The following is a 57,038-nucleotide window of genomic DNA, read 5'->3' on the forward strand; positions in this document are numbered from 1 at the left end:
CTCATTTTCTTACTGGTGTTGGCGATTTTTGTCATTTCAGTCACATTGGGCGCGCAAAACGATCAGCAGGTAACGTTTAACTATCTGCTGGCGCAGGGCGAGTACCGGGTTTCGAGCCTGCTTGCGGTCTTGTTCGCAGCGGGTTTCATCATCGGCTGGCTGGTGTGTGGCCTGTTCTGGCTTAAGGTTCGTGTTTCCCTTGCGCGCGCTGAGCGAAAAATTAAACGACTTGAACATCAAATTGCGCCTGCAACTGACATTCCGGAAAGCAGTGCTGTGCCGGTATCCAGGGAATAATCGAATATGCTGGAGTTGTTGTTTCTGCTTTTGCCTGTAGCCGCAGCCTATGGCTGGTATATGGGCCGCAGAAGTGCGCAACAAACAAAACAGGATGAAGCAAACCGTCTCTCCCGCGACTATGTTGCAGGGGTTAACTTCCTGCTGAGTAATCAACAGGATAAAGCGGTTGATCTGTTCCTCGATATGCTTAAAGAGGACACGGGCACCGTTGAAGCGCATCTCACCCTGGGAAACCTGTTCCGTTCACGCGGTGAGGTTGACCGCGCCATTCGCATTCACCAGACCTTAATGGAAAGCGCTTCGCTGACCTACGATCAGCGTTTGCTGGCGGTTCAACAGCTGGGACGTGATTACATGGCGGCGGGGCTGTACGATCGGGCGGAAGATATGTTCGCTCAACTGGTGGACGAGACCGATTTCCGCATCAGTGCGCTGCAACAATTGCTGCAAATTTATCAGGCGACCAGTGACTGGCAGAAAGCCATTGATACCGCCGAGCGTCTGGTGAAGCTGGGTAAAGATAAACAGCGCGATGAGATAGCCCATTTCTACTGCGAACTTGCCCTTCAGCAAATGGGCAATGACGACATGGATAAAGCCATGGCGTTACTGAAAAAAGGGGCCGCTGCTGACCGCAACAGCGCTCGCATTTCCATTATGATGGGGCGTGTTTTTATGGCGAACGGTGAGTTCGCCAAAGCGGTGGAAAGCCTGCTGCGGGTTATCGACCAGGATAAAGAGCTGGTCAGTGAAACGCTGGAAATGCTGCAAACCTGCTATCAGCAACTGGGTAAACAGGATGAGTGGGTCGCTTTCCTTCGCCGGTGCGTAGAAGAGAATACCGGTGCAACGGCTGAACTGATGCTGTCAGACATCGTTGAGCAGCACGAAGGCAGTGACACCGCACAAGTCTATATCACGCGTCAGTTGCAGAGACATCCAACGATGCGCGTGTTCCATAAGCTCATGGATTACCACCTGAATGATGCAGAAGAGGGACGCGCCAAAGAGAGCCTGATGGTGCTGCGTGATATGGTTGGCGAGCAGGTGCGCAGTAAGCCGCGCTATCGCTGCCAGAAGTGTGGTTTTACCGCCTATACGCTCTACTGGCACTGTCCATCGTGCCGGGCCTGGTCCACCATCAAGCCGATTCGCGGACTTGACGGACAATAATTTTTTAAAAAACTTTTATTTAGTTACAACATACTAATGGTTCTTTTACCATTATCAGGCACCGTGCGGTTTATCGCCTGGCAGGAAAGGAAATCGATTCTGTCAATTTGTGCCGCTGGCAGGTAGAATGCTGGCCGTTTATCTGTTCCGCGCCGCTGCGCGCCCATAGACGAAAAGGGCTGGTCATGACGTCTGTAGCTTCCTCCGCTTCCCGCATAATTACCGATTCTCCTGTTGTCGTTGCTCTCGATTATAACAATCGCGATGCCGCGCTGGCGTTTGTTGACGGTATCGATCCTCGTGACTGTCGCCTGAAAGTCGGCAAAGAGATGTTCACGTTGTTCGGTCCGCAGATCGTCCGCGACCTACAGCAGCGCGGTTTTGACGTTTTCCTCGATCTGAAATTCCACGATATTCCGAATACCACCGCCCATGCCGTTGCGGCGGCGGCTGAGTTAGGCGTATGGATGGTAAACGTGCATGCATCAGGCGGGGCGCGGATGATGACCGCAGCGCGTGAAGCGCTGGTGCCGTTTGGTAAGGACGCGCCGTTACTGATTGCTGTAACTGTACTGACCAGCATGGACGATTCCGATCTGCGCGATCTGGGTGTGACGTTGTCACCTGCAGAGCATGCTGAGCGTCTCGCGCGGCTGACGCAAAACTGCGGCCTTGATGGTGTTGTCTGCTCGGCTCAGGAAGCGCTGCGTTTCAAATCTGAACTGGGGCGCGAGTTTAAACTGGTCACACCGGGTATCCGTCCAGCAGGCAGTGAGGCAGGCGATCAGCGCCGCATTATGACACCAGAACAGGCACAGGCCGCAGGCGTGGATTATATGGTGATTGGTCGCCCTGTGACGCAGTCCGCCCATCCTGCGCAGACCCTGAAAGCGATTAACGCATCACTGAGAAAGGGGGCATGATGAGCGATTCTAACAGCCGCCTGGTCTATTCCACCGGAACCGGGCGTATTGATGAACCAAAAGAAAAAGCAGAGCGTCCAAAAGGCGACGGTATCGTGCGCATTCAGCGCCAGACCAGCGGTCGCAAGGGGAAGGGCGTTTGCCTGATCACCGGGATTGATCTGGACGATGCCGAACTGACAAAACTCGCTGCGGAATTAAAAAAGAAATGTGGATGCGGTGGTGCCGTTAAAGACGGCGTAATTGAAATCCAGGGTGATAAGCGTGATTTAATTAAATCACTGCTCGAAGCCAAAGGTATGAAAGTCAAACTGGCAGGCGGTTAAAATAAATGAGCCACGGACAATGCCGTGGCTCTTTTTCTCGTGCGTAAGTCAGATCGGAAATATATTCAATATATCTTTTATACTGATTGTTGTCGGTATGGTGATTATTTACCCACCTGGTGACCGATAATACCGCCGACGGCAGCACCACCTAACGTACCCAGCGTACTACCATCCGTTAACACCGCACCACCCAGAGCACCAGCACCGGCACCAATTGCGGTGTTACGATCGCGTTTAGACCAGTTAGAGCATGCGCTCAGGGACATTGCTACAGTGATTGCCAGAACAGCGGCGGCTAATTTTTTGCTGGTTAAGGTCATAATACTTTCTCCTGAATTATCGATTCACGGAAAGAAATGCACTTTAAGTATAGCCCAATTGAATACTTAAATTCTTTTTCTCCGTGAAAGCTGGTTGCGCAGGTGTTACGTAATCACGCAGGTGATAGTCACTTCCTGTTATATCGCTAATATTAATTTTACGACTTCAGCCAGGGTTAAACAGGTAAAAAATCTTAAAGAAAGGGTCGGAATTTTCTCAGAAAATATGCGCCCGAGATTTGGGCGCGGAAAATAGTTATGCTGACTTTTTGACGATATTTACCGTCAGGCCGTCACGTTCGAGCTGCTGACGATGTTCATTACTCAGGCGCTCATCGGTGATCACGCGGCTAAAGCGGGACAAGGGGCCCATCGTGTAAGGGTGAACCGCACCAAATTTCGAGCTGTCGGTAAGTACAATGGCTTCACACTCTTTTTCCAGTACGGCGTTAACGACGTCAGTACGCATCATATCCCGGCCAGTGAAGCCGGTGTCTGGCTGCCAGCCATCAATACCAATGAAAGCCTTGCTGAAATGCACCTGTTGCACATACTGCCGGGTAAGCGGACCGACCATACTTTCGCTCTTTTTCTGATAAATCCCGCCTAACAGAATGACTTCACAGCGTGTTTCTTTGAGCAGATGAGCGATATAACTGCTGACGGTGATAATCGTTATATCTTTTTGTTCGGCGAGCGTGCGCGCGAGAAGGGCGTTGCTGCTGCCATTTTCGATAAATACCGTTTCACCGTTATTCACTAAGGATGCGGCAAATTCCGCCAGTTCCCGTTTAAGCGCATAGTTGTTCATCATGCGGGTTTCGACGTCTTCACTGTCCAGCGGGACGGCATACCCGTGTGCGCGGCGAAGGTAGCTCTGTTTTTCCAGCAGATTAAGATCCTGGCGGATTGTGACTTCGGAGACACCGGTGGCTTTAGCGAGATCGACCACGCTCACGCGGCCCTGATCGATGACCATCTGCAAAATGATTTGTTGTCGGGAATTCATAGCATCCATTTAAAAACAAGACGAGATCGGAAAAGACGTGGTCACACTTCCCACGGGGCTTTTGGTTGAGCAGCTTCTGGTGCGGTATCCGTGCCGTTCTGTGCCAGTAATTCAGATTTCAGAATCTCAAGATTACGGATAGCAGAGTGATAATCGCCCGCGACAAGGATATCCAGCACAGTATCAATACGTTGCGCCACGGTTTGTGCATCAATGTTAGACATAATCTCTCCTCAGGAGCGAAAAGTGAATATTTTCAATGATGCAGAAAATAGGTTCAAAAGAGAAGGGAAAAAATGCAATAACGAAAGTACATAAATGAAAGTGATAAATTTTCCCCTCTGCATGTAGCGGGCTGAATGAGTGGATTAGTCTAAAACTGCGCGCAAGGCGCTTTATTATATGAGGAATTAGACTATGACAGTTATCAACCAGGCTACCTGTACACTGTTTACTGATGCTGAACGGTTCACTCAACTGGCCGCTTATTATGAGGAGGAACGTCGTACGGTGTGGATGATGTTGCGGGCTCAGCCACGACCGTGCTTCAACCATGCCTTGATTGAAGAGATCATGAATCTTTCCTGGCTGGTACGGCAGTCCGGTTTTGTTGTCGATTTTTGGGTCACCGGATCGCTGGTTCCGGATATGTACAATGCCGGAGGGGATTTACAGTTCTTCGTGGAGTGCATTCGGCATGGCCGTCGGGAAGCACTGCGGGCTTACGCCCGTGCCTGTGTCGATTGCGTCCATGCCGCATCAAGAGGGTTTGATACCGGAGCTATCACACTGGCTATGGTCGAGGGGAGCGCGTTAGGGGGCGGCTTTGAAGCCGCGCTGGCGCACCATTTTGTTCTGGCTCAACGCGATGCCCGGTTAGGGTTCCCCGAAATTGCCTTTAACTTATTCCCCGGCATGGGCGGCTATTCGCTGGTCGCACGCCGCTCAGGTATGAAGCTGGCGGAGGAGCTGATCTACAAAGGGGAATCGCATACGGCGGAATGGTATGAGCAGCACGGGCTGGTCGATGGATTGTTTGAACCAGGACAAAGCTATGTCTCTGTACGGACGTTTATCGACACGCTGCAACCGAAACTTAACGGTGTACGGGCTATGCTGCGTGCCCGCACACGCGTTTTACAACTGCCACGCAGTGAACTGATGGACATCACGGAGGACTGGGTTGATGCCGCATTTTGCCTTGAACCGAAAGATATCGCCTATATGGAGCGGCTGGTAATGCTGCAAAACCGCCACCACGCTGCAGGCTTACGCAAAGCCAGCTAACGCATATTCCGTGCCTGATAACGCTTTAGCCATCGCTCGAATGCGGCAGCGGGCATAGGCTTAGCAAAAAGGAAACCCTGCCGTTCGTTGACGCCATTCTTCGTCAGAAAGGCGTCTTCTTTTGCACTCTCCACACCTTCAGCAATAACCTGTAAATTCAGGGCCTGCGCCACGGCCACGATGGCTCGCACTAAAGATTGCGATATTGACTGTTTATGGATGTCCCGCACAAACGACTGATCGAGTTTAATGGCATCAATCGGAAAACGCGCCAGCTGCGACAGAGAAGAGTAGCCGGTCCCAAAGTCATCCAGATGGATTTGCGCGCCCAACTGACTAAACTGCTGGATCACCGAGAGCGCCAGTTCTTCGTTTTCGATCAGGCAACTTTCGGTTAACTCTACGTCGATAGGGCAGTATTCAAAATGCAGATCTTTCAGCGCCTGCTTTAAATCGCTGAAAATGGTCTGGTCCGCAAGCTGGCGAGCGGAGACGTTGACTGCCACACGCAGGTTAATGCCTTTGTCGCGCCATTTCGCAACCTGACGAACCACATCAAGCATGACCCAACGCCCAAGCGGTACAATCAGTCCCGACTCTTCGGCATAGGAGATAAACTCCAGCGGCGGGATCAGGCCACGCTCTGGCGACTGCCAGCGCACCAGTGCTTCCAGGCTTCGGACCTCTCCGCGCCAGGTCATTTTAGGCTGATAGTGGATCAGCAACTGATCGTTATCCAGCGCTTTACGCAGGTTGGTATCCAGCCAAAGATACTCAAATACGCGCTGGTTCATTTCGGGGGAGAAGACGCAGAACTTGCCGCGGCCTCCCTCTTTTGCCGTATACATTGCGGTATCGGCGTTACGAATAACGCTCTCCCGATCGTTACCGTGCTGGGGGGCAAGGGCGATCCCCAGAGAGCACCCGGTATAAATCTCGATGAGACCGATACGAAACGGCTGGCGCAAACGGGTCAGAATACGTGATGCCATGGCTTCCAGCGAACCTTGCGAGGTGTCTGTGGCCAATACGATAAATTCGTCACCCCCGAGGCGTGCCAGCGTTTGCCCTCCATCAAGACAGCTCAGGATCGCCAGCGCGACAGCCTGCAGGAGCTGATCCCCAAACATATGCCCGTAGGCATCATTTACCTTTTTGAAGTTATCCAGATCGAGATACACCACGCCAACCTGGGTTTCTCCACGGCTGGCGATTGCGTCGGAAATCAGTTCATGGATGGCGTTACGATTGGGGAGCCCGGTAATGGTATCGGTATTGGCAAGCACACGAAGGCGCTCCTGAGCACGGCGTTCTTCCGTAATGTCCGTACCCGAACAGATAAGAAAAATTTCATTTTTACCGCTGCCACTGTGAACAAATTTGTTTCTGAACAGAAACAATCTTTGCCCTTTGCGCGTCTTGATCCAGCGTTCAACTTCATACGAGCTGCCGTTGCGGAAAAAACCGGTGATGTTGCGCTTTGAAGCCGCGGCTTCACTGCGGCTCATAAACAGTTTAAACACGTTCTGGCCGATAACTTCCTGCTCTTTCAGACCGGTATATTCTTCGCTTAAGCGGTTGAAGCGCTGAATATTACCGTGCTGATCGAGGATCACAATCACCGAGTTGGCTTCGGAAACAACCTGTTCCGCGAAAGAGAGCCCCTGGACCAAATCGCGCGCAACGGAGGGCGTATCGTTCCATGCGGATGCGGTTCCGGCCCACTCTTTTTTATTAATTTTGCGGCCAACAAGATGGACAGGTACATCCGTACCGTACAGAGACAGCGTCATGGTGATACTGGAGGTGATAACGGTTAACTGCCGAATAAGATCGGCCTGCTCATCGCTCAGTGCAACCACCTGAATAACATCGGCACTTTCGCTGGCGGCCAGATGCAGAGCATTGCTGTCAGCTGTCAGTCGCCACCAGGGACTGTGAGTGCCCACGTAACGAAACAGCAAATTCTGCTCCAGATCGTCCATCATGCTTTCTCCCGCGGCTGCTCATTAGCGCAAAATTTATTCATTTGCAGTCGACTTTTCCGTAGTGAAACAGCGGCAAAACCGAAGTGAACTTATTGTTTTTCACAGTGTTATTATCTTAAAACGAGTCGCGGTAAAAATCATACTCAGTGTATAAAAATTCAGGTAACCGAATATGACGGCTCTCTTTTACTGTAGATAATTCTGGCGAGTTTTGGCGAAGGGAGATTGAAAATAGTAAGAAAAAATGATGAATGTGTGGTTTGCGTTGAAAGGTAAAATTGTTGGCCATCCCCAAAAGGAAATGGCCAACATTTTAACAGGTTATCAGGCGACCGGGCGCGCGATAATGCTGCGGGTTTCCATACGGACTTCAGCGATGTTCACATCGATCACGTCAGTGACTTTGTAAACCGTCTCACCTTTAATTTGTACCGTCCCCGTTTCCTGGCTACAGACCAGTTCGTCGCGTACTGCATGCAGGAACGGGGCAGGGATAAAGGCGACAGCACCGTTATCGACCAGACGCACGCGCATACCGCCCCGGCTGATGTCGATGATTTCTGCAGGGAAACGGGTATCCGTGCCAGCCTTATCATTCAGGAAACGTGCATACAGCCAGTCACCGACATCGCGCTCTGCCATGCGGTTCAGGCGGCGACGTTCTGCCATCTGCAGCGTGGTGTCGTCCTGAGGACGCGCAACGGATTCACCTTTGATGATCGCTTTCAGCAGACGATGGTTCACCATATCGCCGTATTTACGAATCGGGGAGGTCCAGGTTGCGTAGGCTTCAAGCCCCAGACCAAAGTGAGGGCCTGGCTCTGTGCTGATTTCCGCAAAGGACTGGAACCGACGAATACGGCTGTCCAGGAAACCTGACGGCTGCGCATCCAGCTCGCGGCGCAGTTTGCAGAAACCTTGCAGCGTCAGCACTTCTTCCGGGTCCACGTGGACATCATGCGTTTTCAGCAGGGCAGCCAGCGCTTCGGTATTCGCCGGATCAAAACCGGTGTGGACGTTATAGATGCCAAAGCCTAATTTGTCGCGCAGCACGCGTGCAGCACAAATGTTGGCGGAAATCATGGCCTCTTCAACGATGCGGTTTGCAATGCGACGCGGCTCGGCCACGATATCCAGCACTTCACCTTTCTCGCCCAGAACAAAGCGATAATCCGGACGATCCTTGAACACCAGTGCATGGGTTTTACGCCATTCGCTGCGGTTCAGGCAGACGCGATGCAACAGGCGGATTTGCGCGGCAATGGCATCGCTTTCCGGTTTCCAGCTTCCGGTATTCTCCAGCCAGTCGGAGACGTCGTCGTAGGCGAGTTTGGCTTTAGAAACGATGGTGGCGGCGAAAAATTCAATATCATCTTCAATCGTACCGTCTGCTGCGATGGTCATGCGGCAGGCAAGTACCGGACGCACTTCGTTTGCTCGCAGCGAGCAGAGATCGTCAGAGAGTTCGCGCGGCAGCATTGGAATATTGAAGCCTGGCAGATAGTTGGTGAACGAACGCACTTTGGCCATATCGTCCAGCTTGCTGCCTTCGGCAATCCACGCGGTAGGGTCGGCAATCGCGACGGTCAGATGCAATTTGCCATCGGCTGTCTCTTCGGCAAACAGCGCATCGTCCATGTCTTCGGTGCTGGCGCTGTCGATGGTGACAAAATCCAGAGCCGTGAGATCGCGACGCGTCAGGCCTTCATCCTGCATTTCAGTTGCTACACCGTTTGGTGCTTCTTTCTCAAGATTGTGGCGTGCAAGCGTAACCCACCACGGGACGAAATGATCGTCACCGAAGGTGATGAACTGGGTCAGCTCCGCGTAAAAACCGCGATCGCCTTTCAGAGGATGACGGCGCATTTCAGCAACGGCCCAGTCACCTTCTTTAAAATCATGCTCAACGCCACGCGCAGCGCGGCACGGAATGGCATCTTTCAACAGGGGATGATCCGGCACGACAGAAAGACGATCGTCTTTTTTGTGTACTTTGCCAACGAAGCGCGTCAGGAACGGTTCAATCAGTTCTTCCGGCTCGGCGGATTCGCGCTCCTTTTCGGTATGGATCACGGCCATGATGCGGTCGCCATGCATCACTTTCTTCATCTGCGGAGGCGGAATGAAGTAGCTTTTCTGCGCATCAACTTCAAGGAAGCCAAAGCCCTTTTCCGTGGCTTTTACGACCCCTTCTGCACGCGGCGTCTGGGAATGCAGTTGCTGTTTAAGCTGCGCTAGCAGCGGGTTGTCCTGAAACATAATGTTCTATTTTCGTAGCCATTGAGCGGCTGACAGTTTTACGCGATTCTCACTGCTACAGCAAGCGCTCTTTGGGTAAATAGTACGGTTATTCCTGTTTGCCAAGCGCTAACCGCAGGCGGTCCAGCCAGCCGTAAAATGCGCTGCGAGTTAGCAGCTTGATGGCTCTCGCTGACGGAAGCCCTGCCTCTGCCAGCGGGGTAAATTGTGCGGCGCTGAACCGGTCCGGAGAACGTCTGAGGAGATCCATTGCTGTAAATAGCGCAGGAAGGTCGACATCGTCTCCGTCATCGAGGCTGAGCAGGATCTCGCCTGCCTGATCGAGAAGTTTTGGTTCGTGGCAGAGAACGGGCGTCAGCGCCTGAAGCGCAGGCACCGCCTGCCATCGTGAAAGGGCCTCAAGCTGATGGGCGCTCGCATAGCGAAGTTCGACGACGGGCAGAACAGGTGTCCATGTGTTGATAATGCCCGGCAGCGTATGGGGCTGAATAGGGTGTCCAGGCAACCAGCGCACCGGGTGCCCCAGTAACGCCTGGAAGACCGCTACAACGCGTGCCTGAAAACCGATAAACCCGATGATCTGGTTGATAAGCACAATGTCATAGGTCGTCAGGCCCACTTCATCAAGCTGGTGTTGTGCTTTATCGTCGATGACATCGGGTGAGCTGGCAAGCTGGCGGGCGTACTGGGTAATTTGTGCGAGGCGACGGTTACTTTCTCGGGATGAGTCAGGGCCAGGCAGGGGCGCGAGCAGGGCGGCGTAGTGGTTACAGAGCCGCTGGACACCGCATGCCTGAGCGACCGTCAGCGCGGTGCTTAGCCTGTCGTAGGCGCTGAGTGTGTGCAGCCTGTTTACCGGTGTATCCAACGGAAACAGAAGATGGCACAGCGTCCTGGCAGGTGCGAGCCAGCCGGAGCATGCGGCGATAATCTCTTCAGACAGGGCTAAATCGAGCAAAAAACGATCGTCGACGTTAGCGGCTTCGGGCACCAAAGGCAGGACATCCGTCTGCGAGTGATTGGACTGGGTTTCATGATACCAGTGGCCTTTGCCGGAAAAGCGGCGTTGTTCCATGGGCGTTCCTTGATCTCAAAATGGCGATCAATATCCTGGCGTAAGGCGGGTATGGGGAAAAATATTGTTAGGTGATAACAAATAGCAGAACGGAATAACGAAGGGGACAACAGGAAAAGGGAAACTCTCTTCCCGAGCGGGAAGAGAGTCACAGCTTATTTAATTTCCAGCTCGTTCATTGCCGCGATGTTGAAACCGCCGTCAACGTGAACCACTTCGCCGGAGATCCCTGCGGAGAGGTCAGAGCAGAGGAACGCGGCAGAGTTACCCACATCTTCAATGGTAACGGTACGGCGAATCGGCGTAACCGCTTCACAGTGTGCCAGCATTTTACGGAAATCTTTGATGCCTGAAGCCGCCAAAGTACGGATTGGGCCAGCGGAGATACCGTTAACACGCACGCCTTCCGGACCCATCGCGTTCGCCATATAGCGGACGTTTGCTTCCAGAGATGCTTTAGCCAGACCCATCACGTTATAGTTAGGGATGGCACGCTCTGCGCCCAGGTAGGACAGCGTCAGCAGCGCAGCGCCTGGGTTCAGCATGGTGCGGCAAGATTTAGCCATCGCCACGAAGCTATAAGAGCTGATATCGTGCGCGATTTTGAAGCCTTCACGGGTTACCGCGTTGACGTAATCACCGTCCAGTTGGTCGCCAGGAGCGAAGCCAATGGAGTGAACGAAACCGTCGAATTTCGGCCATGATTTTGCCAGCTCAGCAAACATGCCATCGATGCTTTCGTCCTGTGCAACGTCGCATTCCAGAACAATGCTGGAACCCAGCTGCGCGGCAAACTCTTCAACACGGCCTTTCAGCTTGTCGTTCTGGTAGGTGAACGCCAGCTCAGCACCTTCGCGATGCATAGCCTGTGCGATGCCGTATGCGATGGACAGTTTGCTGGCAACGCCGGTCACCAGAATGCGCTTACCGGAAAGAAAACCCATAGCTTTTAATCCTTATATTCATTGTTGTGGCGATCGTCATCTTAGCGGGACAATCGTCGTTAAAACGCGGCGATAATATCACGTGTCGCGTGCTTAGTTAATCCGACCACTCTGTTGACGCGCGGTTATCGGTCTTTTCGCCATGCATCGGCGGTTAATGCCTCGCCGAAATGCCCGGCGATAAGCCGTTTTGTCAGATCATGCAGCGGTGAGGCGAGCACATCTGCCGTACTGCCGCGCTCAACCACTTCACCCTGATGCATCACCAGCACCTGGTCGCTGATATGCTTCATCATTCCAAGATGCTGGGTCACATAGATATAAGAGATACCCTGTTTTTCCTGCAATTCCAGCATCAGATTAATTAACTGCGAACGCATCGACATATCCAGTGACGCCAGCGCTTCGTCGGCAATAATCACCTTTGGCCGCAAAATTAACGCGCGCGCCAGCCCCAGACGCTGCTTCTGGCCCGGTGCCAGCATGTGCGGGTAGTAGCTCACATGGTCGGGGAGCAATCCCACCAGACGTAAGGTTTCAACAATGCGCTTGCGGCGCGCTTCAGGCTCCAGATCGGTATTCAGCCGCAGCGGAAAATCGAGGATCTGTGAGATGCGCTGGCGCGGGTTGAGGGAGGTCGACGGGTCCTGGAAGATCATGCGAATGCGCTGGCTGCGAAATGAATAATCCCCGAAGGTGAGGGGATGATCGTCAATCAGCACTTCGCCGTCAGAAGGCTCAATCATCCCCGCCAGCATTTTCGCCAGCGTGGATTTACCGGAACCATTCTCGCCAATAATCGCCAGCGTCTGCTTTTCGCGCAGGGTAAAGCTCAGCGGTTTGACCGCCTCGACGGTCTGACGATGAAACAGCCCCGTGCGGTAGCGAAAGGTCTTACTCAGATTGCGAACTTCCAGCAAGGTTTCGACCATTTCACTCTCTCTCCATGTTCAGCGGGAAATGACAGGCATAAAGGTGGTTTTTAGCGCCTGTCAGCCTCGGCGTCTCAATGCATTTGCGCTGAGCATAAGGACAACGTGGCCCCAGACGGCAGCCAATCGGCAGCGATTCCAGCAGCGGGATGGCACCAGGCAATGTGTTCAGGCGGCTTTTGTGTGGCATCGCGCTGCCAAAATCAGGGATCGCCCGTATCAGCGCCTGGGTATACGGGTGATGAGGCGTATTCACCAGGTCTTCACTGACGGCGGTTTCAACCGTCTGACCGCAGTACATCACATCAATTTTATCCGCCCATTGGCTGAGCATCTGCAGGTCATGGCTGATCAGCAAAATGGTGGTGTTGTTGTTCTGGTTCAGACGCGTCAGCAGGCGGAAAATCTGCGCCTGGGTGGTCGGTTCCATCGCATTCGTTGGTTCATCCGCAATCAGCATACGCGGCTGATTCGCCAGCGCGATGGCAATCATGACTTTTTGACATTCGCCGTCGGTCAGTTCATAGGGGAAACTGCGCATCGCATCTTTATGATCTTTAATCCCGACACGGTGCAGCAGCTCAATGGCGCGGCGCTTACGCCAGCCTACACGTTGCCACCAGCGTCCTTTGTAGGTCCAGCCGGGGATATTCTGCATCAGCTGTTTGCCCACACGTTCGGACGGGTCGAGACAGGATTGAGGCTCCTGGAAAATCATTGAGACGTTATGGCCCACCAGCTTGCGCCGCTCGCGCGCAGACAGGCGCAGCAGGTCGATATCATCGAAGCGCATCCGGTCAGCGGTTACGCGCCAGTTGTCTTTCGCCACGCCACAAATGGCTTTGGCGATCAGGCTTTTTCCGGAACCGGATTCACCCACCAGCCCGCGGATTTCACCTTCGGCAAGGGTGATGCTGATGCGATCCACGGCTTTCACCCAGCCTTCGCTGGTTTTGAATTCAATCGTGAGGTTGCGGATATCAAGTAATGGCATTATTCCACCCCCGCATTGATTGCGCGGCGAATCCCGTCGCCCAGCAGGTTAATTAGCAGAACGCTCACCATAATGGCCGCGCCGGGTAGCATCACCGTCCACGGTGCAACGTAAATCAGCTCCAGCGCGTCACCGAGCATCGCGCCCCATTCAGGAGAAGGCAACTGCGCGCCGAGATCGAGAAAACCCAGCGCCGCGATATCAAGAATCGCCATCGACAACGCGCGGGTGATCTCCGTGACCAGCCCGGAAGCGATGTTTGGCAGCACGGCAAACCACAAAATATTGAGCGTGGTTGCGCCATCAAGACGTGCGGCCACAACATACTCTTTTTCCAGCTCGTCATGCACCAGGCTGTACACCGAGCGTACCATGCGCGGCAGAATCGCCAGCCAGACGGCAAACATGGCATGCGTAAGATGCGGCCCTGCGAACGCCACGACGATAATTGCCAACAGCAGGGACGGGATGGAGAGCAGGGTATCCAGAATATGATTCAGCACGGCGGAGCGCAGCCCGTGGGTGGAACCGGCAAAAATTCCCAGCGCCAGGCCAAAGACGGTTGCAGCCAGCGTAACCACAAATGCTCCTCCCACCGTCGGCGCAGCGCCGCTCAGCAGGCGGCTTAAGACGTCGCGCCCCAGATCGTCGGTCCCGAGGAAGAAGGAAACTTCGCCATAGCGTGACCATGACGGGGGCAACAATTGGTAGCCGAGGAACTGTTGATCGATACCATACGGCGCAAACCACGAGCCAAAAATGCACAGCACGGCCAGGCCAGCGCAGCCGTAAAGGCCGATCATTGCCGTGGTGTCGCCATAGAATTTACGCCACACGGTACGTAGCGCACCGGGCGTGCGCTTTTCACTGTATACGTTATCGTAAGGCATACCATTCCTTATGCTTCAGCGGGTTGGCCATGGCCCCCAAAATATCGGACAGAACGTTCACAATGATCACCAGCGAACCGATCACCATGACACCGGCGGAGATCGCCGCGTAGTCCTGCTGGCGAATAGCGTTGATTAGCCAGCGACCGAGCCCCGGCCAGCTAAAGACCATTTCCGTGATCATCGCCAGTGTCAGCATGGTTGAAAACTGTAACCCCAGACGCGGGATAACCGGCGGCAGGGCATTGTGCAGCACATGGCGGCGCAGAATCGTCAGGCGAGATAACCCACGTGTAGCGGCGGCTTTCACATAGTTTTGATCGAACACCTCAATGGTGCTGATACGCATCAAACGGATGACTTCGGTGGTGGGGGCAACAGCCAGCGTCAGCACCGGCAGAATCATATGGCGCAGGGCGCTCATGATCATCTCATGACGCCAGACCGAATCGGACAGCCAGGCGTCGATAATGGCGAACCCGCTGACCGTTTTCACCGTATAAAGCAGGTCGAAACGGCCAGATACCGGCAGCCAGCCCAGCGTCAGCGAGAAGAAGAGCGTTAGCAGCAGCGCCAGCCAAAAGACCGGGATCGAGAAGCCGAGCAGGGCAAGTGCGCTGATAAATTTATCCTGCCATTTATTGCGGTAAATTCCCGCCAGCATACCTACCGGAATGCCCACCATGAGCGCAAACCCGAAGGCCAGAATGCAGAGCTCCATCGTGGCCGGGAAAACCTCTTTCAGTTGCTCTGAAATCAGCTGGCCGTTGATGCTGGAGACGCCAAAATCCCAGTGCAGAAGGCCGTTAAACCAGAACAGCCAGGCGTCCCACAGGGAGGAACCCTGAAGCGGTGCATGCGGTGTAAAATAACTCAGGCTAAAACCGACAAAAGTCAGGAAGAACAGCGTGACCAGCAACAGCAGGAGTCGGCGCAAGGTAAAAATAATCATGGTTTTTTCACCTCTTGTTCTTTTTCGCGCGAAACGCCAGCAAAAGAGGCGTTACCAAACGGACTCAACACCAGCCCTTTAATATCGTAACGGTATGCCTGAAGGCGCAGAGAAGAGGCGAGCGGCAGCACGGGGAGTTCACGGGCTAAAATATTTTGCGCTTCGTCATAGGCGTCGATACGTGAAGCGAGCTGCTGTGAGGAAAGCGCTTTTTGCAAAACAGCATCAAACTCACGGTTACACCAGTGGGCGTAGTTGGTCTGAGAGTTAATCGCTGCGCAGCTCAGTAACGGGCGGAAGAAGCTGTCCGGGTCATTACTGTCTGTGGACCATCCTGCAAGGGTTAAATCATGATTCATGTCCATCAGGCGCGCCTCCTGGAAACGGCCCTCAACCGGTACGATTATCACCTTGACGCCCACCTGCGCCATATCAGCCTGCAGCAGCTCGGCGGTTTTCAGCGGGCTTGGGTTCCATGCCTGAGAACTGGTTGGCACCCACAACTGCAGCGTCAGGTTTTCTGCCCCGAGTGCTTTAAGCTGTTCACGCGCTTTCGCCGGATTGTATTCCGTAATTTTAGCCTCACCATCATAGGCCCAGGATGCACGCGGCAAAATTGATGCCGCGGTTTCAGCAGTGCCGTAATAGATCGACTGCATCAGACGCTGGTTATTAATGGCCAGCGCCAGCGCATGGCGCACGGCCGGGTTATTCAGCGGTGGCTTATCGGTGTTAAATGCCAGGTAGGCGATATTCATGCCGGGACGTAACGTCAGGCGCAGGCGAGGATCGTCGCGCAGAATGGTCAACTGGCTGGCAGCAGGCCAGGCAAGCACATCGCATTCACCGGTCAGTAATTTCGACAGTCGACCTGTCCCCCCTGAACCCAGATCGACAATCACCTGTGGCATCAGCGGTGTACCGCGCCAGAAGTGTTCATGTCGCTGTAAACGAATATATTGCCCGGCGCGGTATTCAGCCATCTGGAATGGGCCAGTCCCTACAGGCTGGCGGTCAAGAAGCTCCTGACGATCCTGTCTGGTTAACTGCGCCGCGTACTCCGCAGACATCACTGACGCGTAGTGCGTTGCCAGGTGCCACAGGAAAGAGGCGTCCGGCCGCGTCAGAGTGAACTCAACCGTCCGGTTATCCAGCTTGCGAACGCTTTTAACGGTGTCAGCAAATTGCAAACTGTCGAAGTAGGGGAAATTTCCCCCGTTGACGTTATGCCACGGATGATGACGGTTAAAGATACGCTGGAACGTAAAGACCACGTCATCAGCATTTAATTTGCGCGTTGGCGTAAACCACGGCGTGTGCTGGAACGCGACGTCATTGCGAAGGCGGAAGCGGTAGGTTGCCCCGTTGTCCAGCACTTCCCAGCTTTCGGCAAGCTCGGGCACCAGGCGGTAGGTGTACGGGTCCACATCAAGCAGACGATCGTAAAGCTGAGCGGCAAGTGTATCAACAATCAGGCCGCTACCTGCTTTTTGCGGGTTAAAAGTATCAACTTGCCCACTGACGCAATAGACAAAACCGCTATCGCGAATATCAGGAAGCACAGCACGTTCAGGTGCAGCAGAAGCCAGGCCGCTGAACAGACCGAGTGCAAACAGGGACGATAAAACCAGACGCATAATTTTTAGGGTTTTTAGGTTCGATCTGCAAAGTGTATCGCACTTACGCCTGCTTCGTAAAAATGTCTGCGGGTAAGTGCTGATAATGTCAGCGCATTTGATGCTTTTTGAGCAATGCCCTTAATTGATGGTAGGTCAGGCCCAGCAGTTCAGCCGCCTGCTTCTGATTATATTTTGCCTGCTTCAGGCTGCGCTCAAGCAACTGTTGTTCCTGTGCATGCTGGAACTGGCGCAAATCGATCGGGAGAGAAGGGGATTCGGAAACGGTCTCCGGCACCGGTACGGAATGCGTTTCACGGCGAAAAGGATCGAGAATAATGGTGTCCAGCTCGGTTTCACTGCTGCCATGACGATAAACCGACCGTTCCACCACGTTTTTAAGCTCACGAATATTCCCCGGCCAGTGATAGCCGAGCAAAGTTTCGGTGGCAGAGTCGCTGAATCCGGGAAAGAGGGGCAGGCCAAGCTCGCGGCACATCTGGATGGCAAATTGCTCCGCCAGCAGCATGATGTCGCTACGGCGTTCACGCAGCGGCGGGAGCTGAACGACATCAAACGCCAGCCGGTCGAGCAAATCGGCGCGAAACTTGTCCTCCGCCACCCTTTCTGGCAGGTTGGCATTTGTGGCGCAAACCAGGCGCACGTTCACCTGCAGCGGCTGGCTACCGCCGACGCGCTCCAGCTCGCCATATTCAATCACCCGCAGCAGTTTTTCCTGCACCAGCATCGGGGCTGTTGCCAGCTCATCCAGAAATAACGTGCCGCCATCGGCACGTTCAAAGCGGCCCGGATGGCGTTTTTGTGCGCCGGTAAATGCCCCGGCCTCATGGCCGAAAAGTTCGGTATCGAGTAAATTTTCGTTTAACGCCGCACAGTTCAGTGAAATGAACGGCCCATCCCAGCGGCCGGACAAATAGTGAAGGCGGTTAGCAATCAACTCCTTGCCCGTCCCGCGCTCGCCGATGATCAACACCGGCTTATTGAGCGGTGCGAGACGGGAAACCTGCTCCAGCACTTCTAGAAAGCTGTTGGCTTCGCCAAGTAAATTATCTTTGTATCCAGCCATGATGAAATTAACCACTCATTAGCGATATTCACCAGGTGAGAGTAGAATGACGGTGATGGAAAATCAACCATAACTATGAAAAACAACAAGATAAAAAGTTGGCACGCAAATTGGATTATCTCTGCAGCAGGGCATCGCCCGATAACAGAAATGTGAGGACTAAATTATGGGTATTTTTTCTCGTTTTGCCGACATCGTGAACGCCAACATCAACTCGCTGCTGGAGAAAGCAGAAGATCCGCAGAAGCTGGTGCGTCTGATGATTCAGGAAATGGAAGATACGCTGGTTGAAGTGCGTTCAACTTCCGCCCGCGCGCTGGCTGAGAAAAAACAGTTAACGCGTCGTATTGAGCAGGCGACCGCCCAGCTTAACGAGTGGCAGGAAAAAGCAGAGCTGGCGCTGCGTAAAGATAAAGACGATCTGGCCCGCGCCGCGCTGATTGAAAAACAGAAACTCGCGGATATGGTGAACACGCTTGAGCATGAAGTGACGCTGGTGGATGACACGCTGTCTCGCATGAAGAAAGAGATCGGCGAGCTTGAAAATAAACTCAGCGAAACCCGCGCGCGTCAGCAGGCTCTGGCACTTCGTCACCAGGCGGCAAACTCATCCCGCGACGTGCGTCGTCAGCTGGACAGCGGCAAGCTGGATGAAGCGATGGCACGTTTTGAATCCTTTGAGCGCCGTATCGACCAGATGGAAGCAGAAGCGGAAAGCCACAGCATCGGTAAGCAAAAATCGCTGGATCAGCAGTTCGCCGACCTGAAAGCGGATGATGAAATCAGCGAGCAGCTGGCCGCGCTGAAAGCCAAAGTGAAGCAAGATAACCAATAATAATGTATGCGGCACCCGAGTGTGCCGCCACGCATCGTAAGACAAGGAGTACACATGAGCGCGCTTTTTCTGGCTATTCCCCTGACCATTTTCGTGCTGTTCGTTCTGCCGATCTGGTTATGGCTGCACTACAGCAATCGTTCTTCACGCGGTGAACTTTCGCAAAGTGAACAGCAACGTCTGGCGCAGCTTACCGAAGAGGCGAATAAAATGCGCGATCGTATTCAGGCGCTGGAAGCCATCCTTGATGCGGAACACCCGAACTGGAGGGATCGTTAATGTCTGGACTGAACCTGAATAAGAAATTGTGGCGAATCCCACAGCAAGGCATGGTTCGTGGCGTCTGCGCTGGCCTGGCACATTATCTGGACGTACCGGTCAAGCTGGTACGCGTTGTGACCGTACTGTCGATTTTCTTCGGTCTGGCCTTTATCACCCTGGTGGCGTACATCATTCTGTCGTTTGTGCTTGATCCGATGCCGGAAGGGGAGCTGGATGCTGAAGGCGCGCCAACCAGCAGCGATCTCCTCAATGCGGTAGACGCACAACTGGCCGCAGGTGAGAAGCGGTTACGTGAAATGGAACGTTATGTTACGTCCGATACCTTTTCATTAAGAAGCCGTTTTCGTCAGCTTTAAGAGAGAATAGACATGAAGCAAAACTGGCAACAGGCCGGTCAGAAGGTAAAACCCGGCCTGAAAATCGCAGGTAAACTGGTCCTGCTGACGGCGTTGCGCTACGGCCCGGCAGGTGTGGCGGGCTGGGCGATAAAATCTGTTGCCCGTAAGCCGGTACGCATGTTGCTGGCCGTTGCGCTGGAACCTCTGCTGCACAAGCTGGCAAAGCGTTTTTCACGTCGCTACCTCTGATACTCCCTCGTCGTGCTCGCCCACTCCTCAGTTGCAGGAGGGCGAGCGAATCTCCTTAGCATTTTCCCTTTCCTTTCATTCTTTCTTTGCGGCAGCTCACATTAATGATTTGCGCTGCTTTCCAATCGCGGTTTTCTGGCTCCTGGTCCGTTGACAGATATTTTCCATGGGAGTAGATTGCGCTTCATGGGACCGCTACCACGGAAAATAACGTGAACGCTAAAATTAAGCATTTAATAGATCTTGTGTATGAACAATCATTCCCGGAAACGCACCTCGAACATCTGTTGGATAAAATAGAGTGCGCCAGAAGGGTTATTAAGGAAAAACGTAAGTTACGCTGGGATGAAAAAGATGTTGTCCTGATTACTTATGCCGATCAATTTTCTGCAGAAGGGAAGAAAGCCCTCCCTGTTTTTACACAATTTTATAACAAATGGCTTTCAAAATCTTTTTCGCATGTTCATCTTTTACCCTTTTATCCGTGGTCTTCCGATGATGGTTTCTCCGTTATCGATTATCATGAGATCGCCCAGGAAACCGGAACCTGGCAAGATGTCGCGGAATTAAAACAGTCAGCAAGCCTGATGTTTGATTTTGTCTGCAACCATATGTCGGCTAAAAGTCAGTGGTTCCAGAATTATTTAAATCAAAAACCAGGGTATGAAGATTTCTTTATTTCAGTCGATCCTGATACTGATTTATCGGCAGTAACCCGCCCTCGTGCTTTACCACTTCTGACGCCTTTTACAATGCATGACGGAAGCGTCCGCCACCTGTGGACCACCTTCAGCGAAGATCAGGTGGATTTAAACTTTGCTTCACCGCAGGTACTTATTGCGATGGTGGAGGTACTGCTTCACTACCTTGCGGAAGGGGCGAGTTACATTCGTCTGGATGCCGTTGGGTTTATGTGGAAGATTCCCGGAACAAGCTGCATTCACCTTGAACAAACTCACCGCCTGATTCAGCTTTTCCGCGCGATTACGGACGCTGTCGCGCCGGGAACCGTGATCATTACGGAAACCAATGTTCCGCATAAAGACAACGTCTCCTACTTTGGCAACGGTGAAAACGAAGCGCAGATGGTGTATCAGTTCTCTTTGCCGCCGCTGGTATTGCATGCCATTCACCGTCAGGACGTTCGTCAACTGTGTCAGTGGGCAGCCTCGTTAACGCTGCCTTCGGCTAAGACTACCTGGTTCAACTTCCTGGCTTCGCACGACGGCATCGGCCTCAATCCATTACGCGGCATTTTACCGGAATCTGAAATTCTCTCGCTGGTGGAAAAACTTCAGCAGGAAGGGGCGCTGGTTAACTGGAAAAATAACCCTGATGGCTCCCGCAGCCCTTATGAAATCAATGTCACCTATCTTGATGCCTTAAGCTCACGGGATAGCTCAGATACTGACAGAATTGCCCGCTTCATTCTGGCTCATGCCGTGTTATTAAGTTTCCCCGGTGTGCCCGCCATTTATATCCAGAGTATTCTTGGATCGCGTAATGATTATGAAGGCGTAGAGCGTCTGGGATATAACCGGGCGATAAACCGGAAGAAATACAGTGCGGGGCAGGTTGATGATGAACTCGTCAATAATAACAGCCTGCGGCAAAGAATATATCATAACCTGAGCGCATTGATCGCGGCCAGACGTAATGAAAAAGCCTTCCACCCAGACAGCCAGGCGCTATTCGAGACTGTGGGTGAACATATTCTTAAAATAGTCCGGATTGCGGATAACGGTGAGCGGATAACTGCACTGTTTAATTTCAGCCCTGATTCCGTGACGGTTGATGGCAATATTCAATCCGGCAGAGATGTGATTTCCGGACGCGATATAAACGGTACGACTCTGAACCTTAATCCATGGCAGGTAATGTGGATTAAAGAAAACTAAAAGGACCTTCAAAATGAAAATGCCCAGGATTGTGCTGATATCAGCACTGGTTTCGTGCGCCCTGTTATCAGGCTGCAAAGACGATAAATCCTCTTCAGTCACCATTGAATTTATGCATTCGTCGGTGGAGCAGGAGCGTCAGGCCGTTATTACAAAACTCATTGAAAAATTTGAGAAAGAGAATCCTTCCATCACGGTGAAACAAGTTCCGGTGGAAGAGGATGCTTACAACACGAAAGTCATTACTCTGGCCCGCACTGGCGCACTGCCGGAAGTCATCGAAATCAGCCATGACTACGCCAAAGTGATGGATAAAGAGCAGCTTCTGGATCGCGATGCCATCGGCGAAGCCATTAAAGCCGTGGGTGAAGATACCTTCTACGACGGTATTTTGCGTGTCGTACGCACTGAAGACGGCGCAGCGTGGACAGGGGTGCCGATAAGCGCCTGGCTTTCTGGCGTCTGGTATCACAAAGACGTGCTCGCGGCAGCGGGTATCCAGGAGCCACATAACTGGGAGCAACTGCTGAAAGCCAGCCAGACGCTCAATAATCCGGCTAAAAAGCATTACGGCATCGCACTGCCTACCGCAGAAAGCGTGATGACTGAGCAGGCGTTTTCACAGTTTGCCCTTTCGGGTGGCGCAAACGTGTTTGATGCGAACGGCAATGTCGAAATCGATACGCCAGAAATGTCAAAAGCCCTGGCGTTTTATAAAGGTCTGGCAGCAACCACCATGCCAGGGTCGAACGATGTCATGGAGATCAAAGACGCCTTTATGAATGGCTCTGCGCCGATGGCCGTTTATTCCACTTATATCTTACCGGCCGTATTCAAAGAGGGCGATCCTGCCAATCTTGGGTTCGTGGTTCCGACAGAAAAATCTTCTGCAGTGTATGGCATGGTGACGTCCCTGACGATTACTACAGGTCAAACCGAGGATGAAACCAAAGCAGCGGAGAAATTTGTAACCTGGATGGAGCAGGCTCAGAACGCATCTGACTGGGTAATGATGTCGCCGGGCGCGGCGTTGCCTGTGAACAAGCTGGTGGTCGGTACAGATACCTGGAAGAACAACGAAGTGATTCAGGCATTTGGTCAACTGCCTTATGAACTGATCGCGCAGTTCCCGAACGTGCAGGTCTTTGGTGCCGTCGGTGACAAAAACTTCACCCGGATGGGCGACGTAACCGGGTCCGGCATTATCAGTTCTATGGTGCATAACGTCACGGTGGGTCAGCAGGATCTCAGTGCAACGTTAAGCAGCAGCCAGAAGCGGCTGACCGATCTGATTTCACAACGATAGGAGCGCTCTGCGGAAGGGAATTATGAAGACGTTGTTTTCTGGTCGTTCAGATATGCCTTTCGCCATGCTGCTGTTGGCCCCCAGCCTGATTTTGCTGGGGGGCCTGGTAGCCTGGCCAATGATTTCCAACATTGAAATCAGTTTTTTACGTTTACCGCTGAATCCGCGTATAAGCGCCGTTTTTGTCGGGCTGGATAACTACATCCGTATTTTGGGGGATGCCGCATTCTGGCACTCCTTATGGATGACATTCTGGTATACGGCGCTGGTCGTGGTTGGCAGTACCGGGTTGGGGCTGGCGGTCGCCATCTTCTTCAATCGTGAGTTTCGTCTGCGGAAAACAGCGCGTTCGCTGGTGATCCTCTCTTACGTCACGCCGTCGATTTCGCTGGTGTTTGCCTGGAAATATATGTTCAACAACGGCTACGGCATTGTGAACTATCTGGGCGTCGACCTGCTGCACCTGTATGACCACGCACCGCTGTGGTTCGACAATCCGGGCAGTAGCTTTGTTCTGGTCGTGCTGTTTGCCATCTGGCGCTACTTCCCGTATGCGTTTATCTCCTTCCTGGCCATTTTGCAGACGATTGATAAATCGTTGTACGAAGCAGCAGAAATGGACGGGGCCAACGCCTGGCAGCGTTTTCGCATCGTCACCTTACCCGCAATTATGCCGGTGCTGGCAACGGTGATAACGCTAAGAACCATCTGGATGTTCTACATGTTCGCAGATGTCTATCTGCTGACGACCAAGGTCGATATTTTGGGCGTCTATCTCTACAAGACAGCTTTCGCATTCAATGACCTGGGTAAAGCAGCCGCTATCTCTGTCGTGCTGTTTGTGATCATCTTCGCTGTGATTCTGCTGACCAGAAAAAGGGTAAACCTCAATGGCAACAAATAAACGCGCACTGGGCCGTATTGGTTTTTATCTGGGGCTGGCGGTGTTTCTGATTATCACGCTTTTTCCGTTCTTCGTGATGCTGATGACATCATTCAAGAGCGCAAAAGAGGCGATATCGTTGCACCCGACCATTCTGCCGCAGGAGTGGACGCTGCAGCATTACATCGACATCTTTAACCCGCTGATCTTCCCGTTTGTGGATTACTTCCGGAACAGCATGGTGGTGTCGCTCACCTCGTCGGTGATCGCGGTGTTCCTTGGCACGCTTGGCGCGTATGCATTATCCAAACTGCGTTTTAAAGGCCGCGCGACGATCAATGCGAGCTTTTACACCGTCTACATGTTCTCCGGGATTTTGCTGGTCGTGCCCCTGTTCAAAATCATTACCGCATTAGGCATTTATGATACCGAACTGGCGCTCATTATCACCATGGTGAGCCAGACATTGCCGACAGCGGTGTTTATGCTGCGCAGCTATTTCGACACCATCCCGGACGAAATAGAAGAAGCCGCGATGATGGATGGCCTGAATCGCCTGCAAATCATCTTCCGTATTACCGTGCCTCTGGCCATTTCGGGCCTCGTGTCGGTGTTTGTCTACTGCTTTATGGTGGCGTGGAACGACTATCTCTTCGCATCCATTTTCCTGTCCAGCGCCAGCAACTTTACGTTGCCAGTGGGGCTGAACACGCTCTTTAGCACGCCGGATTATATCTGGGGTCGCATGATGGCGGCATCGCTGGTGACGGCGCTTCCGGTGGTCATCATGTACGCATTGTCTGAACGGTTTATTAAAAGTGGTTTGACCGCCGGTGGCGTTAAGGGCTGAGGCGGCCAGGTTTAACAAGGAGTAAGTCATGAAGAAGTTAGTTGCAACAGCACCTCGTGTGGCGGCGCTGGTTGAATATGAAGATCGTCCTGTCGCAGGACATGAAGTTAAAATTCGCGCTCGCTTTGGCGCACCAAAACACGGCACTGAGGTGGTGGATTTTCGCGCGGCGAGTCCGTTTATCGATGAAGAGTTCAATGCGGAATGGCAAATGTTTACTCCGCGTGAAGAGGGCTCGGCTCGTGGTATTGAATTCGGCAAGTTCCAGCTGGGGAATATGATCGTTGGCGACATCATCGAATGTGGCGCTGATGTGACGGAATACCAGCTGGGCGACAGCGTCTGCTGCTACGCACCGCTGCAGGAAACCGTCATCGTGAATGCCGTCGACAACTACAAACTGCGCAAAATGCCTCAGGGCGCTTCCTGGAAAAACGCGGTTTGTTACGATCCGGCACAGTTCGCCATGAGCGGTGTACGCGATGCCAACGTGCGGGTAGGGGATTTCGTCGTTGTTGTCGGTCTGGGTGCCATTGGCCAGATAGCGATTCAACTGGCGAAAAAAGCCGGGGCTTCAATTGTTATCGGCGTCGATCCAATCGAACACCGCTGTGATATTGCCCGTCGCCATGGGGCAGATCACTGCCTGAATCCGATCGGTACGGATGTTGGTCTGGAAATCAAAAAACTGACCGGTAAGCAAGGCGCAGACGTCATCATCGAAACCAGTGGTTTTGCTGATGCACTGCAATCCGCGCTGCGCGGGCTCGCTTACGGCGGCACTATCTCCTATGTTGCTTTCGCAAAACCCTTTGCTGAGGGCTTCAATCTTGGGCGTGAAGCGCATTTTAATAACGCGAAGATTGTCTTTTCCCGTGCGGGCAGCGAGCCCAACCCGGATTACCCGCGCTGGAACCGCAAGCGTATCGAAGAGACCTGCTGGGAATTGCTGATGAACGGTTATCTCAACTGCGACGATCTGATTGACCCGGTTGTTACGTTTAGCGCCAGTGCTGAGAGCTACATGAAGTATGTTGATCAGCATCCGGAACTGAGCATCAAAATGGGCGTCACTTTCTAAGCTAAGGAGAGCAAACAATGAAAATCGCAACGCAAAATCAGGCCTTTTTCCCAACCACGATCCTTGAAAAATTCCAGTACATCAAAGCCATGGGGTTTGATGGCTATGAGATTGACGGCAAGCTGCTGGTAGACAATCTGGACGAGGTGAAAGCGGCCATCAAAGCCACCGGTTTACCCGTTACCACCGCATGCGGAGGCTACGACGGCTGGATTGGTGACTTCATCGAAGAGCGTCGTCTGAACGGTTTACAGCAGATCGAACGCATTCTTGAAGCGCTGGCAGACGTGGGCGGGAAGGGCATTATCGTGCCTGCCGCGTGGGGGATGTTCACCTTCCGTCTGCCGCCAATGACGTCACCACGCAGCCTGGACAGTGACCGGAAAGCGGTTAGCGCCTCGTTACGCTGGCTCGATGAGGTGGCGGCACGTACAGGGACCACCGTTTACCTTGAGCCGCTGAACCGCTATCAGGATCATATGATCAATACGCTGGCGGATGCGCGTCGTTATATCGAAGAAAACGCGCTGAAGCACGTACAGATTATCGGCGATTTTTATCATATGAACATTGAAGAAGACTCACTGACGGAGGCGCTGCATCGCAACCGCGATCTGCTGGGTCATGTGCATATTGCTGACAATCACCGTTACCAGCCGGGAAGCGGTAGCCTGGATTTTTCAGCGCTGTTCGATCAGCTGCGTGCCGACAATTATCAGGGCTATGTCGTGTATGAGTGCCGTGTACGCGCTGAAGATCCGGCACAGGCCTACCAGGACTCTCTCACGTATTTACGTGAATGCTAAGGATGGCGAGCGTGATGAGTGCTTCAACAACTTTGCCTCTGCGCGTCGCCATTATTGGTGCCGGGCAGGTAGCAGACAAAGTGCATGCCTCGTATTACGCCACGCGCAGTGATGTTCAGATGGTGGCTGTTATGGACAGCCGCCTTGAGCAGGCACAGGCGTTTGCGGAGCGTCATGCCATTCCTTCGGCATGGCAGGATGCAGGCGAAATGCTGCAGGCGGTCAAACCTGATGTGGTGAGCGTTTGTTCGCCTAACCGTTTTCATTTTGAGCATGTCATGGCGGCGCTGGAAGCCGGTTGCCATGTCATGTGTGAAAAACCACCGGCCATGACGCCGGAACAGGCCGATAGCATGCGAATTGCTGCCCGCAAAGCGGGAAAAGTGCTGGCCTATGATTTTCACCATCGCTTTGCGCTCGATACCCAGCTGCTGCGCGACGCCGTCATGAATGGCACCTTTGGCGAGATTTATTTCACCACAGCGCAGGCGTTACGTCGCTGTGGTGTACCCGGATGGGGTGTTTTTACCAATAAAACGCTGCAGGGAGGCGGGCCGCTTATTGATATTGGCATTCATATGCTTGATGCCGCGATGTACGTGCTGGGTTTCCCTGCCGTGAAGCGCGTATCAGCGCACAGTTTCCAGAAGCTCGGCAACAGTAAAAGCAGCGGCCAGTTCGGTGAGTGGGACCCTTCTCAGTTCACCGTGGAAGACGCGCTGTTCGGTACGATCGAGTTTTGCAATGGCGGCATACTGCGGCTGGATACCTCGTTCGCGCTCAATATCCGCGAGCAGTCCATCATGAATGTCGCATTTTGTGGCGAAAAAGCCGGGGCGACTTTGTTCCCGGCGCATATTTACCACGATGAAGCGGGTGTTTTACAGACCCTGATGCAGCGTGAGGAAGCCGATGACCAGCGGCATTTACGCAGTATGGATGCGTTCATCCGCCACGTTCTGGGAGAGCCGGTGATGATCGCTGACGCGGAGCAGGGGCTGGTTATCCAGCAGATTGTCGCTGCGTTGTATGAATCTGCGGAAAAAGGAGAGAGCGTGACGTTATGCTGAACCTGACTGTATTAACTGAACCCGCCTTCTGCCCTCACAGCCTGAATAAATACGCCTCTGTTATGGCATGTGGTAATGGCTATATGGGGATTCGCGCCACGCACGAGGAAGATTATACCCGCCAGACGCGGGGAATGTATCTTGCCGGGCTTTATCATCAGGCTGGTCGTAACGAGACCAATGAGCTGGTCAACCTGCCGGATATCATCGGCATTGATGTTGAGCTGGATGGCGAAAACTTTACCCTGCTGGCAGGAGAGATCCTCAACTGGCAACGTGAGCTGGCATTTTCCAACGGAGAACTGCGTCGCAGCGTACTCTGGCGTTCGTCAACGGGGAAAAGCTACCGTCTGGAGAGCCGCCGTTTTGTTTCGCTGGATCAACTGCCATTAGTGGCGATGCAGTTCTCCATCACACCTGTGGACGGCCCTGCGCAGATTGTATTGAAGACCGGCATCGATGCGACACAAACCAACAGCGGCAGGCAGCACCTGGATGAAATCTCGGTCAGAGTGTTCGATCAGCATTTTATGCAGGGCATATACGAAACGCAGGATCGTGCCTCAGATGTTGTGATTTCGGCGTACTGCAGCGTATCGCCAGATGCTGATAGCTGTTTCACCGCTAAAAACCGGCGTGTTACGTCGCACCATTCTGTCAATGTCGCCCAGGGTGACACCGTCACGTTAGACAAGCTGGTGTGGCTTACGCACCGCAGTGACAAGGCACTTTCGCAAGACTCCTTCGCCCGAAATGCGCTGTCTGAATTAAAGGTTTGCGCGGCACGCGGCTATGCGTCGTTGCTGGAAAGCTCCTCCTGCGCCTGGGAGAGTGTCTGGCGTGACAGCCGGGTCGACGTGATGTCTTCGGAACCTCAGGATCAGGTCGCGCTGGATTATGCTGTCTGGCACTTAACGGCCATGACGCCTGCGCATGACGAACGAAGCAGTATTGCCGCCAAAGGATTAACGGGGGAAGGGTATAAAGGGCATGTCTTCTGGGATACCGAAATTTTCCTTCTGCCTTTCCATCTTTTTACCCGACCACAGATCGCCCGCAGTCTTCTTCGTTACCGCTGGCTTAATCTGAGTGGAGCAAGAGAGAAAGCCCGACGCAATGGATGGCCCGGCGCGCTTTTCCCGTGGGAAAGTGCCGCGAGTGGGCAGGAAGAGACGCCGGAATTTGCGGCAATTAATATCCGAACCGGTATACGTCAGAAAGTGGCGTCCGCACTGGCTGAACACCATATTGTGGCGGATATCGCATGGGCCGTTGTCGCTTACTGGCAGGCGACTCATGATGATGTCTTCATGCGCAATGAAGGGCTAACGCTGCTGATGGAAACCGCAGCGTTCTGGATGGGGCGAGCCACGGAAGCGAATGGGCGGCTGGAAATCCATGACGTCATCGGGCCGGATGAATACACGGAGCATGTCAATAACAACGCCTATACCAACTATCTGGCCTGGCACAACGTCGCCAGCGCAGTGCGGTTTATGGCGATGTTTGAACGTCAGGATCGGCGCTTTACGGAAAACGCCGCGCGTTTCCTTGAACGCCTGTGGCTGCCGGAAGCCAATGACGATGGGGTTATCCCGCAGGATGACACCTTCCTGTCAAAACCGGCAATCGATCTAAGCCGGTATAAAGAGAAAGCGGGCAAGCAGACCATCCTGCTTGATTATTCGCGTGCAGAAGTTAACGAGATGCAGATCCTCAAGCAGGCGGATGTGGTAATGCTTAATTATCTGTTGCCGGAGCGGTTTACCGTTCAGCAGTGTGCGGCCAATCTGGCATTCTACGAGCCGCGCACGATCCATGACTCGTCACTGAGCAAAGCCATTCACGGGATTGTTTCCGCACGCGGTGGTGATACCGAAAGGGCATATGCCTTCTGGCGAGACGGCATTGCCATTGATTTAGGCGACGATCCTCACAGCAGTGATGACGGCATACACGCCGCTGCTACGGGTGCCATCTGGTCCGGGGTGATTCAGGGCTTTGCAGGTATTCAGATTATGGAAGGGGAGCTGCACCTTGCGCCCAAGCTCCCGGCACACTGGCAGAAACTCGCTTTTCCGCTGCGCTGGCGTAACGCGCGGATGCGCTTCATCTTTGAACAGGATGCAGTGACGGTCGAAACGTCTGCCCCCGTCTCGTTTTCGCTGTGGGGAACAACCCTTCGTGCTTGCGGGCATCACGTCTGGTCTTACAAGGATTTTCTTACATCCGATAATGGGACCGCTACCATGGAGGGGAGCCATGACGCTTAACGCTGTGATTTTCGATCTTGACGGGGTAATTACCGATACTGCCCACCTCCATTTTCTGGCCTGGCGTGAAGTGGCAATGGAAATTGGAATCACCTTCGACGAGGCCTTTAACGAACAACTGAAAGGGATAAGCCGCATGGATTCCCTGCAGCGCATCTTGCGGCATGGGGGCAAAGAGGGGGCGTTTGACGATAAACAACGTATGGCGCTCGCGGTTAAAAAAAATGAACTGTACGTCCAGTCGCTGGCATCGCTGACGCAGGCATCACTGCTGCCGGGAATTCGTGAGGTACTCATGGAAATCCGCAGGGCGAACGTCAAAATTGGCTTAGCATCGGTTTCCCTCAATGCGCCTCGTATTCTGCACGCGCTGGGCATTCACGCGGCCTTTGATTTCTGCGCTGACGCTTCCCGCATTGCCCGCTCAAAGCCGGACCCGGAGATTTTTCTCGCCGCCTGTGCGGGGCTGCATGTCCGTCCCGATGAGGCGATCGGCATTGAAGATGCTTCCGCGGGTGTCGAAGCTATCAACGCTGCGGGTATGTTGTCCGTAGGGATAGGGCCTGGTCTGGGTCATGCGGGGCTACAACTTCACTCAACGCGGGAACTGACCTGGGAATGCCTGACGGATTTCTGGACATCCCGGACCGTATTGAAAAGGAACTAACAATGGCTCAACTTTCACTGAAACATATTCAAAAAATCTATGATAACCAGGTTCACGTGGTTAAGGATTTTAACCTCGAAATCGAAGACAAGGAGTTTATTGTCTTTGTGGGTCCGTCAGGTTGCGGCAAATCGACAACGCTGCGAATGATTGCCGGGCTGGAGGAGATCAGCGCCGGGGAACTGGTGATTGATGGCGTGCGCATGAATGATGTACCCGCCAAGTCGCGTGATATCGCCATGGTTTTCCAGAATTACGCGCTTTATCCCCACATGACCGTCTATGACAACATGGCGTTCGGCCTGAAAATGCAAAAAATTGCGCCTGCGGTGATCGAAGAGCGTGTGACCTGGGCGGCGCAAATTCTGGGTTTACGTGACTATCTTAAGCGTAAGCCAGGGGCGTTGTCCGGTGGTCAACGTCAGCGCGTGGCGCTGGGCAGGGCGATCGTGCGTGAAGCCGGTGTATTCCTGATGGATGAACCGTTGTCTAACCTTGACGCAAAGCTCCGTGTTCAGATGCGGGCGGAGATCAGCAAGCTGCACCAGAAGCTGAATACCACCATGATCTACGTGACTCACGATCAGACGGAAGCCATGACCATGGCGACCCGCATTGTGATCCTCAAGGATGGCATCATTCAGCAGGTGGGCGCGCCAAAACAGGTTTACAACGAGCCTGCGAACATGTTTGTGGCGGGCTTTATTGGTTCACCTGCGATGAACTTTATCCGTGGCGCGATTGATGGCCGTTATTTTGTTACGGAAACGCTGCACATTGAGATCCCGGAATCGACCCTTGCAATGCTTAATGCCAGGGGATATCAGCGTAAAGCGATCGTATTTGGGATCAGACCTGAAGATATTCTTACGGAATCACAACACGGTAAGGGCATTGCCGCGAAGGTCAGTGTTGCTGAGTTAACGGGTGCTGAATTCATGCTTTATGCCACCGTCGGCGGGCATGAACTGGTTGTTCGTGCCGCTGCAGCGAATGATTATGCCGCAGGCGATAATATTGGCATTCAGTTCGATATGAGTAAATGCCATTTCTTCGATGCTGATACTGAAGCTGCTATTAAATAAAAAAAGATGTTTGCCGGAAATAATTATTTCCGGTTTTTTTATTGTTTAATTATAAAGGAATATCTTAATGAGTACTCTACTAAGAAGTGCTGCGTTCGTTATGTGCGCAGGGGTAAGTTGCGCCCAGGCGACAGAAACGGCAAAACACTGGGATTTTAATATTGGTGCCATGTATGAAATTGAAAACGTCGAAGGTCAGGGCGACGATAAAGATGGATTATATGAACCTTCCGTGTGGTTTAACGCTACCTGGGATGCATGGACAATTTCACTGGCCATGTATCAGGAAGGCCCTGTTGATTACAGCAGTATGACCCGCGGGACCTATTTCGATCGCCCTGAGTTTGAATTACGTTATCGCTTTATTGGCACAGATGACTTTACGTTTGGTCTGACCGGTGGTTTTCGTAATTATGGTTATCACTTTAAAGATGAACACGGTGCTAAAGACGGCAGCGCGAATATGCAGCGCTACAAAATTCAGCCAGACTGGGATATTAAGTTAACCGATGACTGGCGTTTTGGTGGTTGGTTTGCAATGTACCAGTTTGCGAATGATCTGGAAAAAACCGGTTATTCTGACAGCCGTGTCGAAACGGAAACTGGCTTTACCTGGACGATAAATGAAACCTTCTCGGCTAAAGTTAACTATTATTTAGAGCGTGGTTTCAATATGGATAGTTCGCGTAATAATGGCGAGTTTTCCACGCAGGAAATTCGTGCCTATCTGCCGATTGCGTTAGGCAATACCACGCTTACCCCTTACACCCGACTGGGGCTTGACCGCTGGTCAAACTGGGACTGGCAGGACGATCCTGAGCGCGAAGGGCATGACTTTAACCGTCTGGGTTTACTGTATGCCTATGATTTCAGCAATGGTTTATCCATGACGCTGGAATACGCTTATGAATGGGAAAACCATGACGAAGGCGATAGCGATCGCTTCCATTATGCGGGGGTTGGCGTAAATTACGCATTCTGACGGGCAATCCACCAGGGGCTATCGGCCCCTGGTTTTAGCAAAGAGAGGCGGCAATCGTAAAATGCGTATCCACCAGTACACTCTGGGGCGCTGGTTTTCCCGCGATGCGCTTGAACAGCAGGTCACAACTCTCTTCCCCTAGCTTACGTGTCGGGATATCAAAACCACCAGGGGTTGGTGTCAGGATCAGCGACAGCATGGGATCGCTGTATCCTGCAACTGCAATCTGTTCAGGGATCATCAGATTTAACTCATCCGCGGCCCGATAGAGTCCGAGCAGTTTCATACTGTCCGTAGCAAATACCGCATCCGGTGGGTTGGCAGACGACAACAACTGGCAGGCCGCGGTGAGAGCATTTTCGTGAGTATATCCGCCGTCGATGATCCACTCCGGGTTAATCGCGATGTTATGCTTTTCCAGGCTGGCCTTATAACCTGCTAGACGATCAATCGACACGTGGTAATTAAGGGGAGCATGCAGGCAGGCAATTTTACGGCGACCGTGTGTGATAAATGTGTCCGTCAGCGTGAAGCTGTCATGGAAATTATCGGTATCGACGGAGTAGATGTTCTGATAATCCCCCTCCACTTTGCCAATAACGACAACCGGGACGCCATATGCATCCAGCCTTGAGAAAAAGGACTCATTTGCTGGTGAGCTTAGCATGATAATCCCTTTAATCATTTTCTGTTTTATTTTGTTTTCACATTTCAGGAGATCGTCTTCACTGCTTTTTGACGTTTGTAAAATAACGTCAAAACCTTCCTGTTCCGCTTTCGCGGTAATGGCGTGAAGAACATCGGAGAAAAAGGGATTTCCGGCAGTTGTTTTTGTTGAGCGGGTCGAGATAACCATAATGGCATCAAAGCCAGAAGAGGTTAGTGCGCGGGCAAGTTTATTGGGTTGATAATTTAATTCTTCAATCGCCTTCAGCACTTTTTCGCGGGCTTCTGGAGAAATATTCGTTTGTTTATTCAGAACTCTGGACACGGTTGATTTCGAAACGCCAGCAACGCGCGCAATATCATAGATGGTGGGTGACATACACCTTACTCACTCCTGACAGACAGCAATTGCGTTCATCTTACTGGAGAGAAAACGGCAATAGCAATAATTATGAATTGATAATCAACGATCTGCCCCAATTTATTGTATTCTGAAGCAAGTCATTCCAGGCTTCCAGGCAATGAAGGACGGCGATGAAGCGACTTAAAAACGAACTCAATTCTCTGGTGAACCGTGGCGTTGATCGCCATTTACGTCTCGCGGTGACCGGGCTAAGCCGTAGCGGTAAGACGGCATTTATCACGGCGATGGTGAACCAGCTATTGAACCTGCACTCGGGGGCACGTTTGCCGTTGCTCAGCGCGGTGCGGGAAGAGCGCCTGCTTGGCGTTAAGCGTGTCCCACAGCGTGATTTTGGTATTCCTCGGTTTACCTATGATGAAGGTCTGGCGCAGCTGTACGGTGAGCCACCGGCCTGGCCAACGCCGACACGAGGCGTTAGCGAAATCCGTCTTGCGCTGCGTTATCGGTCCAATGAATCACTGATGCGCCACTTTAAAGATACCTCCACGCTCTATCTTGAAATAGTGGATTACCCTGGCGAATGGCTACTTGATTTGCCTATGCTGGCGCAGGATTATCTGAGCTGGTCCCGGCAGATGACGGGCCTGTTACAGGGACAACGTGCGGAGTGGTCGGCGAAATGGCGACAGCTTTGCGCGGATTTAGATCCTCTGGCTCCGGCAGATGAAAATCGTCTGGCACAAATTGCAGAAGCCTGGACAGCGTATCTGCACCAGTGTAAGCAAGAAGGTTTACATTTCATTCAGCCGGGGCGTTTTGTCCTGCCGGGCGATCTGGCCGGAGCGCCTGCACTTCAGTTTTTCCCGTGGCCGGATGTAGACGGCGCAGGGGAGTCAACGCTGGCCCAGGCAGGCAAACATACCAATGCCGGCATGCTCCGCGAGCGTTACCACTACTACTGCGAAAAAGTGGTGAAGGGGTTCTATAAGAACCACTTTTTACGCTTTGACCGCCAGATTGTGCTGGTGGACTGTCTGCAGCCGCTCAACAGCGGGCCGCAGGCGTTTAACGATATGCGTCTTGCACTGACGCAGTTAATGCAAAGTTTCCACTACGGGCAGCGCACGCTGTTCCGTCGCCTTTTTTCTCCGGTCATCGACAAGCTGCTGTTTGCGGCTACCAAGGCCGATCATGTTACGGTCGATCAGCATGTCAATATGGTGTCACTGCTGCAGCAACTGGTGCAGGATGCCTGGCAAAACGCCGCTTTTGAAGGGATCAGCATGGATTGCCTGGGGCTGGCGTCGGTACAGGCGACCCAGAGCGGACTGATTGACGTTAACGGCGAGAAAATCCCGGCACTGCGTGGCAATCGTCTCAGTGATGGTAAACCGCTTACCGTCTACCCCGGCGAAGTGCCTGCCCGTTTGCCTGGGCAGGCTTTCTGGCAGGGGCAGGGCTTCCAGTTTGAAGCATTTCGCCCGCAGGCCATGAATGTTGACCAGCCATTGCCGCATATTCGTCTGGATGCGGCGCTGGAATTTTTGATTGGAGATAAATTGCGATGACGGAACCGTTAAAACCGCGCATTGATTTTTCCGGGCCGCTTGAGCAAACGCAGCCGGAGGCGTTTAAAACGGCGCAGACCTTCAACGGCACGCAGGCAGACAATTTTGCGCCAGCACTCACGGAAGAGCCATTTGTTGAAGAAGGACCAGCAGAAGCCGTCGTTGACGCTGCATTGCGCCCGAAACGCAGCCTGTGGCGCAAAATGATCACCGCCGGACTGACACTTTTCGGTGTGAGCGTCATCGGCCAGGGTGTGCAGTGGGGAATCAACGCCTGGCAAACCCAGGACTGGGTTGCACTGGGCGGTTGCGCTGCCGGGGCATTGATTGTTGGCGCGGGTGTCGGGTCGGTTGCGACCGAGTGGCGACGCCTGTGGCGTTTGCGGCAGCGTGCGCACGAGCGTGACGAAGCGCGGGATTTATTACACAGCCACGGAACCGGTAAAGGGCGTGCATTCTGTGAAAAACTGGCGAGTCAGGCAGGGATTGACCAGTCGCATCCGGCGCTTCAACGCTGGTATGCCGCCATCCATGAAACCCAGAACGATCGGGAAGTGGTTACGCTCTATTCCCACATGGTGCAGCCGGTACTGGATGCTCAGGCGCGCCGTGAGATCAGCCGGTCAGCCGCTGAATCCACGCTGATGATTGCCGTCAGCCCGCTGGCGCTGGTGGATATGGCGTTTATCGCCTGGCGTAACCTGCGCCTGATTAATCGTATCGCCAGGCTTTATGGCATTGAGCTTGGCTACTACAGCCGCCTGCGACTGTTCAAACTGGTCCTACTGAATATCGCCTTTGCGGGTGCCAGCGAGCTGGTGCGCGAAGTAGGAATGGACTGGATGTCGCAGGACCTGGCCGCGCGCCTGTCAGCGCGTGCGGCGCAGGGGATAGGTGCGGGTCTGCTGACCGCCCGCTTAGGCATTAAAGCGATGGAAGTGTGCCGTCCGCTACCGTGGATTGACGGCGATAAACCGCGACTGGGCGATTTTCGTCGTGAATTGATTGGGCAGCTTAAAGAGACGCTCAATAAAAAACCGGACCAGTGACTGTTTTGTATACTAATCGTGCTGGCTGTCAATATTTGTTGACAGCCATCTTCCCGATCACCGTGATCTGACATATTATTTTAATGTTATTGGCTTAAACGGTGAATTTCCCATGCGTCTGGAAGTCTTTTGTGAAGACCGTCTCGGTCTGACCCGTGAGTTACTCGATCTTCTTGTTTTACGTAGCATTGATTTACGTGGCATTGAGATCGACCCTGTCGGGCGAATTTACCTCAATTTTGCCGAAATTGAATTTAACACCTTCAGTAGCCTGATGGCGGAAATCCGCCGTATCGCTGGCGTTACGGATGTCCGCACGATCCCCTGGATGCCGTCAGAGCGTGAGCACCTGGCGCTGAGTGCATTGCTGGAAGCGATGCCGGAACCGTTCCTGTCGCTCGATCTGAAAAGTAAGGTTGAGCGTGTCAATCTGGCGAGCTGCCAGCTGTTCGCGCAGAGCCAGGAAAAGCTCAGCAACCACCACGCCACGCAGCTTATTTCCGGCTTTAATTTCCAGCGCTGGCTGGACAGTAACCCGCAGAACACCCACAGCGAGCATGTCGTGATAAACGGGCAGAATTTCCTGATGGAGATTACGCCGGTGTATCTGAAAGGAGAAAACGACACCCGCGTACTGACCGGTGCGGTGATTATGCTACGCTCCACCGTTCGCATGGGACGTCAGCTGCAGAATCTCTCCAGCCAGGATGTGGGAGCGTTCAGCCAGATCATTGCGGTGAGTCCAAAGATGCGCCATGTGGTTGATCAGGCGCGTAAACTCGCGAATCTTACCGCGCCGCTGCTGATTACAGGTGATACCGGCACCGGTAAGGATTTACTGGCTCATGCAGTGCATCAGGCCAGTCCGCGTGCGTCAAAACCGTATCTGGCGCTGAACTGTGCGTCGATCCCTGAAGATGCCGTGGAAAGCGAACTGTTCGGCCATGCGCCGGAAGGGAAAAAAGGGTTCTTCGAACAGGCGAACGGTGGCTCGGTACTGCTGGATGAGATCGGTGAAATGTCTCCTCGCATGCAGGCCAAACTGCTGCGCTTCCTGAATGACGGGACGTTTCGCCGTGTCGGGGAGGATCATGAGGTGCATGTTGATGTGCGCGTGATTTGCGCGACTCAGAAAAACCTGGTTGAACTGGTTCAGAAAGGCGTGTTCCGCGAAGATCTCTATTATCGTCTGAATGTACTGACGCTTACTATCCCGCCACTGCGCGATTGTCCTCAGGATATCATGCCGCTGACGGAGCTGTTTGTGGCGCGTTTCGCCGACGAGCAGGGCGTGCCGCGTCCGAAACTCTCCGCTGATTTGGGGACGGTGCTGACGCGCTACGCCTGGCCGGGCAACATTCGCCAGTTGAAAAATGCGGTCTATCGCGCGTTGACGCAGCTTGAAGGGTACGAATTGCGTCCGCAGGATATCCTGTTGCCGGATTACGATGCGGGCACGGTGTCGGTGGGCGAAGAGGCGATGGAAGGCTCGCTGGATGATATCACCAGCCGATTCGAGCGCTCGGTGTTAACACAGCTTTATCGCAGCTATCCGAGTACCCGTAAGCTGGCCAAGCGTCTTGGCGTATCGCATACCGCAATTGCGAATAAGCTGCGCGAGTATGGACTGAACCAGAAAAAAAGTGATGAGTAAAAAAAAGCCTCTGCAAAGAGGCTTTTTTATGTTTACGCTTTCAGCACGCTGAGCGCCGCGGTGTAATCCGGCTCGGTGGTAATTTCATTTACCAGCTCGCTGAACACGACGTTGTCGTTTTCATCGATGACCAGAACTGCACGCGCCGCCAGGCCTTTCAGGGGGCCTTCTGCAATGCTAACACCGTATTTCTCAAGGAAATCCGGGCTGCGCAACGTGGAAAGGGTGATGACATTGCTCAGACCTTCTGCACCGCAGAAACGAGACTGGGCAAACGGCAGGTCAGCAGAAATGCACAATACAACGGTGTTGTCCATTTCAGTCGCCAGCTGGTTGAATTTGCGCACGGACGCGGCGCAAACGCCGGTATCGATGCTTGGGAAAATGTTCAGGACTTTGCGTTTGCCAGCAAACTGGCTCAACGTGACGTCAGACAGATCTTTAGCCACCAGAGTGAAAGGCTGTGCTTTGCTACCAGACTGCGGAATGGAACCTGCAACAGCAACCGGGTTGCCCTGGAAATGAACGAGTTGTGACATAGATATCTTCCTGTTTACAAATAGTTAACGTCGTGGCTAGTGTATGCCAACAGCAGATAACACGGCAAACCAATTTTTTGCCTTACCGGGCCGCAAGGAGTCAGTGATGAGAAGTGTTAAGGTCTATGAAGAAGCCTGGCCATTGCATACCCCGTTTGTGATCTCCCGCGGCAGCCGAAGCGAAGCCTGCGTGGTGGTGGTCGAAATAGAAGAAGACGGCGTAAAGGGCGTGGGGGAATGTACGCCGTATCCCCGTTACGGTGAGAGCCTTGCCTCAGTGATGGCGCAAATCATGACGCTGGTGCCAGATCTGCAAACCGGCCTCACGCGTGAGTCGCTTCAGCGGCGATTACCTGCCGGTGCAGCCCGTAATGCTATCGACTGTGCACTCTGGAGCCTGGAAGCCGTTCAGCACCAGCAATCCATTCCGTCTGTGCAGGGTGTTACGCTTCCGGATTCGGTAGTCACGGCGCAAACGGTGGTGATTGGCGAGCCTGAACAGATGGCGGCGAGTGCGAAAGCGCTGGCCGATTCTGGTGCGACGCTGCTGAAGGTAAAACTTGACGATCGTTTAATCAGTGAACGGATGGTCGCCATTCGTGCGGCGGTGCCGGAGGCTACTCTGATTGTCGATGCCAACGAGTCATGGCATAGCGAAGGACTGGCAGCGCGATGCCAGCTACTGGCCGATCTGGGTGTCGCCATGCTGGAACAGCCGTTGCCGGCAAATGAAGATGCTGCACTGGCGAATTTTATTCATCCTTTGCCCATCTGTGCGGATGAAAGTTGCCACACGCGTGAGAGCCTTCCCGCGCTGAAAGGTCGCTATGAGATGGTGAATATTAAACTCGATAAAACTGGTGGCTTAACTGAAGCCCTGGCCCTGGCTGAGGAAGCGCAAGCGCAGGGATTTGCCTTAATGCTGGGCTGTATGTTGTGTACATCCAGGGCGATCGGTGCGGCGTTACCGCTGGTGAATAAGGTGCGTTTTGCCGATCTGGATGGCCCAACCTGGCTGGCAGTAGACGTTTCGCCAGCCCTGAAGTTTACTACCGGCGTGCTTCACCTTTAAGGCTGCCACCGCAGGAGCCCTGTCATTGCCTTGAGGTATTTTTCGCTTGCCTCATCGGAGGATATTGGCGGGAATTCTGCGGTGATGCAGTGTAAACCCAGGTCGGCGCACCAGCTACCAAACGAGCCGGGCGTTTCATAGCCAACGCTGGTGACGAGGGGAAGGGCAAACGCCTCTGCCAGCCACTGACCAAGCGCCGTATGGCGGGGATCTTCAATACAGGCCAGTGGATCGTGGAAAGAGACAACCCAGGCGGGGTGGATCTTATGAATAAGCTGGCACAACGCCTGTGTCTCCGGTTCTGAGCCTGGTTTTTCACCCGTTAATAAGACAACGTCACGCTCCTCGGCTGAACTGTTCCAGCGATACACCGTTTCACCGGCACGCCAGTTTGCCGCCGGGAAATTCCGGTTTAAGTCGATACCACGTGCATTAGCGCGTAGTCCAAGCTGGCAGCCATCCGGGTTGACGGTCAATATAACGTGATGACGGCGTAGCTCGGGAGCGAGGGTGCGCAGTGCACACGACAGCGTCACGATGGAGGCGTTCTCGTCGCCGTGTGTGCCTGCAATGATTAAACCACTATTACGATCGGCCTCAGGTGCCGGAAACCATATTAGCGGCGCGCCTAAAAATGAGCGGCCATAATGCTCGGTTCCAGGTGGAAAAGCGCCACGTTCTGTTCTTGGTCTGGTGAGGGTCATAGGTGATCCTGATAATGAAATCTCTTCTGGCAGTGTTGTGCAAAACTCACGGTTAATCAAATAGTTTCCGTGCGCGCGGAAAATTGCCGGATATCAACTTTCCGGATGAAGATATTTGCATTTCTCTCTGTCGAAACAAATAATTACGCATCTGCCCGTTACCTGACGTCTAAAAGGAAATCTCATGAAGCATCCTGTTTCGCTGCTTTGCTCTGCGCTGTGGTTGTGCGGACTCTCTTCATTCTCTTATGCTGCTGACGTGCCACAGGGAACGGTACTGGCGCAAAAACAGGAACTGGTTCGGCATATCAAAGATGAACCTGCATCGCTTGATCCGGCAAAAGCCGTGGGATTACCGGAAATTCAGGTGATCCGTGACCTTTATGAAGGACTGGTGAACCAAAACGAAAAAGGGGAGTTGATCCCCGGTGTCGCGACTCGCTGGCAAAGTAGTGATAACCGCGTCTGGACGTTCTCCCTGCGTGATAATGCCAAATGGTCTGATGGTACTCCGGTAACGGCGCAGGATTTTGTCTATAGCTGGCAGCGTCTGGTGGACCCAAAAACGACCTCTCCCTTTGCCTGGTTTGCTGCACTGGCGGGCATTAAGAATGCACAGGCGATAATCGATGGTAAAGCGGCTCCGGATACGCTTGGCGTAACGGCGGTGGATGCTAAAACATTGCGCGTTCAACTGGATAAGCCGCTACCGTGGTTCAGTAACCTGACGGCTAGCTTTGCATTCTATCCGGTACAGAAGGCCAACGTTGAAAGCGGCAAAGCGTGGACGCGCCCTGGTGCCCTGGTGGGTAACGGCGCTTATGTCCTGAAAGATCGCGTGGTCAATGAAAAGCTGGTTGTTGAACCGAACGAGTATTACTGGGATAACGCCAGAACGGTTCTAAAAAAAGTGACTTTTGTCCCAATCAATCAGGAGTCTTCAGCAACCAAACGTTATCTTGCGGGTGATATTGATATCACCGAATCATTCCCGAAAAATCTGTACCAGAAGCTGAAAAAAGATATTCCGGGGCAGGTGTATACGCCGCCGCAACTGGGGACTTATTACTACGCATTTAACACACAGAAAGGCCCAACCGCCGATGCGCGGGTACGTCTGGCGCTGAGTATGACCATCGATCGCCGGATTATGGCGGAAAAAGTGTTAGGAACCGGTGAAAAACCGGCATGGCATTTTACGCCGGACGTCACGGCCGGTTTTACGCCGGAAACTTCGCCTTTTGAACAGATGTCACAGCAGGAACTCAATGCGCAGGCAAAAACATTATTGCAGGCGGCAGGCTATGGCTCACAGCGTCCGCTGAAGCTGACGTTGCTTTACAACACCTCTGAAAACCATCAGAAAATTGCCATTGCCGTGGCATCCATGTGGAAGAAAAATCTGGGCGTTGACGTCAAATTGCAGAACCAGGAGTGGAAAACGTACATTGATAGCCGCAATACCGGGAGTTTTGACGTGATCCGCGCCTCATGGGTTGGAGATTACAATGAGCCATCAACGTTCCTGTCACTGCTGACGTCAACCCACAGCGGCAATATCTCCCGGTTCAACGACCCTGTGTACGATAAGATAATCAACCAGGCAACACTTGAAACCACCGAGAAGGCGCGAAATGCAGAGTATAACAAGGCTGAGAAGCTCCTTGCTGAAAAAGCACCGATAGCGCCCATTTACCAGTACACCAATGGTCGTTTGATCAAACCGTGGGTGAAAGGGTATCCGATTAATAATCCGGAAGATGTGGCGTATAGTCGTACAATGTATATTGAGAAGCACTGATGAATACCGGTTGCCTGCTGACGCCAGGCAACCACCACTAAATCCAGAGCTGGCAAGCACCCGATCTTTCTTACTCCCTCCCGCCAAAGCAAACTGTAATTTTCTGATGTATTCATTGTCCTTAATATGCTGCTCGTAAAAAACAACCGGCAGAATAGTATTGATACGAGAAATACCCTTCAAAAATACATTTGTATCAGGATTGCAGGCATGCATTTTGTTTAACCAGAGACGCCTCTGGACGTTTTATCTGTATTAACGTAAAGACTAACACCCATTCTGAAGTCCAGTTTTGGACTATTTCCCTGTTGTCACCTGTAACAAAATGAGTCGATAGCACAACGTGATTCCGTTCCGTATTTTAGCGTTAGTGGCTATCGCTGTTTGCGGATTATATTGATTTGGATCAGGTAATGATCAAACTTAAACAATAAGTCTGTTTATTTTCTTGATAACAGCTATTCGCTCCACTTTTTTGTGAATAAATAGTCAAAATTTCGTAACCTGAGTGCTTATCTGGCATTCTTCGTTGTTTACATTTAGTGGAAAATTCTTAAGAAATTTCCTATAGCAGATCTTTGATCTGGTAAGTTGATCTATACCGGTCTTTTGTTCTACTATGGGTTTGTAAAGAAGCGTCGTTCACTCAACAATTATTTCTTAAATGGAAAGGGACAGCTATGGCCGATACGTTCCAGAATGAAGTGCCTAAGGCACGCATCAATTTAAAATTAAGTCTGCACACAGGGGGCGCACAGAAAAAAGTCGAGCTGCCGCTTAAACTCCTTACCGTGGGTGATTTCAGTAATGGCAAAGAAAACCGCCCATTATCTGAAAGAGAAAAAATCAACGTCAATAAAAATAACTTCAACAGCGTACTTTCAGAATTTAACCCGGAAGTGAATCTCACCGTTCAGAATACCCTGGCGGGTGACGGTTCGGAAGAGAGCGTTAAGTTACATTTTTCCGATATGAAAGATTTCGAGCCTGAGCAGGTCGCCCGTCAAATTCCCCAGCTCCGCGCCATGCTGGCCATGCGTAATTTATTACGCGACCTGAAATCCAACCTGCTGGATAACGCCACTTTCAGAAAAGAACTTGAGAAAATTCTTAAAGACCCGGCGCTGTCTCAGGAATTACGCGACGAAATGAGTGCGCTGGCCCCGAAATAAGCGGTGCGCGTTTTTTAATGGATTAACCGGGAATATGCTTATGTCTGTGAAAACTGAAAACGCCTCCGCTCAGGGGCAAAATACCGTACTGGAAAAAGAGAGCGTTTACGCCTCTCTGTTTGAGAAAATTAACCTGACTCCGGCTTCCAGCCTGGGCGATATTAATGACTTCCTTGATGATGCCGCACTGTCCGATGCGCCTGCGGGTGAACGTCTGACGGCAGCGATGCAGGTCTTTATGGACTGTATCCGCAAATCGGGCCAGCAGGTGGATAAGCTCGACAAAACGCTGATTGACCACCATATCGCGGAACTGGATTTCCAGATCAGCCGCCAACTGGATGCGGTAATGCACCACGAAGCGTTCCAGAAAGTGGAATCCCTGTGGCGTGGCCTGAAACAACTGGTTGACAACACCGATTACCGCCAGAATGTCAAAACTGAAATCCTGGACGTCTCCAAAGACGATCTGCGCCAGGATTTTGAAGACGCACCGGAACTGATCCAGAGTGGCCTGTACTGGCATACCTACACCGCCGAATATGACACCCCTGGCGGTGAGCCGATTGGTTCGGTCATCTCCTCGTATGAATTTGACGCCAGCCCGCAGGACATTGCGCTGTTACGCAATATCTCCAAAGTCTCTGCTGCCGCGCATATGCCGTTTATCGGCTCCGTTGGCCCGAAATTCTTCCTGAAAGAGTCGATGGAAGACGTCGCCGCCATCAAGGATACCCACTGTACTTTCAAATGAACAGTTACAGTCGCTTCGACAGAAGTCTCCTTCCCCTGAGGAGGGCATTAAACACACACAGCAGCAGTTAGCACAGCTTTCTCAGCTAAAACCGGACTGGGCAGTCAGCTATGGCGACAGTCTGGTACAGCAGGCACTGACACTGTGGCCGGAGCAGGCAAAACCGCTGGCGCAGCGTTGGCAACAGCAGATGACGGCCACCGCGCTTTCGCCTGAAAGTCTGAATGGCTGGTATCAGGGGATGCAGCAACTGCAGCAGCTGACAAACCGGCTTAATGCGCTGGATGAGCAAAAGGGCAAGTACATAACCGTGAGTGAACTGAAATCAGCGGTTTTTGCCATGACGCAGTCATTTAACAGTACCATTCCGCTGGAAGAACAGTTGCGCCAGTTATCCGCTATCCCGGAAGAGCAGATTAAGAGCGCAGTCCAGCAAAAGCAGGCAGAACAGCATCTGCAGCAACTGATTGCCCGCTATGCGCTCCTGAAACAAAAAATGCCGGAACAAGAGTAATCAGTTTAGGAAATATCGCGCCAGAAACGTCGATTTGAGAGAAAACAGGGACGACGACATGTCAGCCAGAGAACGATTTTTTAAAAAAGTACAGCAAAACACTGAGATCATACCGCCCGGTAAAAAAACAGCTGAAGCCGAAATCCGGGCATTTTGCCAGCGGATGGATGATCTGGCTCAGCAAATTACCGAGTGGTTTGCCCATTCGGGTATTGAGGTAGTTTTAGCCACTAAACATATCCATGATCTGAGCACGATCGGCTTCAGCCTCAGTAGCGGTATATGTCGCTATAACATCACCACTATCCGCTTACAGAATGGTGAGCGGAGCGTCAGCATTATTCCTGAACAGCTCTGCCGTGACGGAGAGGTGGGTTATGTGAAGATGTGCGTTGAGGCCTGCGGTATCTGCCAGGTGTTTTATCTGAGCATGGCACCGAAAAAGGGTTGGTTTATCCGTCGTGAGCATCAGGACACAAAAGAGAATATTCTCATGACGGAAAATCTCTTCTTCCAGGCTGTCGACAGGCTGGCCTGAATGTATACCGCCTTCGTCAGAAATAAAAATCCCAAAAGAGTACGGGCGAAATAAATTTTTTTGATTCGCTAACCGCCATAAACGTACGTTATGGAGCCTCGATTGTGGGGTAGAGACTATTTTCAAAATACTCCACGACGAGCCATATTTCGCCACTGAAGATAAACCACAAGCCAAATATGATAAGGCTCAAAATAATTAAGATGAGTATTATTTCTGTTTTTCCCATCGCAGACTCTACCCACCTGAAGTTTGTCTCATTTAGGTGGGCATTGTAGCGAGGCTTCACTTATTACTCCAGTTTCATGCTGCCAGCACTTTGTTTCGGCCATCATTTTTGGCGCGATAAAGCGCATCATCCACGCGTTTAAACAGGTCATCAATGCTTTCCCCCTGATTATGCCGCGCAACGCCGATGCTGACAGTGAAACGAGGCAGGCCGGGGATCGTAATATGCGCCACGGCAACGCGAATGGTTTCCGCAATCTGCATCGCGTTCTCAAGCGTGGTGCGTGGCAGCAGGAGCACAAATTCTTCACCGCCCCAGCGGAACACAAAATCATCTTTGCGGCTGCAGGCTTCCAGAGTACGGGAAAGGGAGATAAGCACTTCATCACCCTTGAGGTGCCCAAAGATGTCATTGATCTCTTTGAAATGATCGGTATCTACCAGCAGCAGGCTAAACTGCTGTTGTGCGGGAAGGTGCGAGGGGGTGATTTGTTCAGTGATATTGTAAAACTGGCGGCGATTCAACAGGCCAGTCATGGAATCGCGCAAGGCAGCGTGTTCCAGTTCCTGCTCCAGCCGCTTCTGTTCCGTAATATCATGAATGATGCACAGCATTAGCTTATCGCCGTAGATCTCAATCGGTCCGGCATAGGTCTGAACGTGACGCGTTGTGCCGTCGGCAAGTCGATGCACAAAGTTAAGCGGTTTATGACCTCCCGGAAGGCTGGCGATTTCAGTCATGACGGGCAGGATATCGCGGCCCAGCGTATTAATTTCCCAGGTATGTTTGCGGCACATCTCCTCGTGGGCGTAGCCGTAAAAATGAAGCGCGGCAAGATTTGCATCAACGATTTGACCGTCCCTGGCGGGATCGATCAACAGCATGGGGGCGCTGTTAGTAAGGAAAAAGCGTGCGTAGAATCCCTGTTTTTTACGCTGGTAGGTAGCTGAACGACTGGCCTTAAGCCCTGCGTTGACCTGCGGTGAGAGGCCTTCAAAAACAATCACTTCTCCATGCGGTTCTGCACAGGTAAGCGTCAGGCGGCAACTTAGCGTGGTTTCCTGTTTATCACGCCATACCGTCCAGATTTCAACGATTTCCTGATTAGCTTTAAGATCGGGAACGTACATAGTGAGCAGGGTTTGTGCTTTTGCGGAATACATACCACTGCGCATATCGTCCAGGGTTTTATCGCGCATCACCTTTGTTGCGGCTGCATTGGCAAATATAATATTTTCCGAAACCGGGGATACCAGCCACACGGGCGTTTTAATGAAGTTAAGCGCATCAAAGCAATATTGCGGCATAGGGAATTCCTGTACATCAGCACGGTGTACTTGCGATCACGACGGAATTGACTCGCGTGGACTCCTTTGAAACATACCTTACTTAATCACTTCAGGCATGATTTTTTTGTGAAATAATGGTGGGTTCCGTGTGAATTTTACCGATTGGTATAATCTGCTTATCAGAGTGCTTTTGTAATAACAGCCAGGGAACCTGTTCGGCAGGCAACGGACGAGAGAATAAAAATCCCTGTAAATAATCACACCCCAGATTCACCAGCATAGCCTGCTGCTCCTCAGTTTCAATACCTTCTGCGACGACACTCATCTCCATTGTCCGGGCAATATTTATTATTGTTTCTACCAATTTTCTGCTTTTTTCATTTTCCAGCATTGAGCATACAAAACTTTTGTCGATTTTAAGTTCTCTGGCAGGAAGGACGCTCAGCATCAGCAGGTTGGAATAACCGGTTCCAAAATCATCTATTGAGACGGTGATCCCAGCCTGGTTGAAGGCATTGAGCAATTCGATGCTTCGATCGAGATTTTTAAGAGCCGTACTTTCAGTCACCTCCAGGATCAGCCGGGATGGTGCCAGATTATATTTTTGCAGCATCGAAGAGACGACCTGGAATATATCCTGTTGCTCGAACTGTACGGGAGACAGGTTGAATGACAGTGTCCACTGGCTGAAACCTTGTTCCGTCCAGAAGTTTAATTGTCGGCATGCAGCCTCAATGGCCCAGTTTCCGACCGAAATGATTAAACCGGTTTGCTCCAGTGAAGGTAAAAACAGACCAGGAAGCAAGACGCCCTGTACGGGATGACGCCAGCGCAGCAGTGCTTCAAACCCATGAATGGTATTCTGTTCAGCAAGATAGGTTGGCTGATACCACAGTTCAAATTGATCGCGCTCAAGTGCCTGAGAAAGCTCCTGTAAAAAGGCTGGCTCAGCAGGCACTGCGGTGGACATTTCAGGGCGATAAACAGCCCAGCCATTACGGCCTTCCAGCTTAACATGATGCATGGCCGCATCTGCTTTAAGTTTGAGCTCATGCAGCGTTTCACCATGAAGGGGGAAGAGGCTAACGCCTGCACTGCATGTGATGTTCAACGCGTGCCCACAAATTGAGAGCGGTCGGCGTAAATCATCCAGCAATCCAGAAAGAAGAATATTCAGCTTTTCGTCATCGTATTCCGGAGCCAGCAGAATAAACGCATCGGCACCCAATCGCGCGAGGGTCATCTCATGGGTTAATCTTGATGTAATGCGCTGTGCAATGTGTATCAACAGTTCATCACCAACGTGGTGACCCCAGGTGTCATTGACGCGTTTAAAATGATCAACATCGAGAAAAATAACCGCAAATTGCTTTTTATTAAGCAACGCACTGTGCAGACAATCCTGCAGGCGAAGATCCATCTGATGACGATTGGCGAGGCCGGTAAGCGCATCGAAGCGCGCCTGCAGTTCAAGCTGTCGGTTGAGTTGATGCAAATTATCGGTTAACCGACTGGTGCGCCAGTGAGAGTCCACCAGCGAAATGATAAGCATGATACCAAGCAGAGATAACGTCGTGACGGAAACCCAGATCGATAATCCCTGCTCGCTGATGCCGCCCGGTAAGGTATGTTCCATTTCGTGGAAATGAGCGGCACTCATGCCGGTATAATGCATTGCGCAAATGGCTGCTCCCATTACAAGAGCCGCCGCGATGCGGTTGATAAACACCCCTTTACGTTTATCCCGCAGGTGGAATGCCAGCCAGAGTGCGACGCCAGAGGCGATAATGGCAATGAGCACTGACAGCATCACCTTTTGCCGATCCCAGATGATGCTGCCTTCAGGCATCAATGCGGCCATGCCCACATAATGCATGGAGACCACGCCAGCGCTGAGGATCAGCGTAGAAAAGATCAGGCGAAAGGGAGAGAGCGATTTGCCGTGGACGGCGATATTAATCGCCAGCGTTGCGGCAAGCACCGCGACACCCAACGAGGCGAGGGTGAGCCAGAGGTGATAACTCAAGATCATCGGCATTTTCATCGACAGCATGCCAATAAAATGCATCGCCCAGATCCCGATTCCCAGCGTTACGCCACCCGTAATTCGCCAGAATGTCGCCGTTTTACGGCTGGATAGCGGGATTTTACCCGCACTGTCTAATGCTACAAATGAGGCGATAAACGCCACCAGATAAGAGATGGCTATTAAAACTGGGTCCCACGATACGTTAAGCATTATGCAATCCCACGCCAATAAAGGTTACGGAGTTTGTCTTCCGGATAGGTCTTGTATCTGTCTGTGACATGCTCGCTCAGGCAATATTAGTAATTGATCGTGAAAAATGACCATTCATATTAAAAATAATCGTTTAACAAAGAGTATAAAATATATCCTCTTTGAAAAATGATTAAGCATCGCTAAACAAAGAAAGGAATTTGCAGCAATACTCCTTAAATATGAGAGAGAGCATATTGTACTACCACAGCAAATGTTATCGCTTCAGGAGGGTATAAACCAGTCCGGCAGCATGGTGGCTTCAACATTTCCTGTAATACCATGCTTTATCTCATCCTAAGCTAAATCATCACAATCTAACTGCAAAGCGAGAAAGCTGCGTGGATCGTGAGGACAAAATTCGTGGTGGGTGCTATAAACGATCATGCCGACTAAAATATAAAGTTGTGGGAATAATCATGCTAAGAAATATGAGTGTCAGAACTTTCATTTTCTATTTTCTTGTATGTGTTTTTTTGATAAACGATGGGGCCATGACGTTATTCGCGGGGAGTATGCCTCTTTTTATTACTGTGAATATCATACAATTCGTTGCATTATTTATGCTTTGGGTCTACATGACAAAATATCTTGTGACGCCGATCAATACTGTGAAAAAAAGTATTGAAGAAGTGACATCGGGTAATCTTGCCGTATCGATCCCTGAGTTTGGCAATAACTGTGCAGGGCGCTTAATTCCTGGAATTAATAGTTTATCAAGTAATATCGCAACGCTGGTGCGTGAAATCCGGGCTTCGTCACAAACCGCTATGACCTTATCTGAGCAACTTTCTTCTCGCAGCGCGCAACTTTCCGTGAAAACAGAGCAGCAGTCTGCTTCGTTGATCCAGACGGCTGCCAGCATGGAACAGATGGCGGCGAGCACGAGAAATAATGCAGATAATACGCGTCTCGCCAGCGAACAGGCGAACGCCGCGACACTGCAGGCGCGTAAAGGGGGCGAGCTGATGGGACAGGTTGCCAACAATATGCAATCCATTACCGAATGCGCCCAGCAAATGACGGAGATTATCACTCTTATTGATGGCATCGCATTCCAGACCAATATTCTGGCCCTGAATGCGGCTGTCGAAGCGGCCAGAGCCGGAGATCACGGTAAAGGGTTTTCAGTGGTGGCGGGGGAAGTCCGGAGCCTTGCGCACCGCAGCGCTGAGGCGGCAAAAAACATTAAGGCGCTGATTGATGTAACCAGTAACAACGTGACACAGGGCGTGACTGTCGTCTCGGAAGCTGAAAAAAACATGCATGAGATAGTGGCAGGATCAAGCAATGTCAGCAGACTGATGGACGATATTTCCGCATCGACGTCAGAGCAGGAAAAAGGGATTTCGCAAATCACGCAGGCGTTATCTGAGCTGGAACGTGTGACCCAGAGCAATGTTGCCATGGCGGAAGAACTTAACGGCTCCTCCGATGTTCTGCGCAATCAGGTGATTGAATTGCAAACCCGGACCCGAAATTTCCGGCTGGATAATGGCTACCAGCCTGGCGATGCCTCGCCGCAGACACACCGGCCACCGCTGTTTTCACCGCGGCCAGGACATTCACATTAACCTGTGTACAATTCCTGAGCTAATTCAGCGTGATGCCCTACATATTTATTGCTTAACCCTGGACGAAAGCTAGACTGACAGCGAAAGCAATAAAAAGGTGGAGGCGTTGTGGAGAGCATTAAAGGGTCTGAAATTAACGTTCCTGACGCGGTTTTTGCGTGGGTATTTGACGGCCGGGGTGGCGCACGGCCGCTGGAAGATAATGATGACATTGACCGTGAACATCCCTGCTGGCTGCATCTGAACTATACGCATCCGGATAGCGCCCAGTGGCTGGCAACGACCCCGCTATTGCCTAACAACATTCGCGATGCGCTGGCGGGTGAAAGCCTGCGGCCAAGAGTCAGCAGAATGGGTGAGGGTACGCTGATTACGCTGCGCTGCATTAACGGCAGCACGGATGAACGCCCGGACCAGTTGGTTGCGATGCGTCTCTATATGGATGAACGCATGATTGTCTCCACACGTCAGCGTAAGGTGCTGGCGCTTGATGACGTGGTGAATGATTTGAAAGAGGGCACCGGCCCGACGGATTGCGGAAGCTGGCTGGTGGATGTCTGTGATGCTCTGACCGATCACGCCAGTGAGTTTATTGAAGAGTTGCACGATAAAATTATTGATCTCGAAGATAATTTGCTCGATCAGCAGATCCCGCCTCGCGGTTTTCTGGCGTTGTTGCGTAAACAGTTAATTGTGATGCGTCGTTATATGACTCCACAGCGGGATGTGTATGCGCGGCTGGCCAGCGAACGCCTGAGCTGGATGAACGATGATCAGCGTCGCAGAATGCAGGATATTGCCGACAGGCTCGGACGTGGCCTTGATGAGATAGATTCCTGTATTGCCAGAACGGCAGTAATGGCGGATGAAATCGCGCAGGTGATGCAGGAGTCGCTGGCCAGAAGAACGTATACGATGTCGCTGATGGCAATGGTATTTTTACCCAGTACATTTTTAACCGGTCTGTTTGGCGTAAATCTGGGGGGAATACCTGGCGGGGAATACCATTATGGTTTCACTGCTTTTTGCGTCATGTTAGTGGTTTTGATTGGGGGTGTTGCGTGGTGGTTGCATCGTAGTAAATGGCTGTAAATTTACGTTTTTTTGACGCGTTCTGTGCATCAAAACATGATTTTAATTGAGCGAAGTCAATAAACATCTACCCCGTAAGGTGCAATATTACTCCCGCAGGTGAATGCAACGTCAAGCGATGGGCGTTGCGCTCCATATTGTCTTACTTCCTTTTTTGAATTACTGCATAGCACAATTGATTCGTACGACGCCGACTAAATAGTCGGCTTTTTTTTGCCTCCGGTTTCTCAGCGTCTACCCTAAAAGAGTCCACACAAAAAACCTGGAGGAGAAGATGAGCCTGCTACTGACGCTGCAATACCTTAACACACGCCAGTCCGACCCGGTGCCAACCGATCCGACACCGGTGCCAGACCCAATCCCCCGTCCGCAGCCGATGCCGGACCCGCCGCCAGATGAAGAGCCGATTAAATTGTCGCATCGTTAGCGGAGATCTGCGAGGATACGCGCCATCTGACTGCGTTAATGACCACGAGAGTATATTGTGACCGCTTTTTCTACCCTGAACGTTCTGCCCGCCGCCCAGCTCGATAACCTTAATGAGCTGGGTTACCTCACCATGACACCTGTCCAGGCGGCAGCGCTGCCCGCTATTCTTGAAGGCCGTGATGTGCGCGTGCAGGCAAAAACCGGCAGTGGGAAAACGGCCGCATTTGGTCTTGGTTTGTTGCAGCATATTGATGCCACACTGTTTCAGACGCAGTCTCTGATCCTGTGTCCGACGCGCGAACTGGCCGATCAGGTTGCGGGCGAATTGCGTCGACTGGCGCGTTTTCTGCCAAACACGAAAATTTTAACTCTGTGTGGTGGGCAACCGTTTGGCGCGCAGCGCGACTCTTTGCAGCATGCACCGCACATTATCGTGGCAACGCCTGGCCGTTTGCTTGATCACCTGCAAAAAGGCACGGTTTCACTCGATGCTCTGCAAACGCTGGTGATGGACGAAGCCGACCGCATGCTCGATATGGGCTTTAGCGACGCCATTGATGAGGTTATCCGCTTCGCTCCGGCTAATCGCCAGACGCTGCTGTTCTCTGCAACCTGGCCTGAAGCGATTGCGGCTATCAGCGGTCGCGTTCAGCGCAATCCGCTGACGATTGAAATTGACACCGTAGACGCGTTGCCCGCTATTGAACAACAGTTTTTTGAAACGTCGCAGCAGGGCAAAATCCCGTTGCTGCAAAAGTTATTAAGCCAGCACCAGCCCGCTTCCTGTGTGGTGTTCTGCAATACTAAAAAAGATTGTCAGTCCGTGTGCGATGCCCTTAACGCTGCCGGACAGAGTGCGTTATCCCTTCATGGCGACCTGGAACAGCGCGATCGCGATCAGACGCTGGTGCGTTTTGCCAACGGTAGTGCGCGGGTGCTGGTGGCGACCGATGTCGCCGCGCGTGGTCTGGACATCAAATCGCTGGAGCTTGTGGTTAATTTCGAGCTGGCCTGGGACCCGGAAGTACACGTCCACCGTATTGGGCGTACCGCACGCGCCGGCAACAGCGGCCTCGCGATCAGCTTCTGTGCGCCGGAAGAGGCGCAGCGTGCCAATATTCTCTCTGAGATGCTGCAACTCAAGCTGAACTGGGTGAATGCACCCGGCAATGTCAGCATCGTTCCGCTGGACGCTGAGATGGTCACGCTCTGTATCGACGGTGGTAAAAAAGCCAAAATGCGTCCGGGCGATGTACTGGGGGCGTTGACCGGGGATATTGGTCTGGATGGAGCCGATATCGGAAAAATTGCGGTTCACCCTTCACATGTCTATGTGGCGGTCCGCCAGTCGGTTGCGCATAAAGCCTGGAAGCAACTGCAGAATGGTAAAATTAAAGGGAAGACCTGCCGGGTTCGGCTTCTGAAGTAGGCATAAAAACGCGTCTCAGAAACAGGTTCTGAGACGCTAAAATTTACTTCACTTCGACGACATTCAGACGCAGCTCATCGAATTGTGCGTCTTCTTCTTCCGGCTGCCAGCCTGCTGGCTGCATTGGGATCTCTTCACGGTCAAATGCCAGATCGCCGCCATTCACCACTTCAGAATCGTGGTTGATGCCTTTAAAGTCGAACAGCTCAACATCCGCCAGATGTGAAGGTACAACGTTCTGCATCGCACTGAACATTGTTTCGATCCGGCCCGGATAGCGTTTATCCCAGTCACGCAGCATGTCGCCGATCACCTGACGTTGCAGGTTTGGCTGTGAGCCACACAGGTTACATGGGATGATCGGGAATGCTTTGGCCTGAGAAAAACGCTCAATGTCTTTTTCGCGGCAGTAGGCCAGTGGGCGGATGACGATATGTTTGCCATCGTCGCTCATGAGCTTCGGTGGCATTCCCTTCATTTTTCCGCCGTAGAACATATTCAGAAACAGCGTTTGCAGGATGTCGTCACGGTGGTGACCGAGTGCAATTTTGGTTGCACCCAGTTCAGTTGCGGTACGATACAGAATGCCACGGCGCAGGCGAGAGCAGAGTGAGCAGGTGGTTTTCCCCTCCGGGATCTTCTCTTTCACGATACCGTAGGTATTCTCTTCTACGATTTTGTACTCGACGCCCAGCTTTTCCAGGTACTCCGGCAGAATATGCTCAGGGAAACCCGGTTGTTTCTGGTCGAGGTTGACCGCCACCAGAGAAAAGTTCACCGGTGCGCTTTGCTGAAGGTTGCGCAGGATCTCCAGCATGGTATAGCTGTCTTTACCACCTGACAGGCAAACCATGATGCGATCGCCTTCTTCAATCATATTAAAATCTGCAATGGCTTCACCCACGTTACGGCGAAGTCGCTTTTGCAGTTTATTCAGGTTGTATTGTTCTTTCTTGTTAATCTCTTGATTTTGCGACATTTATAATTTACTCAAATCTCAAATGGGGCACCGGCAGGGCAAGAATGACCATCAAGGCACCAACTTCGCATTATGGTACGGATTGCGGCGGCGAATACCAGCACGTTTTACAGTACTCCTGCTAATCTTTTTAGGGGTATGAGGGAGCATTAACATGAAGAATAAAGACGAACAAACAGGATTAGTGGGGCTGGCGATTGGTGCTGCGGTCATCGGGCTGGTCTCTGCACAGAAGCACATCAGTCGTGAAAGTATTGTTGCTGAACTGGTCAGACTCGGGAGGCAGAAAGGCGATGGCATCGAGGATGAGGTTTTTGTTAAAGCGGCTGAACTGGTGAGAAAAGGGGTATGAACGATGGCAGAAAAACGTAATGCGCAATGTCATTGTGGGGCGGTGACGTTCACCGTGGAGCTGACGGACGGTTTTAATACCGCGCGTCGCTGTAGCTGTTCTTATTGTCGGATGCGCGGAGCCATTGCGGTCTCTGCACCGTTGTCGGGGATCATCGTCACGAAAGGCGAAGATAAACTCACCGAGTATCGTTTTAACACGGGTACTGCGCGGCACTTTTTCTGCTCGGTCTGCGGTATTTATACATTTCATCAGAGACGTTCCAACCCAAATCAGTATGGTGTCAACGTCGCGTGTTTCGAAAATGTCTCACCCTTCGATTTTGCTGACGTGGTGGTGATGGATGGCGTTAACCACCCCATGGACGGGGACAGTGGCGTGTTGGGCTATCTTTCATTTCGTAAAGAAAAGGGGGGTTAACGGATGACGTCACCGCACCCTGATCTCCTTAAACTTGCCCTTCACGACACCATCATAGAAGCGGCCTTTTGAGACGACACTCAAAAAATCAGAAAATATGCGGGCCGGAACGCGCTGATACTGCAACGTGGTACGGTCGCGAAAGCGAACCTCAAGCGTGGCGCTTTGTTCATCATAGGCGATGGAGGTAATACGTGAAGATTTGACAGGATGATGAACCATGGCGATGCCCCTTACCGCTTGTGACAGAAGGTAATCATCTTACAGGAGGGTTCAATTGTGCAAGTTGAAAGTATTATGACGTGTGCGGTGTAAAGTATAAAAAGAGTTAGCCCGCAAAAATATGCGGGCTATGCAAATCAGAACTGATAAACCAGACCTAACGCTACAATATCATCAGTACCGATGCCATTGTTTTTGTAGAACTGGTCGTCTTCGTCCAGCAGGTTGATTTTATAATCAACATAGGTGGACATGTTTTTGTTGAAATAGTAAGTTGCGCCAACGTCAGCATATTTAACCAGATCCTGATCGTCCTGGCCTTTGCCCAGGTCTTTACCTTTTGACTGCAGGTAAGAAATCGCCGGACGCAGACCGAAATCGAACTGGTATTGCGCGGTAACTTCAAAGTTCTGGGTTTTGTTTGCAACGGCATTCTCATTATTACCGTATGGCGTCATATTGCGGGTTTCTGAATACATTGCTGCCAGATAAATATTATTGGCGTCGTATTTCAGACCAGCAGTCCAGGCATCCGCTTTGTCGCCGCCTGCGGTAGTGTTGGTGACCTGGTCATTGGTACGGTCAGAAGAGGCATACGCGGCACCCGCGCTGAAGCCCATACCGAAATCGTAGGTGGTAGAGATACCGAAGCCGTCACCGTTCTCGTGGCGAGTGTCACGACTGTTGTTCGTCCCTTCCTGGTTGTTGTTCGCCTCTTCGTTATTACCCTGGTACTGCAGCGCAAAGTTCAGACCCTGCACCAGACCATAGAAATCAGTATTGCGGTAGGTTGCCACGCCGTTTGCACGGTTGGTCATAAAGTTATCGGCTTTGCTGTAGGAGTCGCCACCGAACTCAGGCAGCATATCGGTCCAGCCTTCAACGTCGTACAGTACGCCGTAGTTACGACCGTAATCAAATGAACCGTAGTCGCCTACTTTCACCCCGGCAAACGCCAGACGCGTCCAGGACTGGTTTTCAGAGCCTTCGGTGTTGTTGGCCTGAATGTTGTATTCCCACTGTGCGTAACCGGTCATCATGTCATTGATCTGGGTTTCACCTTTGAAGCCCAGACGCATATAAGTCTGATCGCCATCGGCACCTTTATCATCAGAGAAGTAGTGCAGACCATCTACTTTTCCGTACAGATCCAGTTTGTTGCCATCCTTGTTATAAATTTCAGCTGCATGTGCTGCGCCAGCCATTAACAGAGCGGGGATAACCATTGCCAGTACTTTTCTTTGCATTTGTTTATTCCTTTGCAATTGTTTTTATTTATTAACTACGTGAACTTTCCAGTGTGGAAAGATGTCCCATGCTAAATCACTCTCGCTAAAGAGTAATAAAATATAATTGTTACGAATTAAGTAAAATCTAAACCGGATTATACGCAGGAAATGATGATTGATAGGGTGAATGTTTTATTGAGAATTATATGAAATAAAAATTATTAATTCCGCGCCAAAACAGGTAACCTTTGCGCTGTTATATGCCTTTAAGATTTCTTCATCCATAATTCGCGTGAATATGATTTACTTTGTTAATTGATATTCATTGATAATCTGGATTAGCCCGATGTGAATACATCGGGCTTTTTTTTATGGCAAAAATGCCCGGATAAGCCGGGCAGTGGATATCATTCGCTGGTCGATTTTTCCGCTTTACCG

At 52.0% G+C, this 57,038-nt stretch carries 56 protein-coding genes and 2 pseudogenes (2 of these 58 only partly in view); 35 read left to right on the top strand and 23 right to left on the bottom strand.

Going from position 1 to position 57,038, the window contains the following annotated elements:
• From ABGB15_RS09845 to yciH, 4 genes are all read left to right on the top strand, one after another.
• Positions 1-297, top strand: partial view of a LapA family protein gene (locus tag ABGB15_RS09845; protein ID WP_152081283.1) — the 3' portion only. It extends 12 nt beyond the left edge of the window; only the last 297 of its 309 coding nucleotides appear in the window; its start codon lies beyond the left edge, outside the window; it ends in the stop codon at positions 295-297.
• A 6-nt stretch (positions 298-303) separates the two neighbouring features.
• Positions 304-1,473 (top strand): lipopolysaccharide assembly protein LapB, encoded by a 1,170-nt coding sequence (gene lapB, locus ABGB15_RS09850; RefSeq protein WP_152081282.1) that lies wholly within the window; start codon positions 304-306, stop codon positions 1,471-1,473.
• 185 nt (positions 1,474-1,658) lie between these two features.
• On the top strand, positions 1,659-2,396 hold the full coding sequence (gene pyrF / locus ABGB15_RS09855; protein WP_152081281.1) for an orotidine-5'-phosphate decarboxylase: 738 nt from the start codon (positions 1,659-1,661) through the stop codon (positions 2,394-2,396).
• Positions 2,396-2,722 (top strand): stress response translation initiation inhibitor YciH, encoded by a 327-nt coding sequence (gene yciH, locus ABGB15_RS09860; protein ID WP_152084381.1) that lies wholly within the window; start codon positions 2,396-2,398, stop codon positions 2,720-2,722. The genes pyrF and yciH overlap by 1 nt, the downstream gene beginning before the upstream one ends.
• A 104-nt stretch (positions 2,723-2,826) precedes the next feature.
• Here the strand turns inward: yciH and osmB are convergent, their stop codons facing one another.
• The 3 genes from osmB to ABGB15_RS09875 form a co-directional block, all read right to left on the bottom strand.
• Entirely contained in the window at positions 2,827-3,045 is a 219-nt protein-coding gene (gene osmB, locus ABGB15_RS09865; RefSeq protein WP_008501216.1) for an osmotically-inducible lipoprotein OsmB, read from the bottom strand.
• Between the two features lie 256 nt (positions 3,046-3,301).
• A complete protein-coding gene (locus ABGB15_RS09870; protein ID WP_152081280.1) occupies positions 3,302-4,054 on the bottom strand; it encodes a DNA-binding transcriptional regulator YciT in 753 nt (250 codons plus the stop codon).
• A gap of 41 nt (positions 4,055-4,095) precedes the next feature.
• A complete protein-coding gene (locus ABGB15_RS09875; RefSeq protein WP_152081279.1) occupies positions 4,096-4,278 on the bottom strand; it encodes a hypothetical protein in 183 nt (60 codons plus the stop codon).
• 193 nt (positions 4,279-4,471) lie between these two features.
• On the opposite strand from ABGB15_RS09875, the gene ABGB15_RS09880 reads away from it, so the two are divergent.
• Entirely contained in the window at positions 4,472-5,341 is an 870-nt protein-coding gene (locus tag ABGB15_RS09880) for a crotonase/enoyl-CoA hydratase family protein (protein WP_152081278.1), read from the top strand.
• Here ABGB15_RS09880 and pdeR read toward each other — a convergent pair.
• The 10 genes from pdeR to pspF form a co-directional block, all read right to left on the bottom strand.
• Positions 5,338-7,329, bottom strand: coding sequence for a cyclic di-GMP phosphodiesterase (gene pdeR, locus ABGB15_RS09885; protein WP_152081277.1), 1,992 nt, complete (start codon positions 7,327-7,329; stop codon positions 5,338-5,340). The two genes, ABGB15_RS09880 and pdeR, sit on opposite strands and share 4 nt — an antisense overlap.
• Before the next feature lie 324 nt (positions 7,330-7,653).
• Entirely contained in the window at positions 7,654-9,588 is a 1,935-nt protein-coding gene (locus ABGB15_RS09890; protein ID WP_152081276.1) for an exoribonuclease II, read from the bottom strand.
• An 88-nt stretch (positions 9,589-9,676) separates the two neighbouring features.
• Positions 9,677-10,663, bottom strand: a complete 987-nt coding sequence (locus tag ABGB15_RS09895; RefSeq protein WP_215722168.1) for a CMD domain-containing protein — start codon at positions 10,661-10,663, stop codon at positions 9,677-9,679.
• Between the two features lie 155 nt (positions 10,664-10,818).
• Entirely contained in the window at positions 10,819-11,607 is a 789-nt protein-coding gene (gene fabI, locus ABGB15_RS09900; RefSeq protein ID WP_152081274.1) for an enoyl-ACP reductase FabI, read from the bottom strand.
• A 125-nt stretch (positions 11,608-11,732) separates the two neighbouring features.
• Positions 11,733-12,539, bottom strand: coding sequence for a peptide ABC transporter ATP-binding protein SapF (gene sapF / locus ABGB15_RS09905; RefSeq protein WP_152081273.1), 807 nt, complete (start codon positions 12,537-12,539; stop codon positions 11,733-11,735).
• 1 nt (position 12,540) lies between these two features.
• Positions 12,541-13,533 (bottom strand): peptide ABC transporter ATP-binding protein SapD, encoded by a 993-nt coding sequence (gene sapD / locus ABGB15_RS09910; protein WP_152081272.1) that lies wholly within the window; start codon positions 13,531-13,533, stop codon positions 12,541-12,543.
• Positions 13,533-14,423 carry a putrescine export ABC transporter permease SapC gene (sapC, locus tag ABGB15_RS09915; RefSeq protein ID WP_152081271.1) on the bottom strand — a complete coding sequence of 297 codons (891 nt, stop codon included), beginning with the start codon at positions 14,421-14,423 and terminating at the stop codon, positions 13,533-13,535. Before sapC ends, sapD begins: the two co-directional genes overlap by 1 nt.
• Positions 14,410-15,375: a putrescine export ABC transporter permease SapB gene (gene sapB / locus ABGB15_RS09920; RefSeq protein WP_152081270.1), complete on the bottom strand. Its 966-nt coding sequence runs from the start codon at positions 15,373-15,375 to the stop codon at positions 14,410-14,412. Before sapB ends, sapC begins: the two co-directional genes overlap by 14 nt.
• On the bottom strand, positions 15,372-17,012 hold the full coding sequence (sapA, locus tag ABGB15_RS09925) for an ABC transporter substrate-binding protein SapA (RefSeq protein ID WP_152081269.1): 1,641 nt from the start codon (positions 17,010-17,012) through the stop codon (positions 15,372-15,374). The genes sapB and sapA overlap by 4 nt, the downstream gene beginning before the upstream one ends.
• Positions 17,013-17,100: 88 nt before the next feature.
• A complete protein-coding gene (gene pspF / locus ABGB15_RS09930; RefSeq protein WP_215722167.1) occupies positions 17,101-18,093 on the bottom strand; it encodes a phage shock protein operon transcriptional activator in 993 nt (330 codons plus the stop codon).
• A gap of 151 nt (positions 18,094-18,244) precedes the next feature.
• Here pspF and pspA point away from each other — a divergent pair, with 151 nt between their 5' ends.
• From pspA to ABGB15_RS10005, 15 genes are all read left to right on the top strand, one after another.
• The gene (pspA, locus tag ABGB15_RS09935; RefSeq protein WP_152081267.1) at positions 18,245-18,913 is read left to right on the top strand and encodes a phage shock protein PspA; all 669 of its coding nucleotides are present in this window, start codon (positions 18,245-18,247) and stop codon (positions 18,911-18,913) included.
• A gap of 54 nt (positions 18,914-18,967) precedes the next feature.
• Positions 18,968-19,192 (top strand): envelope stress response membrane protein PspB, encoded by a 225-nt coding sequence (pspB, locus tag ABGB15_RS09940; protein ID WP_152081266.1) that lies wholly within the window; start codon positions 18,968-18,970, stop codon positions 19,190-19,192.
• Positions 19,192-19,551: an envelope stress response membrane protein PspC gene (pspC, locus tag ABGB15_RS09945; RefSeq protein WP_152081265.1), complete on the top strand. Its 360-nt coding sequence runs from the start codon at positions 19,192-19,194 to the stop codon at positions 19,549-19,551. Before pspB ends, pspC begins: the two co-directional genes overlap by 1 nt.
• A gap of 12 nt (positions 19,552-19,563) precedes the next feature.
• The gene (pspD, locus tag ABGB15_RS09950) at positions 19,564-19,782 is read left to right on the top strand and encodes a phage shock protein PspD (protein ID WP_152081264.1); all 219 of its coding nucleotides are present in this window, start codon (positions 19,564-19,566) and stop codon (positions 19,780-19,782) included.
• Between the two features lie 212 nt (positions 19,783-19,994).
• Positions 19,995-21,680: a sugar phosphorylase gene (locus tag ABGB15_RS09955; protein WP_215722166.1), complete on the top strand. Its 1,686-nt coding sequence runs from the start codon at positions 19,995-19,997 to the stop codon at positions 21,678-21,680.
• Between the two features lie 13 nt (positions 21,681-21,693).
• The gene (locus ABGB15_RS09960; RefSeq protein ID WP_152081262.1) at positions 21,694-22,986 is read left to right on the top strand and encodes an ABC transporter substrate-binding protein; all 1,293 of its coding nucleotides are present in this window, start codon (positions 21,694-21,696) and stop codon (positions 22,984-22,986) included.
• A gap of 22 nt (positions 22,987-23,008) precedes the next feature.
• On the top strand, positions 23,009-23,890 hold the full coding sequence (locus tag ABGB15_RS09965; protein ID WP_152081261.1) for a carbohydrate ABC transporter permease: 882 nt from the start codon (positions 23,009-23,011) through the stop codon (positions 23,888-23,890).
• Positions 23,877-24,719 carry a carbohydrate ABC transporter permease gene (locus tag ABGB15_RS09970; RefSeq protein WP_369064171.1) on the top strand — a complete coding sequence of 281 codons (843 nt, stop codon included), beginning with the start codon at positions 23,877-23,879 and terminating at the stop codon, positions 24,717-24,719. Before ABGB15_RS09965 ends, ABGB15_RS09970 begins: the two co-directional genes overlap by 14 nt.
• Before the next feature lie 28 nt (positions 24,720-24,747).
• Positions 24,748-25,800 carry a zinc-binding alcohol dehydrogenase gene (locus tag ABGB15_RS09975; RefSeq protein WP_215722165.1) on the top strand — a complete coding sequence of 351 codons (1,053 nt, stop codon included), beginning with the start codon at positions 24,748-24,750 and terminating at the stop codon, positions 25,798-25,800.
• A 17-nt stretch (positions 25,801-25,817) separates the two neighbouring features.
• Positions 25,818-26,606: a sugar phosphate isomerase/epimerase family protein gene (locus ABGB15_RS09980; protein ID WP_369064172.1), complete on the top strand. Its 789-nt coding sequence runs from the start codon at positions 25,818-25,820 to the stop codon at positions 26,604-26,606.
• An 11-nt stretch (positions 26,607-26,617) separates the two neighbouring features.
• Positions 26,618-27,676 (top strand): Gfo/Idh/MocA family protein, encoded by a 1,059-nt coding sequence (locus tag ABGB15_RS09985; protein WP_215722163.1) that lies wholly within the window; start codon positions 26,618-26,620, stop codon positions 27,674-27,676.
• A complete protein-coding gene (locus ABGB15_RS09990) occupies positions 27,670-29,949 on the top strand; it encodes a glycoside hydrolase family 65 protein (RefSeq protein WP_215722162.1) in 2,280 nt (759 codons plus the stop codon). The genes ABGB15_RS09985 and ABGB15_RS09990 overlap by 7 nt, the downstream gene beginning before the upstream one ends.
• Positions 29,939-30,616: a beta-phosphoglucomutase gene (pgmB, locus tag ABGB15_RS09995; RefSeq protein ID WP_152081255.1), complete on the top strand. Its 678-nt coding sequence runs from the start codon at positions 29,939-29,941 to the stop codon at positions 30,614-30,616. The genes ABGB15_RS09990 and pgmB overlap by 11 nt, the downstream gene beginning before the upstream one ends.
• 2 nt (positions 30,617-30,618) lie before the next feature.
• On the top strand, positions 30,619-31,701 hold the full coding sequence (locus ABGB15_RS10000) for an ABC transporter ATP-binding protein (protein ID WP_215722161.1): 1,083 nt from the start codon (positions 30,619-30,621) through the stop codon (positions 31,699-31,701).
• 67 nt (positions 31,702-31,768) lie between these two features.
• Positions 31,769-32,683 carry an OmpG family monomeric porin gene (locus tag ABGB15_RS10005; protein ID WP_215722160.1) on the top strand — a complete coding sequence of 305 codons (915 nt, stop codon included), beginning with the start codon at positions 31,769-31,771 and terminating at the stop codon, positions 32,681-32,683.
• Between the two features lie 34 nt (positions 32,684-32,717).
• Here ABGB15_RS10005 and ABGB15_RS10010 read toward each other — a convergent pair whose 3' ends face one another.
• The gene (locus tag ABGB15_RS10010; protein WP_215722159.1) at positions 32,718-33,728 is read right to left on the bottom strand and encodes a LacI family DNA-binding transcriptional regulator; all 1,011 of its coding nucleotides are present in this window, start codon (positions 33,726-33,728) and stop codon (positions 32,718-32,720) included.
• Between the two features lie 155 nt (positions 33,729-33,883).
• Between ABGB15_RS10010 and ABGB15_RS10015 the strand changes: the two genes are divergently transcribed.
• The 3 genes from ABGB15_RS10015 (at position 33,884) to tyrR (ending at position 37,984) form a co-directional block, all read left to right on the top strand.
• The gene (locus ABGB15_RS10015; protein WP_152081252.1) at positions 33,884-35,281 is read left to right on the top strand and encodes a YcjX family protein; all 1,398 of its coding nucleotides are present in this window, start codon (positions 33,884-33,886) and stop codon (positions 35,279-35,281) included.
• The gene (locus ABGB15_RS10020; RefSeq protein ID WP_369064173.1) at positions 35,278-36,330 is read left to right on the top strand and encodes a TIGR01620 family protein; all 1,053 of its coding nucleotides are present in this window, start codon (positions 35,278-35,280) and stop codon (positions 36,328-36,330) included. The genes ABGB15_RS10015 and ABGB15_RS10020 overlap by 4 nt, the downstream gene beginning before the upstream one ends.
• Before the next feature lie 112 nt (positions 36,331-36,442).
• Positions 36,443-37,984: a transcriptional regulator TyrR gene (gene tyrR, locus ABGB15_RS10025; protein ID WP_152081250.1), complete on the top strand. Its 1,542-nt coding sequence runs from the start codon at positions 36,443-36,445 to the stop codon at positions 37,982-37,984.
• A 32-nt stretch (positions 37,985-38,016) separates the two neighbouring features.
• On the opposite strand, the gene tpx is transcribed toward tyrR, so the two are convergent.
• Entirely contained in the window at positions 38,017-38,523 is a 507-nt protein-coding gene (gene tpx / locus ABGB15_RS10030; RefSeq protein WP_152081249.1) for a thiol peroxidase, read from the bottom strand.
• Positions 38,524-38,629: 106 nt separating this feature from the next.
• On the opposite strand from tpx, the gene ycjG reads away from it, so the two are divergent.
• Positions 38,630-39,595 carry an L-Ala-D/L-Glu epimerase gene (gene ycjG, locus ABGB15_RS10035; RefSeq protein WP_152081248.1) on the top strand — a complete coding sequence of 322 codons (966 nt, stop codon included), beginning with the start codon at positions 38,630-38,632 and terminating at the stop codon, positions 39,593-39,595.
• Here ycjG and mpaA read toward each other — a convergent pair.
• Positions 39,592-40,299, bottom strand: a complete 708-nt coding sequence (gene mpaA, locus ABGB15_RS10040; protein ID WP_152081247.1) for a murein tripeptide amidase MpaA — start codon at positions 40,297-40,299, stop codon at positions 39,592-39,594. The two genes, ycjG and mpaA, sit on opposite strands and share 4 nt — an antisense overlap.
• 184 nt (positions 40,300-40,483) lie before the next feature.
• On the opposite strand from mpaA, the gene ABGB15_RS10045 reads away from it, so the two are divergent.
• The 5 genes and pseudogenes from ABGB15_RS10045 to ABGB15_RS10065 all read left to right on the top strand — a co-directional run bounded on the left by ABGB15_RS10045 (position 40,484) and on the right by ABGB15_RS10065 (position 45,078).
• Positions 40,484-42,100 (top strand): ABC transporter substrate-binding protein, encoded by a 1,617-nt coding sequence (locus ABGB15_RS10045; protein ID WP_369064174.1) that lies wholly within the window; start codon positions 40,484-40,486, stop codon positions 42,098-42,100.
• A gap of 680 nt (positions 42,101-42,780) precedes the next feature.
• Entirely contained in the window at positions 42,781-43,272 is a 492-nt protein-coding gene (gene tssB / locus ABGB15_RS10050; RefSeq protein ID WP_152081245.1) for a type VI secretion system contractile sheath small subunit, read from the top strand.
• A gap of 34 nt (positions 43,273-43,306) precedes the next feature.
• Positions 43,307-44,005, top strand: a pseudogene (locus ABGB15_RS10055) (type VI secretion system contractile sheath large subunit); the annotation flags it as partial.
• A pseudogene (locus ABGB15_RS10060) lies at positions 43,998-44,540 on the top strand (VasL domain-containing protein); the annotation flags it as partial. The pseudogenes ABGB15_RS10055 and ABGB15_RS10060, both read left to right, overlap by 8 nt.
• Before the next feature lie 58 nt (positions 44,541-44,598).
• Entirely contained in the window at positions 44,599-45,078 is a 480-nt protein-coding gene (locus tag ABGB15_RS10065) for a hypothetical protein (RefSeq protein ID WP_215722145.1), read from the top strand.
• An 88-nt stretch (positions 45,079-45,166) separates the two neighbouring features.
• Here the strand turns inward: ABGB15_RS10065 and ABGB15_RS10070 are convergent, their stop codons facing one another.
• From ABGB15_RS10070 to ABGB15_RS10080, 3 genes are all read right to left on the bottom strand, one after another.
• The gene (locus ABGB15_RS10070) at positions 45,167-45,307 is read right to left on the bottom strand and encodes an Ecr family regulatory small membrane protein (RefSeq protein WP_215722401.1); all 141 of its coding nucleotides are present in this window, start codon (positions 45,305-45,307) and stop codon (positions 45,167-45,169) included.
• Between the two features lie 74 nt (positions 45,308-45,381).
• The gene (locus ABGB15_RS10075; RefSeq protein ID WP_215722144.1) at positions 45,382-46,614 is read right to left on the bottom strand and encodes a sensor domain-containing diguanylate cyclase; all 1,233 of its coding nucleotides are present in this window, start codon (positions 46,612-46,614) and stop codon (positions 45,382-45,384) included.
• 91 nt (positions 46,615-46,705) lie between these two features.
• Positions 46,706-48,835 (bottom strand): bifunctional diguanylate cyclase/phosphodiesterase, encoded by a 2,130-nt coding sequence (locus ABGB15_RS10080; RefSeq protein WP_215722143.1) that lies wholly within the window; start codon positions 48,833-48,835, stop codon positions 46,706-46,708.
• A 458-nt stretch (positions 48,836-49,293) separates the two neighbouring features.
• Here ABGB15_RS10080 and ABGB15_RS10085 point away from each other — a divergent pair, with 458 nt between their 5' ends.
• The 4 genes from ABGB15_RS10085 to dbpA all read left to right on the top strand — a co-directional run bounded on the left by ABGB15_RS10085 (position 49,294) and on the right by dbpA (position 53,398).
• Positions 49,294-50,448, top strand: a complete 1,155-nt coding sequence (locus ABGB15_RS10085) for a methyl-accepting chemotaxis protein (RefSeq protein WP_215722142.1) — start codon at positions 49,294-49,296, stop codon at positions 50,446-50,448.
• Between the two features lie 108 nt (positions 50,449-50,556).
• Positions 50,557-51,540: a zinc transporter ZntB gene (zntB, locus tag ABGB15_RS10090; RefSeq protein ID WP_152081221.1), complete on the top strand. Its 984-nt coding sequence runs from the start codon at positions 50,557-50,559 to the stop codon at positions 51,538-51,540.
• A gap of 274 nt (positions 51,541-51,814) precedes the next feature.
• A complete protein-coding gene (locus ABGB15_RS10095; RefSeq protein WP_167515520.1) occupies positions 51,815-51,967 on the top strand; it encodes a hypothetical protein in 153 nt (50 codons plus the stop codon).
• 57 nt (positions 51,968-52,024) lie between these two features.
• Positions 52,025-53,398: an ATP-dependent RNA helicase DbpA gene (gene dbpA / locus ABGB15_RS10100; protein ID WP_215722141.1), complete on the top strand. Its 1,374-nt coding sequence runs from the start codon at positions 52,025-52,027 to the stop codon at positions 53,396-53,398.
• A 43-nt stretch (positions 53,399-53,441) separates the two neighbouring features.
• Here dbpA and ttcA read toward each other — a convergent pair whose 3' ends face one another.
• Positions 53,442-54,377 carry a tRNA 2-thiocytidine(32) synthetase TtcA gene (gene ttcA / locus ABGB15_RS10105; protein ID WP_215722140.1) on the bottom strand — a complete coding sequence of 312 codons (936 nt, stop codon included), beginning with the start codon at positions 54,375-54,377 and terminating at the stop codon, positions 53,442-53,444.
• 154 nt (positions 54,378-54,531) lie between these two features.
• On the opposite strand from ttcA, the gene ABGB15_RS10110 reads away from it, so the two are divergent.
• Complete coding sequence (locus ABGB15_RS10110; RefSeq protein WP_152081218.1) at positions 54,532-54,729, top strand: hypothetical protein; 198 nt, start codon at positions 54,532-54,534, stop codon at positions 54,727-54,729.
• Between the two features lie 3 nt (positions 54,730-54,732).
• Positions 54,733-55,149, top strand: coding sequence for a GFA family protein (locus tag ABGB15_RS10115; RefSeq protein WP_215722139.1), 417 nt, complete (start codon positions 54,733-54,735; stop codon positions 55,147-55,149).
• Between the two features lie 9 nt (positions 55,150-55,158).
• On the opposite strand, the gene ABGB15_RS10120 is transcribed toward ABGB15_RS10115, so the two are convergent.
• The 3 genes from ABGB15_RS10120 to nifJ form a co-directional block, all read right to left on the bottom strand.
• On the bottom strand, positions 55,159-55,371 hold the full coding sequence (locus tag ABGB15_RS10120; RefSeq protein ID WP_215722138.1) for a KTSC domain-containing protein: 213 nt from the start codon (positions 55,369-55,371) through the stop codon (positions 55,159-55,161).
• Between the two features lie 137 nt (positions 55,372-55,508).
• Positions 55,509-56,618, bottom strand: coding sequence for a porin OmpC (gene ompC / locus ABGB15_RS10125; RefSeq protein WP_215722137.1), 1,110 nt, complete (start codon positions 56,616-56,618; stop codon positions 55,509-55,511).
• Between the two features lie 389 nt (positions 56,619-57,007).
• Positions 57,008-57,038 carry the 3' portion of a pyruvate:ferredoxin (flavodoxin) oxidoreductase gene (nifJ, locus tag ABGB15_RS10130; protein ID WP_215722136.1) on the bottom strand. Its footprint extends 3,494 nt past the window's final position, so only the last 31 of its 3,525 coding nucleotides appear in the window; its start codon lies off the right edge, out of view; the stop codon is at positions 57,008-57,010.

Origin of the sequence: Enterobacter sp. MALB-1 (genome assembly GCF_041021625.1) — a bacterium.
In the GTDB taxonomy this organism is placed as follows: Bacteria; Pseudomonadota; Gammaproteobacteria; order Enterobacterales; family Enterobacteriaceae; genus Enterobacter; species Enterobacter oligotrophicus.

Coding starts and splice junctions, on each gene's coding strand:
- lapB (WP_152081282.1), top strand. CDS start 304: ATGCTGGAGTTGTTGTTTCTGCTTTTGCCTGTAGCCGCAGCCTATGGC.
- pyrF (WP_152081281.1), top strand. CDS start 1,659: ATGACGTCTGTAGCTTCCTCCGCTTCCCGCATAATTACCGATTCTCCT.
- yciH (WP_152084381.1), top strand. CDS start 2,396: ATGAGCGATTCTAACAGCCGCCTGGTCTATTCCACCGGAACCGGGCGT.
- osmB (WP_008501216.1), bottom strand. CDS start 3,045: ATGACCTTAACCAGCAAAAAATTAGCCGCCGCTGTTCTGGCAATCACT.
- ABGB15_RS09870 (WP_152081280.1), bottom strand. CDS start 4,054: ATGAATTCCCGACAACAAATCATTTTGCAGATGGTCATCGATCAGGGC.
- ABGB15_RS09875 (WP_152081279.1), bottom strand. CDS start 4,278: ATGTCTAACATTGATGCACAAACCGTGGCGCAACGTATTGATACTGTG.
- ABGB15_RS09880 (WP_152081278.1), top strand. CDS start 4,472: ATGACAGTTATCAACCAGGCTACCTGTACACTGTTTACTGATGCTGAA.
- pdeR (WP_152081277.1), bottom strand. CDS start 7,329: ATGATGGACGATCTGGAGCAGAATTTGCTGTTTCGTTACGTGGGCACT.
- ABGB15_RS09890 (WP_152081276.1), bottom strand. CDS start 9,588: ATGTTTCAGGACAACCCGCTGCTAGCGCAGCTTAAACAGCAACTGCAT.
- ABGB15_RS09895 (WP_215722168.1), bottom strand. CDS start 10,663: ATGGAACAACGCCGCTTTTCCGGCAAAGGCCACTGGTATCATGAAACC.
- fabI (WP_152081274.1), bottom strand. CDS start 11,607: ATGGGTTTTCTTTCCGGTAAGCGCATTCTGGTGACCGGCGTTGCCAGC.
- sapF (WP_152081273.1), bottom strand. CDS start 12,539: ATGGTCGAAACCTTGCTGGAAGTTCGCAATCTGAGTAAGACCTTTCGC.
- sapD (WP_152081272.1), bottom strand. CDS start 13,533: ATGCCATTACTTGATATCCGCAACCTCACGATTGAATTCAAAACCAGC.
- sapC (WP_152081271.1), bottom strand. CDS start 14,423: ATGCCTTACGATAACGTATACAGTGAAAAGCGCACGCCCGGTGCGCTA.
- sapB (WP_152081270.1), bottom strand. CDS start 15,375: ATGATTATTTTTACCTTGCGCCGACTCCTGCTGTTGCTGGTCACGCTG.
- sapA (WP_152081269.1), bottom strand. CDS start 17,012: ATGCGTCTGGTTTTATCGTCCCTGTTTGCACTCGGTCTGTTCAGCGGC.
- pspA (WP_152081267.1), top strand. CDS start 18,245: ATGGGTATTTTTTCTCGTTTTGCCGACATCGTGAACGCCAACATCAAC.
- pspB (WP_152081266.1), top strand. CDS start 18,968: ATGAGCGCGCTTTTTCTGGCTATTCCCCTGACCATTTTCGTGCTGTTC.
- pspC (WP_152081265.1), top strand. CDS start 19,192: ATGTCTGGACTGAACCTGAATAAGAAATTGTGGCGAATCCCACAGCAA.
- pspD (WP_152081264.1), top strand. CDS start 19,564: ATGAAGCAAAACTGGCAACAGGCCGGTCAGAAGGTAAAACCCGGCCTG.
- ABGB15_RS09960 (WP_152081262.1), top strand. CDS start 21,694: ATGAAAATGCCCAGGATTGTGCTGATATCAGCACTGGTTTCGTGCGCC.
- ABGB15_RS09965 (WP_152081261.1), top strand. CDS start 23,009: ATGAAGACGTTGTTTTCTGGTCGTTCAGATATGCCTTTCGCCATGCTG.
- ABGB15_RS09970 (WP_369064171.1), top strand. CDS start 23,877: ATGGCAACAAATAAACGCGCACTGGGCCGTATTGGTTTTTATCTGGGG.
- ABGB15_RS09975 (WP_215722165.1), top strand. CDS start 24,748: ATGAAGAAGTTAGTTGCAACAGCACCTCGTGTGGCGGCGCTGGTTGAA.
- ABGB15_RS09980 (WP_369064172.1), top strand. CDS start 25,818: ATGAAAATCGCAACGCAAAATCAGGCCTTTTTCCCAACCACGATCCTT.
- ABGB15_RS09990 (WP_215722162.1), top strand. CDS start 27,670: ATGCTGAACCTGACTGTATTAACTGAACCCGCCTTCTGCCCTCACAGC.
- pgmB (WP_152081255.1), top strand. CDS start 29,939: ATGACGCTTAACGCTGTGATTTTCGATCTTGACGGGGTAATTACCGAT.
- ABGB15_RS10000 (WP_215722161.1), top strand. CDS start 30,619: ATGGCTCAACTTTCACTGAAACATATTCAAAAAATCTATGATAACCAG.
- ABGB15_RS10005 (WP_215722160.1), top strand. CDS start 31,769: ATGAGTACTCTACTAAGAAGTGCTGCGTTCGTTATGTGCGCAGGGGTA.
- ABGB15_RS10010 (WP_215722159.1), bottom strand. CDS start 33,728: ATGTCACCCACCATCTATGATATTGCGCGCGTTGCTGGCGTTTCGAAA.
- ABGB15_RS10015 (WP_152081252.1), top strand. CDS start 33,884: ATGAAGCGACTTAAAAACGAACTCAATTCTCTGGTGAACCGTGGCGTT.
- ABGB15_RS10020 (WP_369064173.1), top strand. CDS start 35,278: ATGACGGAACCGTTAAAACCGCGCATTGATTTTTCCGGGCCGCTTGAG.
- tyrR (WP_152081250.1), top strand. CDS start 36,443: ATGCGTCTGGAAGTCTTTTGTGAAGACCGTCTCGGTCTGACCCGTGAG.
- tpx (WP_152081249.1), bottom strand. CDS start 38,523: ATGTCACAACTCGTTCATTTCCAGGGCAACCCGGTTGCTGTTGCAGGT.
- ycjG (WP_152081248.1), top strand. CDS start 38,630: ATGAGAAGTGTTAAGGTCTATGAAGAAGCCTGGCCATTGCATACCCCG.
- mpaA (WP_152081247.1), bottom strand. CDS start 40,299: ATGACCCTCACCAGACCAAGAACAGAACGTGGCGCTTTTCCACCTGGA.
- ABGB15_RS10045 (WP_369064174.1), top strand. CDS start 40,484: ATGAAGCATCCTGTTTCGCTGCTTTGCTCTGCGCTGTGGTTGTGCGGA.
- tssB (WP_152081245.1), top strand. CDS start 42,781: ATGGCCGATACGTTCCAGAATGAAGTGCCTAAGGCACGCATCAATTTA.
- ABGB15_RS10065 (WP_215722145.1), top strand. CDS start 44,599: ATGTCAGCCAGAGAACGATTTTTTAAAAAAGTACAGCAAAACACTGAG.
- ABGB15_RS10070 (WP_215722401.1), bottom strand. CDS start 45,307: ATGGGAAAAACAGAAATAATACTCATCTTAATTATTTTGAGCCTTATC.
- ABGB15_RS10075 (WP_215722144.1), bottom strand. CDS start 46,614: ATGCCGCAATATTGCTTTGATGCGCTTAACTTCATTAAAACGCCCGTG.
- ABGB15_RS10080 (WP_215722143.1), bottom strand. CDS start 48,835: ATGCTTAACGTATCGTGGGACCCAGTTTTAATAGCCATCTCTTATCTG.
- ABGB15_RS10085 (WP_215722142.1), top strand. CDS start 49,294: ATGCTAAGAAATATGAGTGTCAGAACTTTCATTTTCTATTTTCTTGTA.
- ABGB15_RS10095 (WP_167515520.1), top strand. CDS start 51,815: ATGAGCCTGCTACTGACGCTGCAATACCTTAACACACGCCAGTCCGAC.
- ttcA (WP_215722140.1), bottom strand. CDS start 54,377: ATGTCGCAAAATCAAGAGATTAACAAGAAAGAACAATACAACCTGAAT.
- ABGB15_RS10110 (WP_152081218.1), top strand. CDS start 54,532: ATGAAGAATAAAGACGAACAAACAGGATTAGTGGGGCTGGCGATTGGT.
- ABGB15_RS10115 (WP_215722139.1), top strand. CDS start 54,733: ATGGCAGAAAAACGTAATGCGCAATGTCATTGTGGGGCGGTGACGTTC.
- ABGB15_RS10120 (WP_215722138.1), bottom strand. CDS start 55,371: ATGGTTCATCATCCTGTCAAATCTTCACGTATTACCTCCATCGCCTAT.
- ompC (WP_215722137.1), bottom strand. CDS start 56,618: ATGCAAAGAAAAGTACTGGCAATGGTTATCCCCGCTCTGTTAATGGCT.